The following is a 56,719-nucleotide window of genomic DNA, read 5'->3' on the forward strand; positions in this document are numbered from 1 at the left end:
TGAATCCCAAGAGACGCCTAATGCGCCGGGGAGGGTGCTCCACAGCAGGTGCTGCAATACTGAGGCGAGTTTCATCACCACAATTAACATCAGGCTGGCGGCAACACCAATAACCATCGCCGGAATGGCGAGTAATAACATCGTGCGGGCTCGCGGATGGAGCATGATGATTTCCTTTTGGCTAAAAGCTGGCATCACTTTGCCGGGTTCTGTAAATGCCTTCAGCGCAATAGATGCTGAAACGATACGGCGAAACAGAGATATCCTTAAGGTTGATACATAAAATTATGTGACGTAGATCGATAATCCTGGGGTGCTCACACAATCGTCATTGTTGTTACAGCGCCTTGAATTTACTCTGTGATAAAGAATTATCCTGACTTTAGCGGAGCCGTAACGGAATGACAAAGTTTGCATTAACAGGAGACGTCGGGGGCACCAACGCGCGTTTAGCGTTATGTGACCTCGCCACGGGCGAAATCTCGCAGGCGAAGACCTACTCAGGCCTGGATTATCCAAGCCTCGAAGCGGTGGTCCGCGTCTATCTCAAAGAACACAATGTGCAAGTGGAAGACGCCTGCATCGCCATCGCCTGCCCGATCACCGGCGACTGGGTGGCGATGACCAACCATACCTGGGCCTTCTCCATTGCTGAAATGAAGAAGAATCTCGGCTTTGCGCACCTGGAAATTATTAATGATTTCACCGCCGTGTCGATGGCTATCCCGATGCTGAAAAAAGAGCACCTGATTCAGTTCGGCGGCGCGGAACCCGTAGAGGGCAAACCGATTGCGGTTTATGGCGCCGGCACCGGGTTAGGCGTGGCGCATCTGGTTCACGTTGATAAACGTTGGGTCAGCCTGCCGGGCGAGGGCGGTCACGTGGATTTCGCGCCGAACAGCGAAGAAGAGGGGATTATCCTTGAAGAGCTGCGGGCGGAAATCGGCCACGTTTCTGCGGAACGCGTGCTTTCCGGGCCGGGGCTGGTCAATCTGTATCGCGCAATTGTGAAATCTGATGGTCGTCTGCCGGAAAACTTACAGCCGAAAGACATCACTCAGCGTGCGCTGGAAGATTCCTGCATCGACTGTCGCCGCGCGCTGTCGCTGTTCTGCGTCATCATGGGGCGATTCGGCGGCAATCTGGCGCTGACGCTCGGCACCTTTGGTGGTGTCTATATCGCGGGCGGCATCGTGCCGCGCTTCCTCGAATTCTTTAAAGCGTCCGGCTTCCGTGGCGGTTTTGAAGATAAAGGCCGTTTCAAAGCCTACGTGCAGGATATCCCGGTCTATCTGATTGTTCACGATAATCCAGGCCTGCTGGGCTCCGGGGCGCACCTGCGCCAGACGCTGGGGCAAATTCTGTAATTCCTTTCTTATACCGGGTGATGCTCGCTCACCCGGTATCCTTACAAATGCATCAACTGACGAAACTCTTTCACCTTGCTGCGGCTGACGGGCACCTGAAAATCAAGGTCGCGCAGGCGCAGGATATAGGTGTTATTAAACCACGGCTCAATCTCGCGGATCTTATCCAGATTCACACAATACGATCGATGGCAGCGGAAGAAGTGAGTGGCCGGAAGCTTGCTGCAAAACTCAGTGATGTTCATGGGCATCACGTACGACTCGCGTTTGGTGTACACGAAGGTCATTTTCTCGTGCGCTTCGGCGTAGTAAATATCGTTGATGCTGGTAACGATAATGCGCTCATCTTTAATCAGATTGATGGTGTCGTTTTCGCGCGCAGTCGTTCCCGGCATCGCGGTACTGCCGCCCGCTTGCTGTTGCCAGGCGCTTTCCAGTTTCTGCAACATGCTGATAATGCGTGATTCCTGGTAAGGCTTAAGAATGTAATCAAACGCCTCCAGCTCGAACGCCTCTACCGCATGTTCCTTCCACGCGGTGATAAACACGATAAACGGCTTATGGGCAAACTGGCTGATGCTTTGTGCCAGCAGCACGCCATCCAGCGAAGGAATATTAATATCAAGGAAGATGGCGTCCACTTTGTTGTGCTGTAAAAAACGCAGCACGTCGAGGCCGTCGTCAAACGTGCCGACAATCTCCATCTGGCTGTGTTCTTTTATCAGCCAGGTCAGTTCCTGTTGCGCCAGAATCTCGTCTTCAACAATGATGACTTTCATTTTTTCTCCCTATAACGGCAGCAGAGTGGCGGGAGCCGTTACCGGCGTGCGCGCGTTGGGAACGTAAAAGGCGATTTCCGTGCCTGGCTCCAGACGGCGGATGTGCAGCCCCTCGCCATACAACAATTTTACCCGGTGATGAACGTTCAGCAGACCAATTTTATTGCCTGGCATTTCATTGGCCTCAACGCGGGCGATGACCTGTGGGTCAATGCCGTGCCCGGTGTCGCGCACGCTGATGCGCACGCGGTTGCCGCTTTCGGTGATGCTAATGGTGACCACGCCCTTGCCCTTACAGGGCTGGATGCCGTGGACGATGGCATTTTCGACCAGTGGCTGAATCAGCAGGCTTGGGATCACGCAATTCACCTCATCATCGATATCGTAGATAACCGTCAGCTTATCGCCAAACCGCGCCTGCTCAATGGCGATGTAATCTTTGATTTGGTACAGCTCTTTGCGGATATCAATCTGCTCATCGTCTTTCAATTCAATGTTATAGCGCAGATAGCGGGACAGATTAAAAATCAACTGGCGCGCGGTGTCCGGATTCAGGCGAATGGAGGACGAAATCGCGTTCAGCGCGTTAAACAGAAAATGGGGATTAATCTTGCTTTGCAGGGCGCGCAGCTCTGCCTTATTTGCCATTTCCCGGAGCTGCTCGGCGCGCGAGACCTCCAGCTGCGTCGAGATAATCTGCGACAGGCCAACCGCCATCTCCTGCAAGGATGAGGTAATCTGGTGCGCGTGGCAGTAGTAGATTTTCAGCGTCCCGGTCACTACGCCTTTCTCCCACAAGGGAATCACCAGCATCGAGTGAATTTCCGGCGTGCGATAAGCCTCATCATTGTTTTTAATAATGATTTTTCCGCTGGTAATCGCCTCAAAGGTAGTTGGGCTAACAATATCGTCCTGATCGCGATAGTTATTTTCCCCGACGCCGACATACGCCAGCACATGGTCAGTATTGGTAATCGCCACCGCATCGGCGTGGATATCGTTGCGGATAATGTCACACACCTGACGCAGGGATTCGCTATTCACATGACGGAACAGCGGCAGCGTTTTGTTGGCGATATCGAGCGCCAGCTTGGCCTGCCGCGCGGCGCTGGCCTCTTTTTCCCCCTCCACGCTCTGCACCAGCAGTACGATAAAGCCGATACAGACGCTGCCAAGAATCATTGGAATACCGATTTTAGAGACAATATCGATACCCAGGGCGGTGGTTGGCGCCCAGACAATCACCAGAATCATGGTCAGCGTTTCACACAGCATCCCGGCCAGAATACCGATGCGCCAGTGTTGCGCTTTAGGGATTTTGACGTTGATCCAGCCCGAAAGCAGCCCGGCAATAATACTGGTGATGAAACAAGGCACGGCAGTAACGCCACCAATATCAATCAGATAGCGGTGTACCCCGGCAATCAGCCCGACGATGGCGCCGACCCAGGGCCCAAACAGAATGCCGCCGGACATTACCGCGATAATACGCACGTTGACCAGCGAGCCTTCAACCGGTACGCCGGACCAGGTGCTGAACAGGGCGAACAGTGAGAAGATCGCGCTCACGGCAAGCAACTCTTTCGGGGTGTGGGCCGTTTTGTGCAGCAGTTCGCGGAAGAGGCGGATGCGGATCAGGAAAAACAGGCAGATCAGCATCAGCGCTGCGCGGTCGAACACCGCCAGCAGCATGTTGAAAATTTCGTGCATGGGAACGCCGGGTTTATCAGGAAAGTCTTATGATAAGAAACCCCGCGCCAGATGACCAGTTGTCTGGATAGGAGGATGAAAATTCGTAATCCACAAAATAAAAAGGGGATTAATCGATAATCGGCTAATCAACGGGAAAAAGGGGATTATTAAGAATTTCTCATGAGAACAACAGGATAAAATTAAGTTAATTAAATGTTGTTAAAAATCCCATTGTGAACGCAGGTAGAATTTTTATATTTTTAAACTTCCTCTTTTTGTACCCAGAACTATTTTTTGTCTTACCCCTCGACAGACGGTTTTTTTTCAGGCTATTTTCTAAACACGCCACTGTCGTGGCAGCGTCGCTCGGACGGTCCGGGCGCTAACGTGAATCTGAGGAACCTATGGCTGAATTCAGTCCTGAACGCCGTTTTACGCGTATCGATCGCTTACCCCCGTATGTTTTCAATATTACCGCTGAACTGAAAATGGCTGCGCGTCGGCGCGGCGAAGACATTATCGATTTCAGCATGGGTAACCCGGACGGTGCGACTCCGCCGCATATTGTCGAAAAACTCTGTACCGTCGCCCAGCGTCCGGATACGCACGGCTACTCAACCTCGCGCGGCATCCCGCGTCTGCGTCGTGCCATTTCGCGCTGGTATCAGGACCGCTACGACGTTGAAATTGACCCGGAAAGCGAAGCGATTGTTACCATCGGTTCGAAAGAGGGGCTGGCGCACCTGATGCTGGCCACGCTCGATCATGGCGATACGGTGCTGGTGCCGAATCCCAGCTATCCGATTCACATTTACGGCGCGGTGATTGCCGGCGCGCAGGTGCGCTCGGTGCCGCTGGTGGAAGGCGTCGACTTCTTTAACGAACTGGAACGTGCCATTCGTGAAAGTTACCCGAAGCCGAAAATGATGATTTTAGGCTTCCCGTCGAACCCGACAGCCCAGTGTGTTGAGCTGGAATTCTTCGAAAAAGTGGTTGCGCTGGCGAAACGCTATGATGTGCTGGTGGTGCACGACCTCGCTTACGCCGACATCGTCTACGATGGCTGGAAAGCGCCGTCGATTATGCAGGTACCGGGTGCGCGCGATGTCGCGGTTGAATTCTTCACCCTGTCGAAAAGCTACAACATGGCGGGCTGGCGCATCGGCTTTATGGTCGGAAACAAAACGCTGGTTAACGCGCTGGCCAGGATTAAAAGCTATCACGACTACGGTACCTTTACGCCGTTGCAGGTCGCGGCTATTGCGGCGCTGGAAGGCGATCAGCAGTGCGTGCGCGATATTGCCGCACAGTATAAACGTCGCCGTGACGTGCTGGTGAAAGGGTTGCATGAAGCGGGCTGGATGGTCGAGTGCCCGAAAGCGTCAATGTATGTGTGGGCGAAAATCCCGGAACCGTATGCCGCGATGGGCTCGCTTGAGTTTGCCAAAAAGCTACTTCAGGACGCGAAAGTGTGCGTGTCGCCGGGCATTGGTTTCGGTGATTACGGCGATACCCACGTGCGTTTTGCACTAATTGAAAACCGTGACCGTATTCGTCAGGCGGTAAGGGGCATTAAAGCGATGTTCCGCGCCGATGGCCTGCTGCCTTCCGGCACGAAGCACACGGCGGAAAACACTGACTGATAAAACGCAAACAGGAGCCAAAAGGCTCCTGTTTTTTTTTACATTCTTGGTTAGATCATCAGGGCAAATGTACCGGCCCAAACGATGACCATAAACGACACACCCATAAATAAATATTTCACGACTCATCTCTCCGCGTATTTCACGTTTATACGCTCTAACGAAAACATGTCCTGTTGTGACATTGTGAGCTGACGCACATTGGCATCACCTCAGAATTCGGTGCATCACTGCTCCAGATGGCGCTAATGTACGCTTAATTTTAGGGGGTGACAAGTGAGATTTTTTTATTAATTTTTAGTTACTTACAACTGTCGTGGATCGGCGACACATTAATTTCTTACGGTAATATATTGCCTTTCAGCGACGGGCTTTTTTTGGGATGCACTCTAAGTAAACCACATTGATTTAATGGTTAATTTTGTCTGAAACTCAGGCGGGAGACTGCGCATCTCCCGCCTGTATGACATCACTCAAACGTTCCTTTCACGCAGGCATAGCCGTTACGCACCAGCATTTTTCCTTTCGCCCAGACCTCGTCGATATGTAAGCCTGCCGTGAAGATAATAAAATCGGCATCGCAACCCTCTGCCAGCTGCCCTTTATGTGCAAAACCGAGAAATTCGGCGACGGTTTGCGTGAACGGGCGCAGGGCCTGTTCCAGTGGAAGCTGATGGCGATGAACCAGTTGTTGAAGCGTACATAACAACGATTCGAATCCCGCGACGCCAATTCCCGTCAGTTTTCCTTCGGCATTAAACACCGGCTGGCTACCGTTACCGTCAGAACTCACCGTCATGCGCGCGAGCGGTACGCCGTCGCGAAGGGCGCTGGCGATGGCGGTCGCCGCATCAATGGGCGTCTCAATGCTGCTGGTGATATCGATATAGCCGCCTCGCAGCGCGAACGCTTTCGCCTGTGCAAACAGCGGCTCAGCGCGGTTAACGTGAGTGGGCAGCAGCTTGTTAATCGGCACATCGGCGTGTTGCAGGATGGCCTCCAGCGGCGCAAGCCCGCGCGGGCTGTTGCCCATATGAAATACGCTAATGCCTGCTTTTTCGCCCAGCAAACCACCGACGCGCGCGAGCGCCGCCATATTGGCAAGTTGCTCATTTCCCGGTGCGGAGGAGCGGTGATCGGAAATCGCGCATTTCACGCCAATCACCTTATCGATGAGCGCCACATCGCGATCCACGCCGCCGGTGATGGTTGGCGAGGGCAGGGAGTACGCGCCCGTCAGCATCCATGCGCTAATGCCTTCATTTTCCAGCGCCCGGGTTTTCGCCAGCAGCGATTCCGGATGGCGGGTGATGCCATCGGTACCCAGCAGACCGACAACGGACGTAATGCCCGCTTCGACCAGCTTCGACAGCCGCACTTCCGGCGTACGCGTATGCGGCCCGGCTTCACCCCCGCCGCCAATCAGATGCACGTGCTGGTCAATAAAACCGGGGCAGACAATCGCCTGTTGCAGATTAATGACCTCGCAGCCTGGCAGCCCGCTTGCGTCAATCTCCGGGGCGATAGCGACAATTTTTCCCCCGGCGACCAGAAAATCCTGCACGCCGAGGCAGTCCGGCGCATAGAGATGCGCTTGCTTAAACAGACGCAGTCCGGGTAGGGTGATTTCCATGTAAAACCTCTCTTATACAATCACTTGCATTACCCAGATAGAAAGCAGGGCGTTAATGACACAAATGGTGATGATGTGCGGATAATATTTCGGGTTAACCCCCGCCGTGCCCAGGCAGCGCCCGGTATTCTGCACCGGGTTACCCATCAGATAGATCGCGGGAAGCAACACCGTCGCATCATGGCCGTTTAGCGCGCCCGAAACCACCAGACTCGCGCAAACGCCGATGCCGCCGCCCATACTCATCACCGAGGCCAGCAGCACGGCCGCCGCTTCACCGGGGAGTCCCCACAGCCCCATCACCGGTTCGAAAACCTTGCCCACAATATCCAGCAAGCCAGTGACTTTCAGCGCCTGAATAATTACAAATGCCATTACCACGTTGGGTAACAGGCTGGTAGTGGCGATGGTGAAACCGCGCCGGGCACCCTCGACAAACAGATCCATCACGTTCTTACGGGCGTGCGTGCTCATCCACGGCCTCCTTGCGCTGACGGCTTTCGATTTGCGCGATCCACAACCGCAGCAGGTTTGCGCCGACAAACTTAAATACCAGAATCACCGCCAGAGGGGTGATTACGGGAACAGTGATTACGGTAAACAGCGCCGCGCCAGAGGAAAAATAGTTAGTAATAATGGCGCTGCCGCTGGTCTGAAAGGTGGCGAATATTGCGCGTTCCTGGTCGCTGATCGCACCTTCCTCCGCCAGTTCTTTGGTCATCCCCGCAGCGGCATCGGTGTTTTGCAGGTTGGCAATCAACGCCAGCGAGCAAATACCCGGCACGCCAAGAATAGGCCTGAGGATGGGCGTCATGAGCTGCTGCGCGGCGCGTAATCCGCCTAATCCTTCGGTAACGGAAATAATGCCAAGCGACAAAATCACCGAAGGCGCCAGTTCAAGGGCAAAGAGAAAACCGTCCTTCGCCCCCGTCCCGCCGGTTCCGCGAAACGACACGACGCTCTGCCCGGCGCTGTTCACCGCGCCAAACGTGCCGTTCAGCACGGTAAAATCAAATACTCGCCACCATTCGGTGGATTTCGCAAAAAAGCCTGAAAAGAAAATGACGGTCATAAAAAAGGCGAGATAACCCACCCAACTGACCTTCTCCTGTATCGGGGATGTTTTTTCCATACTTCCCTCCGGTTGACGTTATCCCTGAAACGCAACCTCCAAAGTAGTTGAACCGCAGCGGGAAACGAACCCTAAGAGAAATTTTTCAGAATTCATAAAGACGGGAAAAAACGGAAGAGAGTACTCTTTAAGACAACCTCTCCGCCCGGGAGAGGTTGCGGTAATACGCAATCTACGCCACGACTGGCGCACCATTACGATATAACAAACATTGGGTATCGCTCTTCTCCACAGCCACTACCGTCGCGGTTACGATGCTGTGTGTTGTATCGTCGATTATCTGATCCACTACACAGTCAAAACTGACCGCGGTACCTTCCAGTACCGGCGCGCCGGTTTTCAGCGGATACCAGTTGCCCTCGCAGAAACGCTGCTCGCCGTGAAAGGCTTTGCTGGCAAAGCGCATGGCGTGCTCCAGTTGCTCTGGTGCCAGAACGTTCACCCCAATACCTTCACCGACGGCAAGTTGCTGGTGGGCGCTGGCGGCTTTACCGACGCACACCAATATGCGCGGCGGATCGACGCTTACGGAACAAAATGACGAGGCGGTCAATCCGTTGCGTTGTGCATCGGAATTCACGGTGATTACCGCGACCGGCAGCGTGAGCTGGCGCATTCCCAGCTTAAAATCTTCGGGCGTTAACGACAGTGTCATGCCGCTTCCTCCGCATCGGGTTTGCGATACGCTGGGTCAAACGGTTCGCGCAGGCCGCGCGCTTCCAGGCGCGGCAACACTTCGTCGCGGAAATAGGGGAAGTCTTCAGCGTAGTTAACAAAAGCGAGGGTCGTTCCCGAGAATCCGGCGTGATAGAGTTTTTCCAGCCCGTCGGCGACATCGTCCGGTGTCCCCACCAGCGGATAACCTCCGTGTCCGGCGGAGAATCGATCGCGAATAAGTTGCAGCTGGTCTTTCGGGAAAGACTCCGCGTTTTCAAACATCAGACGAATGATATTGTCCACCGCCGCCCAGTCTGCGTGTGACTGCGAGTAGTGTTGATGGTACGCCTCTGCCTCTTCGCGTGTTGGGCGACATACGACATAGGAGAAGGTCAGCAGATTTAACGGATGCTTACGTACCACATTGGCTGCCTGCTGCTTAATTTCAGCAATTTCTTTGGCAGAACGGTCCAGGCTGATGGCTGACGTAAACAGGAAGTCAGCATTACGTACAGCAAATTTGCGTCCTTCCCCGGAGCCGGCAGCGTTAAAAATCGGCACATCTTTGCGCAGCGGATGCGGCAGGCTATAGGTCTGCTTGAGCCTGAAATAGTGGCCTTCCCAGTCGAACGGTTTCTCCTCGCGCCACAGTTTCTGAATCACTTCGAACCACTCCTGGCCGAAGGCGTAACGGCTCTCGTGATCGTAGGGGAGGTCGCCGCCCAGCGCTTCGTACTCCGGGCGGTTCCAGCCACAAACCACGTTCAACCCGGCGCGTCCCTGGCCGATGTGATCCATCGTCGCCAGTTGTTTTGCCACCACCACAGGATGGTTAAACGAGGTGTGTACGGTGGTAAATACGCTGATGTGGCGCGTGGCGGCCAGCAACGCGGAAGCCCAGGTGGTGGTTTCCAGCACGTTGCCATGGAAGTTGGTTTCGCCGCCGTAGCCAATCCAGCGGGCGATAGGCAGCAGGAATTCCAGACCGGCTTCGTCGGCAAGCTGCGCCATTTTCAGGTTGTTTTCCCACGAGTTATCCCAGCGCTCCCCGACTTTTGTCACGGCCATTCCGCCGGAGCAGTTGGATGCAAAGAAACCCAGCTTAAACTTATTGTTGTTGAACATACGGTTTGCTTTTATTTCCGCCATGGTATGGCTCCTGTCAGGTAAGTGAACGTCAACGATAAACACGTGAGGATTATGTATTTCACACATGAATATTTTAGGTTTAAAATAAAAATGTCCAGAGGGGCTTTGGTGAATAATTGCTCAGGTGTGAGAAATGTCACAAGAGCAAATCGTTATCGAAACGGGTAAAAACAGAGGAGTTTGTGATGGACGCAAACGCGTTAAATATCCCACAACCGGATGGCGCCATGGATGTAAAACTGTGGTTGCGCCTGCTCTCCTGCGTCAATCTTATCGAGACAGAATTACGCCAGCGGATGCGTGAACAGTTCGCCAGCACGCTGCCGCGCTTCGATATGCTGGCGCAGCTGGATCGTTTCCCGGATGGGATAAAAATGGGCGAACTTTCCCGGCTGATGCTGGTGACGGGCGGTAACGTCACCGGGCTGGCGGACAGCCTGGAGAAAGAGGGCATGGCGGCACGGGTCTATGATCCCAGCGACCGCCGCTCTTGTCGGGTGAAGATAACCGCGACGGGCAAAAAGCAATTCGACCAGATGGCGAAGGCGCACCAGCGCTGGCTGAACGAGCTGATGAGCGGCCTGCCAGAGGCGGAAAAAGCGCATCTCTATACGCTGCTGGGGGCGTTTAAACAGCAGTTACCCACCGCGTAATCTTTTTTTCGCAATGCGGATAGTGGCTTCAGTAATTGGATAGTTGCCTGAAGCAGGCCTCCTACAATGTTACTTGTTTGTTAATAATCATAACGCATTGAACAGGTGACCGTAGATGACGACCGCTATACTGGCAGCACTTTCCAACGGTATCGCTCAGGGAGCGATCCGCATTATCGATCTGACCCAGACGCTGAGTGAACGCTTCCCGACGCTGCAATTGCCCGAGCAGTTTGGCCAGGCGCAGGGTTTCAAAAAAGAGGCCATCTCGCAGTACGATGAGAAAGGGCCGGGCTGGTACTGGAACAACTTTAGCTGTAGCGAACATACCGGCACGCACTTTGATGCGCCAGCCCACTGGATCAGTGGCCGTGAACACGCGCAAAACACCGTTGATACCATTGACCCTACCGCCTTTATCGGCCCGGCCGTGGTGGTGGACGCCAGCCGTGAAGTGGCGGAAAACCCGGACTGGGTGCTGACCGTGGATTATCTCAAAAGCTGGGAAGAGCAGTACGGTGTAATTCCAGCGGGAGCATGGCTGCTGTTTCGTACCGGATGGTCAAAGAAAGCGAATGACGCGCAGGCATTTCTCAACATGCGTGAAGATGGAGCACATACGCCTGGCCCATCCCAGGAAACGGTTGAATGGTTGATTCATCAACGTAACGTGCGCGGTTTTGGCGTTGAAACCATTAACACCGATGCCGGACAATCCTACGGCTGGCCGGTACCTTATCCTTGTCATACGTTAATGCATGGTGCGAACAAATATGGCCTGCAATGCCTGACCAATCTTGACCAGTTGCCGACGCGTGGTGCGGTGATTATTGCGGCACCGCTCAAAATTGAAGAAGGCTCCGGAAGCCCACTGCGCGTCCTTGCGCTGGTGGCGGAATAATCTGTCGCCCGGTCAGCGTTTACGCATACTCTGGCTGGGCGTCTCGCCAAAGCGTGATTTGTACTCTGCGCTAAAACGCCCCATGTGGGCAAATCCCCAACGTAACGCCACACCGGTAACATTGTTTACTTCCCCTGTCAGCAGTTCCGCCCGCACGCGTTCCATTCGCGTATCACGCAGATACTGCATGGGGCTGACGCCAAGAAAATTTTTAAATCCGGCATAGAGCCCGCGCAAACTCACGCCACCAATTTCTGCCAGCATCTCAGCACTTAAGGTTTCGTGAGCGTGGGCGTGAATGTACTCCTGAACCCGGCGCACATGCGAAGGACGAATGGCTGCTCGCTTTTGTTGTCCGGGGTGTTGGTAATTATGCCGATGGCTATTAAGCAGGGTGGTGGCGACCAGTTGCTCAATTTGCTGGCGAATTAAACGGTGCTTATCCAGATCTAACCCCTGGCTGGCGCATTCCATCAGATAACCGATTAACGCGCACCAGGCGGGGTTTTCCTGCCAGCGAAAAGCGCTGTCAAAACGCAGCGGTCCGTTCAGCGGCTGCCCGAGTTGCCCCATCAGAGTGCTTTCGAGCAGTGAGCGAGAGATGCGCAGCAGAAATTGATCGTTGCCTGGCTCCCAGCGCATGCGAGTCACGTCTTCCGGGTTAATCACCGTTGCCAGCTGCGGCGTGGAAATGATTTCTTGCCCTTCACTGATGATGGTTGCGTGGCCGTGCAGCGGCATCTGTACCAGAAAAAAATCTTTTAGCTGTGCCGGAGCGATATCGACCCGCGAGCTATAACGCAGGCGATTAAGCGAGATTTCCCCCATTGCGATGTGGTGCATACGAACATCGGCGCGCGCACCGCGATCCACCAGATCGACCTGGCAAGGCTTAAAAATACGCCCGACGATCCCGGCGGCCTGTTCCAGCGATGCCGAGGCAAACAGCAGGCTCGATGAGGCATTGAGATGGCTAAGGGCGGCAGAAAGACGCGGTGAGGCGATTTCGTTGATCAACATAACAGACTCCTCAATAGCAAAAGTTAAAGGGGAACGCTGTGAGTTGATTGTTTGCCGTCATACGCCATCGCGTTGCTTGAATCAACTTATTCATAACAATATATGAACAATCATGTAACTAATTACGCTTATACGTTAGCTCGCTTTTTTTGTTTGTGTCACAGGAGATTCTGATAACGAGACATAGATCATTTTGTTTTGCTTATGGGTAAAAAATGCATAAACGCCATCTTCTGCTGTGGCTATCCACCCTGTGCAGATATCACATCGGGTTCTGCGGTGAACGATTGATCTTGCTCGCGCGATTGCATATCGCTGATAGCGTGTCAAATAACCGGAGTTCGCCATGACGATTGCCATGACTAAAGATGCGGTTCGCCCTTATGCGGTGACCCGCCGGGTTTTACTGGTGTGTTGGTTGAGTATTTTGTTCGAAGGTTATGATGTCGGGGTGATGGGCGCCGTACTCTCGAGTATGGCGGAAGATGCCCGTTGGGGTTTAACGCCGCTGGAACTGGGGGCGCTCAGTAGTTACGCCATTATCGGTATGTTTTTCGGCGCGTTTCTGGCGGGATCTCTCAGTGAGCGACTGGGGCGGCGGCGAATGCTGCTGGCCTGCGTGGCGCTCTTTTCCCTGTCGATGATGGCGACCACCTGGGCGCCGACGCCGCTGCTGTTTGGCGTCTCGCGCTTTATCGGCGGCCTGGGGCTGGGCGGGGTGATCCCGATTGCGGCGGCGATGACGGTAGAGTACTCGCCGCCTGAGCGGCGCAGCTATAACTACGGCATCATGTATTCCGGCTACTCGCTCGGTATTTTGTGTTCGGCGCTGGTGGCGATGTGGCTGATCCCGCATTTTGGCTGGCGCAGCGTAATCGGCGTCGGCGCTTTACCGCTGCTGGCATTGTGGCCCATGGCGCGACTGTTGCCGGAGTCGCTGGAGTATCTGGTCAGCCGTGGCCGCATGGACGAAGCGCGAGCGCTCTCTGCCCGGCTGGGCGTGCCCATGCCAGAACCGGAAAGCCACAAACCTCAGCAGGAGGGCTGGCGTAAAACCGTGACGCTGCTGTTTTCCCGCGATTACCTGCGCGCCACCGCCTGTTTCTGGATAGCACTCTTCTGCGGCATGTTACTGGTTTATGGGCTGAATACCTGGCTGCCAACGATTATGCGCAAAAGCGGCTACGCGCTCGGCCCCAGCCTGCTGTTTCTGGTGGTGTTTAGCCTCTCCTCCGCTATCGGCGGCTTAGTGCTCGGGCGCATTGCCGACCGTATTGGCGCGCGGCGAGCGGTGGCTATTTCTTACCTGGTCGGCGCTGTCGGTATTTGTGCGCTGATGTTCAAGCATTCGCTGGCGATTAACATTTTGCTCACCGCGCTGGCCGGGCTGGGGAGCATTTCGGCATCGCTCATTTTGACGGGCTTACTGGCCACCTGGTATCCGGGGGCCAGCCGTGCCTCCGCAACGGGATGGGCGCTCAGTTTCGCGCGAATCGGCGCGATGAGCGGCCCACTGTTTGGCGCGTGGATCGCCAGTAGCGGATTATCGCTGTCGTGGAACTTTGGCGCGTTTGCGCTGGTGTGTTTGCTGGCGGCAGTGATGGTGATGTTGTTGCCGAAGAAAAGATAGTCAAGTATGTGCGGCTTTCTCCCTCTCCCCGTGGGAGAGGGGCGGGGTGAGGGCATCAGCGCGCACATTTCCCCCTCACCCTAACCCTCTCCCTCAAGGGAGAGGGGACTAATCGCGCCAGAGGTTAAGTATGTGCGGTTTTCTCCCTCTCCCCGTGGGAGAGGGCCGGGGTGAGGGGTGAAAACCCGGCGCCTGCCCCCCTTTTTATCCCCTCCCTGCAATCCCTATCCACCTTCCGCACAAAAGACAATTCCATGACTAATCATGGATTGCCGCCCGCCATCCCCTTGCTTACAACTAACTCAGACAGATTACAAAAATGAAAGCGAGGTTGAGATGGCTGAACGTTCGTTTGCAGAAGAGGTGAAAAAGCTGAATTTACCCGCCGGTTCCGTATTTAGCGGCGAGGGAATTCTGGCGGTCACTAAAGCGTTGCTGGAATCTGGCGTCTCCTACGTCGCTGGCTATCAGGGCGCGCCGATTTCCCACCTGATGGACGTACTGGCCGATGCGCAGCCAATCCTCGACCAGTACGGTATCCGCTTTGAAAACAGCGCCAGTGAAGCGACTGCCGCGGCAACGCTTGCGGCGTCGGTCAACTATCCATTGCGCGGCGCGGTGACGTTTAAGGCCACCGTTGGCACCAACGTCGCCTCTGACGCGCTGGCGAATCTCTCTTCCGGCGGCGTGCTGGGCGGGGCGCTGATTATCGTGGGCGAAGATTACGGTGACGGCTCGTCAATTATGCAGGAACGCAGCCACGCGTTTGCCATGAAATCGCAGATGTGGCTGCTCGACCCTCGCCCGAACCTGCCTTCAATCGTGCAGGCGGTGAAAGATGGTTTTGAACTGTCGGAAGCGAGCAACACGCCGGTGATGCTGCAAATGCGTATTCGCTCCTGTCACGTTCACGGCCAGTTCATTACCTCAGAAAACCGCGCCCCGGCGTACACGGTAAAAGAGGCGCTGGAAAACCCGCAGCGCGATCTGAGCCGCATTGTGCTGCCGCCCGCCAGCTTCCTGCACGAAAAAGAGAAAATCCATCAGCGCTGGCCTGCGGCGGTGCGTTTCATCCGCGAACGCCAGCTCAACGAGTTTTTCTCTGCCGACGCTGACGATATTGGCATCGCCCTTCAGGGCGGGAACTACAACACCCTGATCCGCGCGCTCAATCAGCTTGGCCTGGCGGATGTGTTTGGCAACAGCAAAATTCCGCTGTACGTGATGAACGTGGCCTATCCGCTGGTGGATGAAGAACTGGAACAGTTCTGCCGCAACAAACGTGCGGTGCTGGTGCTGGAAGAGGGGCAGCCGAACTTTGTCGAACAGAACCTCTCTTTGATTCTGCGCACGCTGGGGCTGGAGACCAAACTGCACGGTAAGGATCTACTGCCGCTGGCGGGCGAATACAACACTGCCACCGTGCAGGCCGGGCTGCGGGCATTCCTTGAGCGCTATGGTCGCCTGGAGCCAGAGGTCAAAGCCGCGGCGTTTCAGGTGCGAATTCCCTTGGCAAGTGTCGTGCCGGATGTGGTCAACGCAGCCCCGGAACCGGCGCTGGCGGATGCCATTCATGCCCGCCCACCGGGATTTTGCACCGGTTGCCCGGAACGCCCGATCTTTACTGCCATGAAACTGGTCGAACGCGAGTTAGGCCCACATCACATCAGCGCTGATATTGGCTGCCATCTGTTTTCCATTTTACCGCCGTTTAACCTCGGCAATACCACGATGGGCTACGGCCTCGGCGGGGCAGGCGCGGCGGCGCTGAACACCAAAGACGGCAAACGCGCCATTTCGGTGATGGGAGACGGCGGCTTCTGGCACAACGGCCTGACCAGCGGTATCGCCAACAGTGTCTTTAACCAGAGCAACAACCTGACCATCGTCGTCGATAACAGCTATACCTCGGCGACGGGCGGGCAGGACATCCTCTCTTCCACCGCAGAGAACGCCACCCGCAGCACCGGGCATGCGATTGAAAACGCAGTGAAAGGCGTGGGCGTGAAGTGGGTGAAGACCGTTCGTCGGACCTATGACCTGAAGGCGATGACCGCCACCCTGCGTGAAGCGCTCACCACGCAAACGCCGGGGCCGAAGGTGTTGATAGCCCAGAGCGAATGCATGCTTAACCGCCAGCGTCGGGAAAAACAGCAGGTGCGCAAAGCGCTGGAGAATCAACAGCGCGTGGTGCGTGAGCGCTTTGGCGTTGACCCGGATACCTGCACCGGCGACCACTCCTGCATCCGCCTTTCCGGTTGCCCGTCGTTATCGGTAAAACCGAATCCCGATCCGTTGCGCACTGACCCGGTGGCGACGGTGGTAAACAGTTGTGTGGGCTGCGGTTTGTGCGGGGAAGTGTCGCATGCGGCGGTGCTCTGCCCGTCATTCTACCGTGCGCGCATTATTTCATATCCGCGCCTGCGTGAGCGGCTGATGGAGGCGATTCGTCGCCCGCTGATCGGCTGGTTGCAGCGTCGGGACGCTCGCCGCATCGCGCGTTTCAGTTTCTGAGGAGCCAAAAATGCCCGTATTACAACCGATTAAAATAGCCATCCTGGCGATGGGCGGTGAAGGCGGCGGGGTACTTGCCGACTGGATTGTCAATCTCGGGGAAGAGAAAGGCTATTTTGCCCAGACCACTTCCGTGCCAGGCGTTGCCCAGCGCACCGGGGCGACGATTTATTACGTGGAGCTTTTTCCGGGGCTTCACGACAATCTCGCCCAGCCGCCGGTGCTGGCGCTGATGCCGATGCCGGGCGATGTTGATGTGGTGCTGGCGTCTGAACTGATGGAAGCGGGGCGCGCCGTGCAGCGCGGGCTGGTGACGCCAGAACGCACCACGCTGATTGCATCAACACACCGCGTCTACGCCATCGGCGAAAAAACGGCGATGGGCGATGGCCGCGTCAATAGCGACTCGCTCATCCGGCATGCCAGCAATGCGGCAAAACAGTTTGTCCGTTTTGATATGGCGAAAGTGGCGGAAGAGAGCGGTAGCGTGATCAGCGCCGTGTTGTTCGGCGCGCTGTGCGGTTCCGGCGTGCTGCCGTTCAGTCAGGCGCAATTTGAAGAGACCATCACCCGCGGCGGCGTTGGCGTGAAGCCGAGCCTGCGCGCTTTCGCCCGTGGCGTGGCGGCGTCAGGGCTGGAAGATGCTGATGCCGTGATAACCCTCAACGAACCCGCGCCGACCAGCCCGCAGGTTGCGGCGCTGCTCGACCGCATCACCCGCGAACTGCCTGACGCCGCGCGCGCCACTGCCATCGAAGGCGTGCGCCGTCTGCTGGATTATCAGGATGTGCGCTACGCCGATCTCTATCTTGACCGCCTGAAACAGCTTTCTGAACAACCCGGCGGCCAGGGTGATGTGCTGCTGCGGGAAGCCGCGCGCCATCTCGCCCTCTGGATGTCGTGGGAGGACACCATCCGTGTGGCGGATCTCAAAATTCGCGCCAGCCGCTTTGCGCGCGTGCGGGAAGAGGTGCGTCTCGATGAGAAGCAACTCCTGAGCATTAACGAATATATGCACCCCCGGCTGGAAGAGGTGTGCGAAACCTTGCCTGTCGGAATGGGGCGCTGGCTGCTGAAGCCGGGTATCTGCAACCGCCTGCTGGGCAGCGTGACCCGCAAAGGACGCGTGGTGAACACCAGTTCTCTGCGCGGCTATTTGCTGCTGTGGACGCTCTCGCGCTGGCGTCGCGGCCGCCGTCTCACCCTGCGTTATCAGCGGGAAAATGCGCGCATCGAAAGCTGGCTGCAATACGTGGTGCGCGCGGCGGCCTTCAACCCTGCGCTGGCGCTGGAAATTGTCCAGTGCCAGCGACTGGTGAAGGGCTATGGCGACACCCACGCGCGCGGCCTGCGTAACTACCAAACCCTGATAGACATTGTGGAGCGCCACGCGTCGCATCTTGCTCCGGCCACGCTGCGCGAACTGCGTGATGCGGCACTGGCCGATGAACATGGCGACAAGCTGCGCGAGTGCCAGCAGCGTCTGGCTCTGAACTAAGGAGATTATATGAGTGCGACTACCTTTACTCGCCAGCATCGTATCCGCTTTTCCGAGTGCGACCCGGCGGGGATTGTGTTCTATCCGCAGTACTTCGTCATGTTCAACGATCTGCTGGAGCAGTGGGTGGATGAACTGCTGCCTGAAGGCTTTGCCGGCTATATCGGCGAGCAGCGTTTCGGCCTGCCGACGGTCCATCTGGAGGCGGATTTCAAAGCCGTAAGCCGAATGGGCGACAAGGTTGTGCTGCAACTGGAAGTGATCCACCTCGGCACCCGTTCGCTGAAGCTGGCGCTCAGTTGCACCAGCCTGACGGGCGAGTTGCGAATGCAGGTGACGCAAACGCTGGTCACAACTTCGCTGGAAACCCATCGCGCAATTGATATTCCGGCCGCGCTGCTGGCGGCGCTGCAAGCACCAGGAGAGAGTCAATGAACATTGTCTGTATCGGCGGCGGCCCGGCGGGGCTCTATTTTGGCCTGTTGATGAAATTACAAAATCCGGCTAACCACATTGTGGTGGTGGAGCGTAATCGCCCGTTCGATACGTTCGGCTGGGGCGTGGTGTTCTCTGATGCGACGCTGGAAAACCTGCGACAGGCTGACCCGGTGAGCGCTGAACAAATCACCGCGCAGTTCAGCCGCTGGGATGATATTGAAATCCATTTTAAAGACACGGTGAACCGCAGTGGCGGACACGGGTTTATCGGTATCGGGCGCAAAAAACTGCTCAATATTTTGCAGGAACGCTGCCAGGCGTTGGGCGTGGAACTGGTGTTCGATACGCTGGTGGAGGATGACCAGGCGCTGGCCGCGCATTATCAGGCGGATTTAGTGATTGCCTCAGACGGCATTCACAGCCGCGTGCGTACTCGCTATCAGGAGGTTTTCCAGCCGGATATTGATAATCGCCAATGCCGTTTTGTCTGGCTTGGCACGCGCAAAGTATTTGAAGCCTTTACCTTTTTATTTGCCGAATCGCCGCATGGCTGGTTCCAGGTTCATGCCTATCAGTTTGAACCGGGGCTATCGACCTTTATCGTCGAAACCACCGAGGAGACATGGCAGGCCGCCGGTCTGGACACCATGAGTCAGGAAGAGGGCATTGCCTACTGCGAAAAGCTGTTTGCGCCCTGGCTGGACGGACACGCGCTGATGTCGAATGCTTCACACCTGCGCGGCGCGGCGATCTGGATCCGCTTCCCGCGCGTGATTTGCCACCACTGGGTGCACTGGACGCAAAACAAGAAAAAAGAGGTGCCGATTGTTCTGATGGGCGACGCGGCGCACTCGGCGCACTTCTCCATTGGCTCCGGCACCAAGCTGGCGCTGGAAGATGCCATTGAGCTTGCGAACAGCCTGAAGCAGCACGATGGCGCGCTGCGTCCGGGGCTGGCGCACTACGAAGCGGTGCGCAGTGTTGAAGTGCTGAAGATCCAGAACGCGGCGCGTAACTCCACCGAATGGTTTGAAAATGTCAGTCGCTACGAAAATCTGGCACCGCCGCAGTTTGCCTATTCGCTGTTGACCCGCTCCCAGCGCATTTCGCACGAGAATCTGCGCCTGCGCGATCCGCAATGGCTGGCGCAGTACGAACAGTGGCTGGCAAAAGAACCGGCAACCCCACCGTTGCTTACGCCGTATCAGGTGCGTGGCGTAACGCTGAATAACCGCGTAGTGGTCTCGCCGGTGTTGCTGTATCAGGCGAACAACGGCGTACCGGGCGCGTTTCACCAGATGCATCTTGGCAGCCGTGCGCTGGGCGGGGCGGGGCTGGTACTGACCGAAACGACCGCCGTCTCGGCAGAGGGCCGCATGACGCCGGGATGTCCGGGGCTGTGGAATGACGAGCAGGCCAGCGCGTGGCGGCAGATTACCGATTTTGTGCATCAACACAGTGCTGCAAAAATCGGCGTTCAGTTAGGCCATGCCGGGCGACGAGGTTCCACGCGCGGCGGTGTCGAAAAAGCCGATTATCCGCTGGTGGAAAACAACTGGCCGCTGATTTCAGCCTCGGCGCTGCCGTATCTCGATGGCGTTTCTCACACGCCCGCAGAAGCCACAGCGCAGCAGCTTCAGGAGATTATCGCCCGGTTTGTCGCGGCGACGCATCGCGCAGTCAGCGCCGGGTTTGACTGGCTGGAGATCCAGGCTGGACACGGTTCGCTGCTCTCCAGTTTTATCTCGCCATTAACCAACCAGCGTACAGACGACTACGGCGGCACGCTGGAAAATCGCCTGCGCTTCCCGCTGGCGGTTTTTCAGGCGGTACGCAGCGCGTGGCCGAGTCATCTGCCGATTTCCGTGCGTCTTTCCACGACCGACTGGGTGGCTGGCGGTACAACCGTTGATGACGCCGTTGTGATGGCGCGGATGTTCCGTGAGGCCGGAGCCGACATGATTACCTGCTCCTCCGGTGAGGTTTCTGTTGAACAGAAGCCAGTTTACGGACGCATGTTCCAGACGCCGATGGCTGACCGCCTGCGTAACGAAGGTGGGATCGCCACGATGGCGGTTGGCGCAATCAGCGATGCCGATCAGGTGAATGGCATCATCGCCTCCGGGCGCGCGGACCTGTGCGCCATCGGCCGCCCGATGCTGGCGGATGCTAACTGGTTACAGCGCGAGTGCGCGCGCTACGGCTGGGCGCAGGTTAACTGGCACCCGGCATATCACTACGGTCAGGACGTTCTGCAACGCGCATTAGCGCCTCAGGGGAAATCATCATGAAACATGAAAACCACCGTGAAAGTATCGCCGGACGCGCAGATGTCGCCGATACCCCGGAGCTGGTGGCCTATTACCGGCAGCTTTCTCAACTGAAAACCGGTGCGCTGTGGACCGTCGCCAACAAGATTGAACCCTGGCAGCCGAAATCATCGTCGGTGCCGGTGCTGTGGCGCTACCGTGAATTGCGCGAACACGTGCTGCATTCGGTTGAACTGGTGACGCCCGAAAAGGCGGGGCGTCGGGTTATCTATCTGAATAACCCCGGTCGCCAGGACGTAGCGGCCGCCGTGGGCTGGCTTTATTCCGGCTTGCAGGTGATGCATCCCGGTGAAGCGGCGTCGGCCCATGCGCACTCCTCCTCGGCGCTGCGCTTCATCATGGAAGGACGCGGCGCGTACACCATCGTTGAAGGCCATAAGATGCCGCTGGAGGCGAATGACTTTGTGTTGACGCCAAACGGCACCTGGCACGAACACGGCGTAGAGGCCGATGGCCTGCCCTGCATCTGGCAGGACGGGCTGGATATTCCGCTGGTTAATGCCATGGAAGCCGGGTTCTACAAAGTGCACCCGGAGATGCATCAACAGGTGACTGCGCCGGTGGATGACCATGTCGCGCTGTGGGGCGCGGCGGCGCTGCGGCCGCACAATATTGGCTGGGATAAACCTTACTCGCCGCTGTTTAAATATCAGTGGGGACCCACCTATGACGCGCTGTGCCGCGCCTCTCGCGTGAGCGATGGTACGCCTTATGACGACGTGCTGATGCACTACACCAACCCGGTGACGGGCGGCCACGTGATGCCGACGATTGGCGCGAGTATGCAGCGCCTGCGCCCCGGATTTGTGGGCAAGGCGCACCGCCACACGGGTAGCTTTATGTATCAGGTTGCGAAAGGTCACGGCTACTCGATTATCGACGGGCAACGCTTTGACTGGCAGGAGCGCGACATCTTCTGCGTGCCGTCCTGGGCGTTCCATGAGCACGTGAACCTGTCGCAGAGCGATGACGCCTGCCTGTTCTGCTTTAACGATCTGCCGGTGATGCAGTCACTGGGACTCTATTACGAAGAAGCGCTGTTGGAGAACGACGGCCATCAACCCCTTTTGTCTGAGGAGAACAAATAATGCGTCTGATTACTTACCGTAGTGAAGTGGCCGGAGCGGGCCGTCTGGGTGCCATCGTGGGCGATTATGTGGTTGATCTGGCCAAACTGGCGCAGCATAGCGGGAGTTCTCTCCCGGACAATATGCTCGATTTTATTGACCTCGGCCCGGTCGCGGTGCGTGCGGGGACGTCGCTGTTGAAATCTTATGAGGGCAACTGGCCGGTGGGTAGCGCCTTGCCGCTGGTGAACGTGAAGGTGCTGGCGCCGATCCCGCGTCCGCGTAAAAACATTTTCGGTATTGGCCTGAACTACGTTGAGCATGTCGCGGAATCCAGCCGCACCCTGGACACCTCACGCGAGCTGCCAAAAGAGCCGGTGATTTTCTCCAAGCCGCCGACCTCCGTTATCGGCCCTGACGACGCCATTGAACACAACGCGGAGATCACTCAACAACTGGACTGGGAAGTGGAGCTGGCGGTGATTATCGGCTCTCGCGCCAAACGCGTCAGCGAAGCGCAGGCGTTAAATTATGTTTTCGGCTACAGCCTGATGATCGACATGAGCGCCCGCGACTGTCGCCGCGCCGGGCAGTGGATCTACTCCAAAGGACAGGACACGTTCGCGCCGTTTGGCCCGTGCATTGTTACGGCCGATGAGATTGCCGATCCGCACAACCTGAACCTGAGCCTGCGGGTTAACGGCGTCACCAAACAAAGCTCCAATACACGCCATATGCTGTTCAAAATTCCGACGCTGATTGCCGATATCAGCAAAGGCATCACCCTGGAACCGGGTGACATTATCGCGACCGGCACGCCGGAAGGGGTGGGGGCAGGGCGCAGCCCGCAGGAGTGGGTATGGCCGGGTGATGTGATTGACGCGGACGTGGAGCTGATTGGCAGCCTGCGTCATCCGGTTGTCGCGGTCTAAAGGGGGTTAGCATGCTGGAATTGCAAAAATTTACCGCCGCTGCGGTGCAGGCCTCGCCGATATTTCTGGATACTGACGCGACGGTGGATAAAGCGTGCCGCCTGATTGCGCAAGCCGCCGGAAACGGCGCGACGCTGGTCGCTTTCCCGGAGGTGTTTATCGCCGGTTATCCCTACTGGAGCTGGGTGATGAACCCGGTAGAGGGCAGCCCGTGGTTTGAAAAATTGTGCCGCAGCGCGATTGAAGTGCCGGGGCCGGAAATCCGCAAAATTGCTCAGGCCGCCGCGCGTCATCGGGTTAACGTGGTGATCGGTGTCAATGAGCGTCATCCACAAAGTATCGGTACGCTGTTCAACACGCTGGTGACGATTAACGACGAAGGAAAAATTATTGGCCGCCATCGCAAGCTAGTGCCGACCTGGGCGGAGAAACTCACCTGGGCCAACGGCGATGCTTCTTCGTTACGGGTGCATAAAACCAGTATCGGCCCGCTGGGCGCGCTGGCCTGCGGTGAGAATACCAATACACTGGCGCGTTTCTCGCTGCTGGCGCAGGGCGAACTGGTACACGTCGCCAGCTACATCGCGCTGCCCGTCGCGCCGAAAGATTACGACATGGCAGAAGCCATCCGCTTGCGCGCCTCGGCGCACTGTTTTGAAGGCAAAGTGTTCACCGTAATTGCCTGTTCAACGATTAGCGAAGAGATCATCGAGGCGATGGCGCAAAGCCACCCGGAATCGCGCGAACTGCTGGCGCGTCGCAACAGCGCATTTTCCGGCGTGATTGGCCCGGACGGGCGGGTGATTGGCGAGCCGCTGATTGATGAGGAGGGAATTGTCTACGCCGACATCGACCTCGATCGCTGCATTCAGCCGCGCCAGATGCATGACATTACCGGGCATTACAACCGCTTCGATATCTTCGACTTGCAGGTCAATCGCCGGGCGATGAACGCCGTCACCTTCAGCGATAGCCTGGAAAGCAGCCTCGACCTCAATGAATTTAACGACGCGGCCGAGCCGCCTTCGGAGTCACGCTAATGCAGACTGCAAAAACTTACCGAATCGGGCAGATTGTCCCGTCTTCTAACACCACCATGGAGACGGAAATCCCCGCAATCTTGCGCGCCAGAGAAGCGATTGCGGCGGAACGTTTTACGTTTCATTCCAGCCGGATGCGCATGAAACACGTCACCAAAGAAGAGTTGTCGAAAATGGACGCCGACAGCGACCGCTGCGCGCTGGAACTCTCCGACGCCGCGGTGGATGTGCTGGGCTACGCCTGCCTGGTGGCGATCATGAGCATGGGCAAAGGCTATCATCGTATTTCCGAAGAACGCCTGCACAGCCGCACGGTCGAAAATGGTCATCCTTCGCCGGTTATCACCAGTGCGGGCGCGCTGGTGGAAGGGTTACAGGCGGTGGGGGCGAAGCGTGTATCGATTCTGACGCCGTATATGAAGCCGCTGACGCAAATGGTGATCGACTATATTGAAAATGAAGGCATTGAGGTGGTAGACAGCATTTCGCTGGAGATCCCCGATAACCTGGCGGTGGGGCGTCAGGACCCGCTTGCGCCGGTAGAGATAACGAAGCGGCTGAATACCAACGTTGATGTGATTGTGGCCTCAGCGTGCGTTCAGATGCCGTCGCTGGGGTCGATACAGTTGATTGAAGACCGGGTAGGGCTACCGGTGCTGTCATCTTCGGTCGCGACAACCTGGATGATGCTTAACCGCCTGCGCCTTGACACCCGCGTGCCGGGGTTTGGATCGCTGCTGTCAGGGCGGTTCTGATAAGGTGGGGAATGTGCTCGCTGATGCCCTCACCCCGGCCCTCTCCCACAGGGAGAGGGAGAAAAACGCACATACTTAACCTCTGGCGCGGTCAGTTCCCTCTCCCTTGAGGGAGAGGGTTAGGGTGAGGGGGAAAACACGTACCCAACATCACGGAGCAGCTATGAACTTTATCAACGGTTATTTACCCGCCCTGCTGGGCCAGGCGTGGATGGTGGTCTCGTCCGAATTTCACCCGGTGGTGGAATCACACGGTCTGTCGGTGCTGGAATGGCGCGTGCTCTCCGTGCTGGAGGGCAACGGGCCGACCAGCGTGAGTGAACTGGCGTTAAAAACCGTCAGCAAACAACCCACCATCACCCGGTTGCTCCATCGGCTGGAGAAACAACAGCAGGTGGAACGTTGCGAGGTTGATGGCGGCGACCGTCGTTTAAGCCTGGTCAACGTCACCGAGTCAGGACGGAAGCTGGTGGAGGCGCTTAACGGCGAAGCAGCGCGTTTCGAGGCTCAGGTGCTGGAATTGCTGGGCCACGAGCGTAGCCAGGCGCTGAAGGCTACGCTGCAAACCATTATTAGCCAGCGTCAGGTTTGATTCACCGTTGCTGTCTGCTTTTTTTGCCGGGTGGCGCTACGCTTACCCGGCCTACAAAAACATCCGTCCGTATGCCCGGTAAGCGTAGCGCCACCGGGCGTGTATTACGCCGTTAACCCGCCATCCACCGCCATACACGCGCCGTTCACGTATGATGATTCCGGCCCGGCGATCCAGGCGACCAGATTAGCGACTTCATGCGGTTCGCCAAAACGCTTCATGGGGTTGGCGTTGATTAAGTACTCCGCATGTTCCCCGTCGAGTGGGTTCATATCCGTCGCCACCGGCCCCGGCTGAACATCATTCACCGTAATTTTGCGTTCGCTCAAGTCCCAGGCCAGCCCGCGCACCATACGGGCGACGGCGGCTTTGGTCACGCCGTACACCGTGGAGCCAGGCCCCCGGCCTGCGCTGCTGACGATACTGCCAATCGTGATAATTCGCCCACCGGACTGAAAATGCGGCAATGCCGCCTGCACTGCGACAAACGGCCCGCGCACGTTAATGTTGTAGCTCAGGTCGAAATCCTCCAGCGAAAACGTCGCGATATCGCCCATCCGCAGAACGCCCGCGTTATAGACCAGAATATCCAGCCCGCCCAGCGCCTGAGCCGCCTGGTTTACGGCTTCTGTAAGCTTCACCGCATCGCCGCTGTCGGCCTGAAACGCCTGCACCGCTTTTCCCTGTTGTCGATAACCGTCAACCTGTTGCTGCACGCGCTCGCCGGATGACACCCAGGTGAAGGCGACGGTTGCGCCTTCATCGCTAAGCCTGCGGACAATCGCTTCACCAATACCGCGCGAGCCGCCGATAACCAGAGCCTTTTTTCCTGCCAGTGATTGAGTCATTGCGCGACACCTTTTGTGAGAGGTTAAAAAATGACCATCTTGCCTCGCTTAATCTCCTCCTCAACGCCCCTGAGCGTCAAGACTGATTTTTCGTCACTGTGTATCACACTGTATCTGGCGTAAATGGAGATACAGAGGCAGGCAAAAAGGGGGTGCGGCGAAATATCCCCGACACATACGGCTGTTTTGATAGTCAGGCGATAGGGCGAAAAGAAATAGTCCCGGCTGGTTAGAATTTACTCACTATAATTCCTTCGCTAACTATCGTTTTTGCTTTTTTATCGATCCTTTATCCATGCCCATGCGCAGGAGTAAAAAATGAATACGTCGGCCCTCCCGGTTCAATTTTTAAAAAACAAAACGGTAAAATCTGCTCTTCTGCTCGCTATGTTGTTGACGCCTGTACTTCCGGTATTGGCAGCTGATAATTACGCCAGCGAGTTCAATAACATCCACCAGATTAACGCCGGTGATGTGAATATCGGCTACGTCGATATTGGCCCGCGTGACGGGCAGCCGGTGATACTGCTGCACGGCTGGCCCTACGATATTCACAGTTACGCAGAGGTGGCTCCGGCCCTCGCCAGCAAAGGCTTTAGGGTGATCGTTCCGCATCTGCGCGGCTATGGCACGACGCGTTTTATCTCTGACTCTGCGCCGCGTAACGGCCAGCCGTCGGCAATGGCGGCGGATATTGTGGCGCTGATGGATGCGCTGAACATTAAGCAGGCGGACGTTGCCGGGTTTGACTGGGGGGCGCGCACGGCGGATATCGTCGCCGCACTGTGGCCGGAGCGGGTGAAATCGCTGGTGTCGGTGAGCGGCTATCTGATCAGCAGCCAGAAAATTGGTGAGCAACCGTTGCCGCCGCAGGCAGAGCTGCTGTGGTGGTATCAGTTCTATTTTGCCACCCCGCGTGGCGAAGCGGGTTATGCGAAAAATACCCATGATTTTGCGAAGCTCATTTGGCAACAGGCATCACCAGGCTGGAAGTTTAGCGATAAAACCTTTGCCACCAGCGCCGCCTCGCTGGATAACCCGGACCACGTTGCGGTCACTATCAGCAACTATCGCTGGCGTTTAGGGCTCGAAAAGGGTGAAGCGAAGTACGATAAATACGAGCAAAAACTGGCGACGCTTCCGGCTATCACCGTGCCAATCATCACCATTGAAGGCGGAAACAACGGCGCGCCGCATCCGGACCCTAAAACCTATGCCGCCCGTTTTACCGGCAAGTATGAGCACCGCACGTTTGGCGCGAATGTCGGTCATAACCCGCCACAGGAAGACCCGGTGGCGTTCACTCAGGCGGTGGTCGACGCCGATAAACTGTAACGGAGCCGCGATGGAACATATCGACACGGTGCTGGTGGTCGATGACGACAGCGATATTCGAGAGCTGGTTGTCGACTACCTTAATAGCGCGGGCTATCGCGCGACGGGAGCCGCCAACGGGAAGGCGATGCGGGCATATCTGGCAAACCACCAGGTGGATCTGGTGGTGCTGGACGTCATGATGCCGGGCGATGACGGGCTGACGTTGTGCCGTGAATTGCGCAGCGATCGCTATCAAAATCTGCCGGTGCTGATGCTCACCGCCCGCAGCGACGATGCGGACCGGATCCTCGGCCTTGAGATGGGCGCGGATGATTATCTGGTGAAACCATTTGTCGCGCGTGAACTGTTGGCGCGGATTAAAGCTATTTTGCGTCGCTATCGGGCCTTGCCGCCGAATTTGCAAATCACCGATGCCGGGCGGCTGATTGCCTTTGGCCGCTGGCAACTGGATACCGCTGCTCGCCATTTGATTGATGATGACGGTCTGGTTGTTGCGCTCAGCGGGGCGGAGTATCGCCTGCTGCGGGTTTTTCTCGATCACCCGCAGCGTGTCCTGAACCGGGACCAGTTACTAAGCCTTACTCAGGGGCGTGATGCGGAGTTATTTGAACGCTCCATCGACCTGCTGGTTAGTCGCCTGCGTCAACGGCTGAGCGATGACGCGCGCGAGCCCGCTTACATCAAAACCGTGCGCAGCGAAGGCTATGTGCTGGCGATGCCGGTGGAGATTCGTCAGTGAGGTTTTGGCCGAAAACGCTGCTGTATCGGCTGGTACTGCTGGTGCTGGCCGGGCTTTTACTGGCGAACGGCCTGACGCTTTCCCTGCTGCTGTATGAGCGTATGAGCAGCGCACGCACGGTGATGCTCGATAACCTGGGTTATGACGTGGCGACCAGCGTGGCGATTCTTGACCGCCTTCCGGCAGACGAACGCGCCGCGTGGCTTCCCCGGCTGGCGCGAGGCAACTATCACTATCAAACCGATGCCGGCGAGCCGGGCCCCGTACCTGACAGCTGGCGCTCGCGCTCGATTGTGGCGTCGCTTCAGGAGGCGCTCGGCGGGCAATACGCGTTGACGATGAGCGCCATTCCCGGCCCGCGTGAGCATATTCAGGCGCATCTGCGTTTACGTGATGGTTCCCCGCTAACGATAGACCTGCGCCCGCAGTTGCCCGCGCTGGCGCGCTGGCTGCCGGTGGTGCTGGTTGTACAACCGCTGTTACTGTTGCTGTGCGCATGGCTGGCGGTACGTCAGGTGATTCGCCCGCTTTCGCGGTTTACCCGCGCGGTGGAAACCTTAGAACCTGCTGCGACACAACCGCGAATAATGGACGATCGGGGCCCACGGGAAGTGGCGCAGGCGGCCCGCGCATTTAATGCGATGCAGGCGCGTATCCAGCGTTATTTAAAAGAACGCACGCAAATTCTCGCCGCGATTTCCCACGACCTGCAAACGCCCATCACGCGGATGAAACTGCGCGTGGAGATGAGCGAGGAGCCGATGCTGCGCGATAAGCTCATGCAGGATCTCGAGAATATGACGCGGCTGGTACGCGAGGGCATAGCGTATGCCAGAAGCGCTGAACCCTTGCTGGAGCCCACGCATCGGCTCGATCTCAATGCCTTCCTCGACACCCTCGTTTGCGACTACACGGACACCGGCCAGGCCGTCACCTTCTTGCCCGCCCCAACGATTTCCCCGCTGGAGACCCGGCCGCAGGCGCTAAGGCGCATCATGACCAATCTGCTTGATAATGCGCTGAAGTATGGCAGTGAAGCGGAGGTTCATCTGCTTTTGCATGATGCGCAGTGGCTGGAAATCGAGGTGCGGGATAACGGCCCCGGTATTGATGAGGCCGAGCAGGATGCGGTGCTACAACCTTTCTACCGTATTGAAAACTCGCGCAATCGCCACACGGGCGGTACCGGGCTGGGGCTGGCGATCGCGGCCCAACTGGCGACGCAGCTTCACGGGCAACTGAGTTTACGCAACCACAGTGAGGGCGGTCTGGTGGTTATCCTGCGTTTGCCGCGCGTTTTGTATCCTTCTGTATCCACTTCCTCCCTCGACAACTAACGAGACAAAACGGCGTTTTGCCGACACACCCCGCACACATCGACGCGGTTAAATCGTCTCACCGCCTGATACCCAGGCAACCTAAAGGTGAGGTGAGATATGGCTATTATCATTGCGTTTGTCGGCGGCATGCTGACGCTGTTAAGCCCCTGTACGCTGCCTGTTATTCCGTTTTTATTTGCCAGCGTGAAAGGGCAGAAACGCCATCTGGCGGCGATGTTAACCGGGATGGTGCTGATGTTTACCCTGGTGTCATCGCTGGTGACCGTGGCCAGTGCCTGGGTGGCTCAGATCGCCACCGTCGGGCGCTGGCTGGCGTTACTGTTTATGAGCGTGGTCGCGCTTTCGCTGATATTCCCACGCGTGGCGCAGTGGCTGGCGAAGCCAGTGGTGCGGCTGGGCAATCAGGTGAACGATCAAAGCAACCATAATCGCGGGCTCGTTGCCGCGCTGCTGGCCGGATTTGCCACCGGCCTGCTGTGGGCACCATGTGCCGGGCCGGTGCTGGGGGCCATTCTCAGCCTGAGTTTGCTTCAGGGGAGCAGCGTTTCCAGCAGCGTATTGCTGGCAGCCTACGGGAGCGGCTGCGCGGCGATGCTGGCCCTGTTGTGGTTTGGCGGTAAACGGGTGATGCACTGGCTGCGGGCAAAAACGGCGGTGGTGGAACGTCTGCGCCAGGGCGCGGGTGTCGCAATGCTGGCGTCGGTAGCGCTGATTGCCACCTGTACCACCAGCGTGCTTCAGGGGGCCAGTGCGTTTTCACAACAGCTGGAACAGCGTCTGGTGGGCTTGCTTCCTGAACAATCCGTACATTTGCAGCCGGTTGTTGATACTACACCCAGCAGTCAGCTCCCGCCACTGACGGGCGGAACGGCGTGGATCAATAGCGCACCGCTGTCAGCCGATTCGCTGAAAGGGAAGGTGGTACTGGTTGATTTCTGGACCTTTGACTGCATCAACTGCCAGCACACGTTGCCTCACGTTCGCGAATGGTCGCAGAAATACCCAGGCCTGACGGTAGTCGGCGTACATACGCCTGAATATCCCCATGAGAAACCAGTGGATGCGGTAACGTCAGCGGTGAAAAAATGGCGGTTGAGCTACCCTGTGGTGTTGGATAATAACTACCGCATCTGGAATGCGTTCGGCAACCAGTACTGGCCCGCACACTACCTGTTTGATGCGCGCGGGCAGCTGCGGTATGCCTTCTTTGGTGAAGGGAATTATGCCGAGCAGGAAGCAGCGATTAAGACGTTGTTACAGGAAAGCCATACCTGATAGCGCACCTCACAATGCCCGATGGCGCTTCGCTTATCGGGCCTACCTGCATCGTGGTCGTAGGTCGGGTAAGGCGCAGCTGCCACCCGACAATTAAGCCGCACAACACCCGATGGAACCGCCGAACCGTAGGCCGGATAAGGCGCAGCCGCATCCGGCGATTTTGCTGCTCAGGCTACTGAAAATAGTGGCGAAACGGCGGAAACATCCGCTGCCGTTTCGTCGCTCTTCTCTTAATTGAAGGCGACCTTAATCGGCTGTTCAGACAGTTTTTGGCAGGCTTTCAGCGTATGGCTCTTCGCAAAATAGAACATGAATTTATCGCTCTTTGGATGATGCATTAAGGTATCGCCGTTACTGAATTTGAAATATTCCGTACCGTTACGGACCTCATGCCCTGAGCCCACGTAATAATGTCCCTTCCACAACTCGGAGATGTGACCAAAGGCATGCAGCGTGATTTCGATTAGCCCACGCGAGGGGCATTTCAGCTTCAGTGCTGTCGAGTTGAAATTAAGCGCCAGAGCAGGGGAGGTCAGTGTCGTCAGTGCAGCAATAAAAAACAATTTTTTCATAGGATTATGTAAGACTTTTCTTATACGGGACGGGCTTTTTACCGTAACGGAAAGTTTACAAAATTGATATCAGTCAACTAAAACGGGGTTTTGATTTCATTAAGGGGAGTTTTTCTTTTTTTTGCGATCTGTGTCGGGGGCAATGAAGGACAGCGCTCCACAGAGCGCTGTAGATTAGGCGCGAATATCGGCGTATTCCGGGGTGGTATCAAATTCGTGTTTAGCGAAGGGGCACAGCGGAATAATTTTGCGATTCTCGTTACGCATTTTTTCCACCACTTTTGCCACCAGTTTCTTGCCGACGCCCTGACCCTTCAGGCTTGGGTCTACATCGGTATGCTCAATAATACTGAGGTGCTCGCCGGTGGGAACGAAAACCACTTCGGCCAGTTGATTACCGTCAGCATCGTTAACGTAAAAACGGTTGTTACCTTCCAGAATTTCCATTTTTTTCTCGCTATGGGTTATTTGGTACGGTATTTCAGCGCGCCGCTCGGGCAGGTATCGATGACCTGTTGCACCACGGTGCTCTCTACATTATCGGGCATAATCCACGGTTTGCGCTTCAAATTGAAGAGCTTGCTGTTGCCACGCACGCAGTTGCCCGAGTGCTGGCACAGGGTGGTGTTAAAATAGACGTCGATCTTTTCACCGGTGTAGACCCGGTATCCGGCGTCGAGAAGTTCTTTATCCATGACATTGCCTCAATTCAAATAAGAGTACTGGCTGTGCTAATCATAGCCTGTCATGGCATGCGGAGGGAAAGGAATTACTGATTGATAGGGGATGAGTTGCTAACAAATATTGCAGAGCAGTTGCAGCTTTTTAAGAATTATTCTCAACTCTGTCATATCGCCCTATCGCAACTTTAACGCGGCCCACGCTTCGGTGGAAAAGCAGACAGAAGAGAGAATCTCAATGGTGCGGTTTTTATTGTTATTAATGTAGTAAGTCGCATTAAGCGTTGGCGTAAGAACATCACCTTTGTTAATGCTGAAGGCCGATTTGATTTTAGTAATGGTTTTAATTTTGCCGCACTGGGTGACCACTGAAAAAATATCCTGTTTTTCAGTTTTTGAGATGTCAATGACCTGCCATTCCATGCATATATCCCCAGATAATTTGTGTGTTCGTATATTAGCACAGCCCACCAGGGCAAGAGCCTAAACATACGGTAAATGAGCGAGCGAAACTACTTTTGTCACGCAGTAAATAGTGATCATGCTCACCAAATAAAATATTCAGGAAAAACATGAGGAAACATAGAAAATAGCAAAGCATTAATTTCTATGTATATCAAGTAGTTGCATTTTAATGCTATTGATTGCAAATCATTTCTATGGATATTTCACTTTCTTAATGTTGCGCTAATACAAGCTCTCTATTCTGAACCACTCCTCCCCGAATAAAGGTATTGCATGTTAAGTCATGCGCCGTGGGGCTACGTCAGCGAGTGTTCAAAATGGATGATTTTTTACCGTTTTCCCGTCCTTCTATGGGGGATGAGGAGTTTCAGGCGATAAAAGCCGTCTTACAGTCAGGCTGGATAACGACCGGGCCACAAAATCAGGCGCTTGAAGAGGCATTCTGCACGCTAACGGGCAATCGATTTACCATCGCCGTCAGTTCGGCCACCGCCGGAATGCACGTCACCCTGATGGCGCTTGGGGTAGGGCCGGGTGATGAAGTTATTACTCCGTCGCTGACCTGGGTTTCCACGCTCAATATGATTGAGTTGCTGGGCGCTACGCCGGTGATGATCGACGTCGATCGCGACACGCTAATGGTGACGCCAGAGGCCATTGAAGCCGCGATTACCCCGCGAACCAAAGCGATTGTGCCGGTGCATTATGCAGGCGCGCCGGTGGATATCGACGCCGTTTATGCCGTGGCACATCGCCACGGTATTGCGGTTATCGAAGATGCGGCTCATGCCGCAGGTACGTTCTATAAAGGCCAGCACGTGGGCGGGAAGGGCACGGCTATTTTCTCGTTCCACGCCATCAAGAATATGACCTGCGCCGAAGGCGGGCTGGTTGTCACCGATGATGAAAACCTTGCCCGACAGATCCGCAGCCTGAAATTTCATGGCCTGGGCGTGGATGCATTCGACCGACAAACCCACGGCCGCGCCCCGCAGGCGGAAGTACTTTCGCCCGGTTACAAATATAACCTCGCCGATATCAACGCGGCGCTGGCTTTAGTGCAACTGGCGAAATTACCGCAGGCCAATCAAAAGCGTCGCGACATCGCGCAACGTTATTTACGCGAGCTTGCCGATACGCCCTTTCAGCCGCTTGCCCTTCCGGGCTGGCCGCATCAGCATGCCTGGCACCTGTTTATTATCCGCGTTGACGAAAACCACTGCGGTATCAGCCGTGACGCATTAATGGAACAGCTAAAAGCGAGGGGCATCGGCACCGGGCTGCATTTCCGCGCGGCACACACGCAAAAATATTATCGCGAGCGTTACCCCAATCTCGCGCTGCCCAATACCGAGTGGAACAGCGCGCGTATTTGCTCCCTTCCTCTTTTCCCGGATATGACTCATGACGACACAACCCGCGTTATTGCGGCACTCCATCAACTGGCAGGACGTTGAGATGTTTGATGTTACGCAGATAAACAAAGTGTCGGTGGTGATTCCGGTCTACAACGAGCAGGAGAGTTTGCCGGAGTTAATTCGCCGAACTGATGCGGCCTGCGCTTTACTGCATCGCGACTATGAAATCCTGCTGGTGGACGACGGCAGCAGCGATAACTCTGCCCGCATGTTGTGCGACGCGGCGGAAAAGCCGGGCAGTCATGTGGTGGCGGTACTGCTTAACCGTAACTACGGGCAGCACTCCGCCATTATGGCCGGTTTCAGCCATGCGACGGGCGATCTGATTATCACGCTGGATGCGGATCTGCAAAACCCCCCGGAAGAGATCCCCCGGCTGGTTGAAAAAGCCGACGAGGGCTATGACGTGGTGGGTACGGTGCGGCAAAACCGCCAGGACACGCTATTTCGCAAAACGGCGTCGAAGATGATTAACCGCCTGATCCAGCGTACCACCGGCAAAGCGATGGGCGACTACGGTTGCATGCTGCGCGCCTATCGCCGCCATATTGTCGATGCGATGCTCAACTGTCACGAGCGCAGTACCTTTATTCCCATTCTGGCGAACACCTTTGCCCGGCGAGCGATTGAGATCCCGGTGCATCATGCCGAGCGCGAGTTTGGCGATTCGAAATACAGCTTTATGCGGCTTATCAACCTGATGTACGACCTGGTGACCTGCCTGACGACGACGCCGCTGCGCCTGTTGAGCGTCGTGGGCAGCGTGATTGCGCTACTGGGATTCGGCTTCTCGGTGCTGCTTGTGCTGCTGCGCCTGATGTTTGGCCCGCAGTGGGCGGCGGAAGGGGTCTTTATGCTCTTTGCCGTGCTGTTCATGTTTATCGGCGCACAGTTTGTCGGCATGGGGTTGTTGGGTGAATACATTGGCCGAATTTACAACGATGTCCGCGCACGCCCTCGTTACTTTATTCAACGCGTTATACGTCAGCCTGAAACGGCAGCAGAAGAGGAAAATCAGCAATGAAAGCAGTGGTTTTTGCCTATCACGATATGGGATGTACGGGTGTTCAGGCGTTGCTTGACGCGGGGTATGACATCGCGGCGATTTTTACTCACCCGGATAATGCGCAGGAGAATCACTTTTTTGGCTCCGTGGCGCGACTGGCGGCGGAGCAGGGGATTGCGGTCTATGCGCCCGATGATGTGAATCATCCGCTGTGGATTGACCGTATTCGCGCGATGGCCCCGGAGGTCATTTTCTCCTTCTATTATCGTCACCTGCTGAGTGATGCCATCCTCAGCCTTGCCCCAAAAGGCGGGTTTAATCTGCATGGTTCGTTGCTGCCCAAATACCGTGGACGTGCGCCGTTAAACTGGGTGCTGGTCAATGGGGAGCAAGAGACCGGCGTCACGCTGCATCGCATGGTGAAACGCGCGGATGCGGGGGATATTGTCGCGCAACAGAAAGTGATTATCGCCGAAAACGATAACGCGCTGAGTCTGCATCGCAAACTGTGCGCAGCTTCGCAGACGCTGTTGCATGATGCGCTGGTACAAATCCGCGAAAACCGAACCCATGAGCGTAAGCAGGATGAAAATCAGGCCACTTACGTCGGTCGCCGCACGCCGGAAGAGGGGCGTCTGGAGTGGGAAAAAACCGCGTACGAGCTACATAACCTGGTTCGCGCCGTCTCCGATCCCTGGCCTGGGGCGTTCAGCTTTGTTGGGCAAACTAAATTTATTGTCTGGAAATCACGCGTCCACCCGCAAGCCGTGACCGCACGCGCGGGCACCGTACTCTCGGTCTCGCCGTTGATTGTCGCCTGCGGCGAAGGGGCGCTGGAGATCCAAACCGGGCAGACCGAGAAGGGCGTCTACATGCAGGGCGCGCAACTGGCCCAGTCGCTGGGGCTGGTGACTGGCGCACTGCTGAACAGTAAGCCGGTAGTGGCGTTGAAACGCCGTACACGCGTGCTGATTCTTGGCGTGAACGGGTTTATCGGTAATCACCTTACCGAACGCTTGCTGAAGGACGACCGCTACGAAATTTACGGCCTGGATATTGGCTCTGACGCCATCGGTCGTTTTATGGATTGCCCGCGCTTTCACTTTGTTGAGGGCGATATCAGCATCCACTCTGAATGGATTGAGTACCACATTAAAAAATGTGATGTGGTGTTGCCGCTGGTGGCGATTGCCACGCCGATTGAGTATACCCGCAACCCGCTGCGCGTCTTTGAACTTGATTTTGAAGAGAATCTCAAGATTGTGCGCGACTGTGTGAAGTACAACAAACGCATCGTCTTCCCGTCAACGTCGGAAGTGTACGGCATGTGTACGGATAAAGATTTCGACGAAGATAACTCTAATCTGGTGGTGGGGCCTATCAACCGCCAGCGCTGGATTTACTCGGTCTCCAAACAGCTTCTCGATCGCGTGATCTGGGCGTATGGCGAAAAATCGGGGCTGAAATTTACGCTGTTCCGCCCGTTCAACTGGATGGGGCCGCGCCTTGATAACCTGAATGCCGCCCGTATCGGCAGTTCGCGCGCGATCACGCAGTTGATCCTGAATCTGGTGGAAGGATCGCCGATTAAACTGATTGAAGGCGGCAGCCAGAAACGTTGCTTCACCGATATCAGCGATGGCATTGAGGCGCTCTACCGAATTATCGAAAACGAAGATAACCGCTGCGACGGGCAGATTATCAACATCGGTAACCCGGACAACGAAGCCAGTATCAAAGAGCTGGCGGAAATGCTGCTTGACTGTTTTGAGCGTCACCCGCTGCGTCAGCACTTCCCACCATTTGCCGGATTCCGTGATGTGGAAAGCAGCGATTACTACGGCAAAGGGTATCAGGATGTTGAACACCGGAAACCGAGTATTCGTAACGCCCGACGCTGCCTGAACTGGCAACCGGGCATTGCGATGCAGCAAACGGTGGAAGAGACGCTGGACTTTTTCCTGCGCACCGTCGAATTGCGTGGTGACGAACCATCATGAAAAACGTCGGCTTACGCATTGATGTCGATACCTTCAGAGGAACCCGTCACGGGGTTCCTCAACTGCTTTCTGTGCTTGCGCGACATGGCGTGCGGGCCAGTTTCTTTTTTAGCGTCGGGCCGGACAATATGGGGCGGCATCTCTGGCGGCTGGTGAAACCTCAATTCCTGTGGAAGATGCTGCGCTCACGCGCGGCATCGCTGTACGGCTGGGATATTTTACTGGCAGGCACTGCCTGGCCCGGACGTGAAATTGGCGCAGGTAATGAAGCGATTATTCGCCAGGCGGCAGCGTTTCACGAAGTGGGGCTACATGCGTGGGATCATCATGCCTGGCAGGCCAGAAGCGGGCGCTGGAACAACAAAAAGCTGGTTCATGAGATTGGGCGCGGGTTAGTTGAGCTGGAGCGCATTCTCGGGTCTGCCGTCTCCTGCTCGGCGGTGGCGGGCTGGCGGGCCGATAGCCGCGTTGTGACGGCTAAGGAACCGTTTAATTTTCGCTATAACAGCGACTGTCGCGGCCATCGACCCTTCCGTCCACGGCTTGAAAATGGCACGCTCGGAACGGTGCAGATCCCGGTAACGCTTCCGACCTGGGATGAAGTGGTTGGGCGTGAGGTGAACGCGGATGCGTTCAACGATTATTTGATTAAACGCATTCAACAGGATAAGGGCGTGCCGGTTTACACCATTCATGCCGAAGTGGAAGGCATTGCGTTCGCCGCGCAGTTTGATGCGTTACTCACCCTGGCGCGTGAAAACGATATTCACTTTTGCCCCCTGAGCCAGCTTCTGCCTGATGACATTAGCAGGCTGCCCGTGGGAAGCATAGAACGTGGTGAAATTGCTGGCCGGGAAGGCTGGTTGGGTGTGGAACATATTAGGGAATCGTCGCGATGAAGCCTCGTTTTTATGCCGCGCTACTGGCGTGTTTGTATGCGCTTTACTATCTCATTCCGCTAAATGGCCGGTTGCTCTGGCAGCCAGACGAAACACGTTATGCGGAAATCAGTCGCGAGATGCTGGCATCCGGTAACTGGGCGGTACCGCATTTTCTGGGGTTACGTTATTTTGAAAAACCGGTCGCCGGATACTGGATCAATAACATCGGTCAATGGTTGTTCGGGCATAACAACTTTGCCGTTCGCTTTGGCGGCGTATTGTCGATCACCCTGACCGGATTATTAGTTGCCTGGATGGCCTGGATGCTGTGGCGTGATAAACGCATTGCAATCCTTTCCGCAGTCATCTTCCTGACCCTGTTCCTGGTCTATGGAATCGGCACCTACGCGGTGCTGGACCCAATGATCACCCTGTGGCTGGTGCTGGGCATGTGTGGTTTCTGGTATGGGGCGAACGCGCGTATTCGTGCGGAAAAAATCGGTGGCTATCTGCTGCTGGGTTTTGCCTGCGGGATGGGCGTGATGACCAAAGGATTTCTTGCGCTGGCGGTACCGGTTTTAGGCGTGCTTCCTTGGGTTATTGCGGAAAAATGCTGGCGGGAAGTGCTGACCTGGGGTTGGCTCTCTATCGCAGTTTGCATATTAACGGTACTGCCCTGGGGGTTAACCATTGCCTCTCGCGAGCCGGATTTCTGGCGCTATTTCTTCTGGGTGGAGCATATCCAGCGTTTCGCGCGCAGCGATGCCCAGCATAAAGCGCCATTCTGGTATTACGTGCCATTTGTTATCGCCGGGTGTTTGCCGTGGCTGGCGTTGCTGCCGGGCGCGCTGAAGCAGGGGTGGCGAGGGCGTAAAACCGAGAAAGGGCTTTTTTATCTGTTGGGCTGGGTAGTGATGCCGTTTCTGTTTTTCAGCATCGCCAAAGGAAAACTCCCCACCTACATTTTGCCTTGCTTCGCACCGCTGGCGATTTTGATGGCGCGTTATGTCCGTGACGCCACGCCGTTGGTTATGCGGGCTAACGGCATCATCAACCTGGCGGTTGGAGTCTGCGGCGCGCTTGCGGCGTTTATTGTCTCTCCCTGGGGATGGATGAAACATCCCATCTGGCCCTACATTGAACTTTATAAAAGCATGCTGGCGCTGGTGGCGTTTGGTTTTTGGGCATTGATGGGATGGATGTCATTGAAAAATGGGCGACAGGGAACACTGCTGGCCGCCTGTTGTCCGCTGCTGCTGGCTCTGCTGTGCGGTTACGCGATTCCTGACCGGGTTGTTGCCAGCAAGCAGCCGCAGTTTATGATTGATATTCTGAGCGAAGATCTGCAACCCAGCCGCTATGTGTTAACCAATAACGTCGGGCTGGCGGCAGGATTAGCCTGGGAGCTGAAACGCGCGGATATTCTGCTTTATGGCGGAAGAGGTGAGTTGCGCTATGGGCTTGGCTATCCGGATGCTAAAGATCGTTTTATCCCTCGTGAAGCGTTCAATGACTGGCTGGCGGCGCATCGCCAGCAGGGGAGGATATCTCTGGTGTTGCAGGTCAACAGTGGGCAAACCGTGGAGGATTTCGACCTGCCTAAAGCGGATAACGTCTACGTAATGCCACGCATTATTTATCTGGAGTATTTCCCGCAGTGACAACGGTCGTTCTGCTGTTACTGGCAAGCCTGTTGAGCAGTGCCGGGCAGTTGTGTCAGAAACAGGCTGCACATTCCGCAGGCAAAAAACTGCGGCTGCTGTGGCTGGCGCTTGCCGTCGGAATGCTCGGCGCAGGGATGCTGTTCTGGCTTGTTGTGCTGCAACACGTGCCGGTGAGCCTGGCATATCCCATGTTAAGCCTGAACTTTGTCTGGGTGACGCTCGCCGCAAAATTTATCTGGCGCGAAACGGTGACCACGCGGCACTGGACAGGCATTGCGTTGATTATTCTGGGTATTCTGTTGCTGGGAGGGAAGGCGTGATGGGCGTTATCTGGGCATTATTGAGCGTAGTTATCGTCAGTGCATCCCAGCTGGCGCTGCGCTATGCCATGGTACAACTGCCGCCTGTGGCGTCTCTGCGGCAGTTTTGCAACCATCTTCTGACACACCAGCCAGGAACGTTGCCGCTGGTGGCTGGGCTGGCGGGGTATCTGGTATCAATGATCTGCTGGTTTTTAGCTTTGCAGCGGCTGCCCCTTTCCCGTGCCTATGCGCTGATGAGCCTGAGCTATGTGCTGGTCTGGGGCGCAGCGATTGTCTTACCCGGCTGGCATGAAACCTTCTCATTGCTCTCCTTTGCCGGGGTGATGAGTTTGTTTGCCGGTGTGTTGTTAATATTTTCCCCCGGCCCGAGGGCGTGACCCAGGTTACCGGGTAAATCGGTAGGCCTGATAAGCGCAGCGCCATCAGGCATTGTGCGCGTGAATTGCCGGGAGGCGGCTACGCCTTGCCCGGCCTACGGTTTGGCGTTGTCATCGGGCGATTTTTTACAGCGCCAGACTCTTTTTTTGCGCCATTTTTTTCATCGGAATGAAGGCAATTACTACCGCGCCGAGCACGAGGAATGCGGCGACCATATAGATTCCGGCGTTGAAACTACCGGTGATATCTTTCATCCAGCCCATCAGCAGTGGCCCCAGTGCCGCGCCGGTCATCCCGGTGGCGTTAATCACCGCAATCCCCAGCGCGCGCGCCTGCATTGAGATGGATTGATCTGGCGTGGTCCAGAAAATCACCATCGCGGCAAATGCCCCGGCGGATGCCATCACGATACCGCTGAATTGCAGCATCGGGTTGCTACTGGTTGCCGTCAGTATCCAGCCCGCGGCGGCAAAAAGATAAGGCAGCAGCGTGTGGATTTTCCGCTCATTCAACCGGTCGGAACGCTTACTCCACCAAACCATGCCAACAATAGTGCACACCTGCGGAATGGCGCTGAGTAATCCAATGGTGATGTTATTACTCTCCTGATTAAAACTGCGCAGAATAAGCGGCGTCCAGACGCTTAATGCACTCAGGGTATTCGTCAGGCAAAAATAAGCCAGCGTGTAGAGCATAATGACCGGCGTAAATAACTCCCGCAGCATGCTGCGCTGCGACACCATTCCGCTGCTGATCCCCTGTTGTGATTGTTGAACCGCGCGTTTATCGGCTTCCAGCATTTCATTCAGACAGGCTTTATCATCGTCGGTCAGCCATTTGGCTTTCGCCGGAGAGTCATCCAGCCAGAACCAGACCACCAGGCCTAATAATACGGACGGGAAACCTTCCAGTAAAAATAACCACTGCCAACCCTTCAGGTTTAATAAACCATCCATATTCAAAATATAGCCTGATGCCAGCGAACCCAACGCCATGGTTACCGGCATCGCTATCATAAACAAGGCGTTAGCGCGGGCGCGATACTGCGACGGGAACCAGTAGGTTAAATAGAGCAGCAGCCCTGGCAGGAAGCCCGCTTCGGCGATCCCAACCAGCATTCGCAGTACATACAAGCTATTTGGCCCGGTGGCGAACATGGTAGCCGTTGAGGCTATTCCCCATACTACCATCAGCACCGCAATCCAGCGTCGGGCGCCGACAATCCCTAACATAATATTGCTGGGGATCCCGCAAATTACATACATCACATAAAATAACGTGGTGGCCAGACCGAACATGGTGCTGGTTAAACCTAAATCTTTGCCCATCGTTAAACCGGCAAAACCAATATTAATGCGATCGAGGTAAGAGAAAACAAATAAAATAAATAAGAAAACAATTAATCGGCGGAATAACTTTTTAATCACCGTTTGTTGTCGCGGGTCCAGTGTATCCTGCGTACCGGAAGGCGGCGATAATACGCTCGAAGAATCATTCATGTCGGGCTCCACATTGCAATGTAATATTATTTTGTTAGCAGGCGAATATTTATCATGCTCAGAATGTTTTATTGACAGAGGCCATCCGAACACGTGCGCTAACGTATAGGTAACAGCGTGATAAGGTGTCAATGGAATCCGTAAAAAATGAGACGGAATTGTTATCTGTGTGGCGTTTTGTGAATCATAAGGTGGGTTTTAGAACATTCATGACAGAGCGAATGCGCGATGATGCTATAGCGTGAACTTATAACCCGGTATACTCAGCGTATCGACGTCTTTTGACTAAGGAAGCTCATGAGTTCAATCAAAAAAACAGCGGATGTGAAGAGCGCGGATGCGGCTTTTCATCGTGAAGAGTTCCCGTTCTACTGGATTGTTAACGTCTATGCGCGCTACACCCAGGTGATGGAAGTGACGTTGAAAAAGGTGCAGCTCGACGTTTCGCGCTTTCGGGTGATGATGATTACCCATCAGTACGGCAAGGCCAGCATCTCGCAAATTTCTGAATATGCGATGGCAAAAATGCCGACCGTCACCAAAATCGTCGGCCGCCTGCGTGACGATGGAATGGTGACCACCGCCAGCAGCGAACAGGATGCCCGGGTGACGGAGGTGATGCTCACGCCTGCCGGAAAGGCGAAAATTGAAGAAGCGCACCGCCTGGCGCAGAAAGTTTTCGAAAAAGGGTTCAAGGGAATGACGCCCGCGCAGGTGGAAAAAATGAACCTGTCGCTGTCAAAAGTGCTGGGAAACCTTAACGAACTGTAGCCTCAGAGAGCGATCGTTAAGATTTGTGATCGCGCTAAACTTTTCTTATAACTCCCTGTAAATCCTATCGTTAATTCTTATCTGTCGCCCTGAGTTTTCACGGCGACTTTGGTGCGTTTCCCTCCTTTTTCTGCGGCAATTCATCAACATAACGCAATAGCCATAGTGAATAAATGGTTATATTTGCGTTATCGGATTGTAAAAATAACGTGAAATATTACTTGAATATTCACGTAAATCTCTCATGATTGATTTATCGCCATTCAGGGTAAAAAAACAGCGATGACTGTTCGCCTGAATGTGATTCACTTTTTCTGGTCAAGGTATCAATCATGAAGCCAGTTTTTGAGAGCAATGGTTACGTCGAGCAGTTTACGCTTGGCGCAGGTGAACTACGGTTCGCCGTCAAAGATACGCTGGATATCGCCGGTCACCCGACCCGCGCCGGATGCCCGGCGTTGGCCGATGCGCCGAAAGCGAAGCAGCATGCCCGCATCGTCAAGGTGCTGCTCAACTGCGGCTGCCAGCTGACGGGCAAAACCACCCTGCACGAACTGGCGTTTGGCGTCACCGGGATCAACCCGTGGAGCGGCACGCCCGTTAATCCTCAATACCCAACGCTTATCCCCGGCGGTTCGTCGAGCGGCTCCGCAACCGTCGTCGCCAATGGCGATGTCGATTTCGCCCTCGGTACCGACACCGGTGGTTCGGTCCGAATGCCCGCCGCCTGCTGCGGCGTGCTGGGGTTAAAACCGGGCTATGGCGTGCTCAGCCGCCAGGGCGTATTACCTGCCTACAGCTCACTCGATTGCGTGGGTATTTTTGCCCGCGAACCTCGCATTCTGCGTGAAGTACTGGCCCGCGTGGCGCTACCGGTTGATGCGCCGCTGGAGTCTCTGCCCGCCATCGGTTTTATCTTTGCCGCGCAGCCGGATATTGACGCGCTGCTGGTGGATGCGCTGGAAGCGTTGGGCATCGCCGCAAACAGCGTGACGTTACCGCTGCTGGGCGAAGCGCATCGTGCCGGGCTGACCATCATCAACCGCGAAAACTGGCTGGCGTTTAACGCGCTGCTGGCGAGCCACGCGGTCTCCCCGGACGTTGCCAGCCGAATTCAGGCGGGTGAATCCATCACCAGCGACCAGCTCGCCAGCGCGGAAAACGTGCGCGCGCAGTTCACCGCTCAGGTGAATGCCCTGCTGGAAGACACACCGCTACTGGCGCTGGCGACGCTGCCGGAACTGCCGCCGACGCTGGAAGAGGCGGAAGATCCGCTTAGCGTGGTGAATCTGACGCGGCTGGTTCGCCCCTTCAATCTCAGCGGTCATCCGGCGCTATCGCTGCCGATGGGCGAACTTCAGGGCCGACCCGTCGCGCTGCAACTGGTGGCGGGCTTTGGCGAAGAGGGGCTTCTCGTCCAGGCCGCGGAATGGCTGATGCACCGCCGCCTCTGACGCTCACCGCGCCATAAAACCGTCGAACCGACCACTCAATGCCTTTCGGCGTTGCGGCATCGTGCACCTTTTTGCCGCCCGCCCACGTTAATCGGGAGTCAGCTATGTCCGTCGTACACGTCCGTGAAGAGCTTGTTCCGTTATTGACCGAAGTGACCGCGCGCAGCGCCGATTTCGAGCGCCAGCGCCATGTTTCGGACGACATCATCAGCCGCTTTAAACAGGTAGGCGTCTACCGTGCGCTGGTGCCGAAAATCTACGGCGGCGACGAGTGTTCTCCGGCGCAGTTTTGCGAACTGATTGAGCAAATCGCCACCGCAGATGGCTCGGCAGGCTGGGTTGCCAGTTTTGGTATGAGCCCGTTTTATCTCGGCGCGCTGCCGCCGGATACCCTGAAAGAACTCTATCGCGATGGCCCCGATGTGGTGTTTGCGGGGGGCATTTACCCGACCCACAAAGCGCAACTGGCCGATGGCGGCTATCGCGTAAGCGGTCGCTGGTGCTTTGCCAGCGGCAGTATGGGCGCATCGGTGTTTGGCGTCGGCATTCAGCCAGAAGGGGAGAACATGCTTCCGCGCATGGCGGTGCTGCCGCGCGAAAGCATTCATATCGACCCGGTGTGGGATACGGTCGGGCTGGCGGGAACCGGCAGCCATGATTTGCTGGTGGATGACGCGTATGTGCCGCAGGAGTGGACCTTTATTCGCGGCGGGGCGCTGAATCTGGAAGGCCCGCTGTATCGCTATCCGGTGCTGTCGCTCGCCACGCAGGTGCTGTCCGTTGTGGCGCTGGGTGTGGCCCGCGCGGCACTCAATGAAATCTATCAGATTGCCCATCGTCAGCAGTCTGTCACCGGCGCGCCGCGCCTGGCCGACCGCCCGCAGGCGCAGATGCAAATCGCCCGTTGTGAAGCTGAACTCCGTTCGGCGCGCGCCTGGTTTTACGAGGCCATTGATGACGTCTGGCAGCGTCTGCTGGTCGGCAATGAGCCGAGCCAGCAGCAGGTCAACGCCCTGCGTCTTTCCTCTACGCACGTCACCCGCGTGGCGGCAGACGTTGCCCGTCAGGCGCTGGCGCTTAACGGGATGGGCGGCGTCACTATGACCAGCCCGCTCCAGCGTTATGTGCGCGACACGATGGTGATTACCCAACATGCCTTTATGGGCGACCTCTCGTACCTGAACGCCGGTACGGTCTTTTTCGGCGGCAAACCGCTGCCGGGTTATCTCTGAATTTCTGAAAGGAGCAACAAATGAGCCAGAACAAATTACGCGTGCTGTTTTGTATCGGTGTGAACCAGAACTTTTTCGATGCGACTCCGGCAGAAGCCAAACAGGTGTGGGGCGCATTCGGCGTGATGATGAAAGGCATGGAAGAGACGCCGGGCATCCGCGTCATCGGCAACATGGATGATGACCAGTTGATGGTCGGCCCCTCGACCACCGCGCCGTGGACCACCTACGTGCTGGCGGATGCCGACACCCTGGAAAGTGTCGCGGCGGTCTGCAACCTGTTCCGCACTACGCCGGTCGGTGAAAGCAAGCTGTGGAAGTACTGCAAGATTGAAGCGCGCGTGGGCCGCGAACTGATTATTCAGGGTTAAGGAGCGGGCGATGAACTCACAGGATGCGCAGCGTTTGCAACAGCTTGAAGACCAGCAGGACGCGCGGGTATGCATCAGTAACTATATGCGCCTGTGCGACCAGCTTGAGACCCCGGCAACGGTGCGGGCGATTGGCGCGCTGTTTACCACCAATGCCTGCTGGGAAGGCGTGGGCGAACCGTATGCCACACGCCTTGGCAGGCATGTCGGACGCAACGCCATTGAAAGCATGATGGCCGGATACGTCAAAACGCCCGCGCATTTTGCGATGAACGCCCATTTTTTGTGCTCGGAAGCCCTCATCCAGCAGCCGGATGGCCTGCTTTTCGGGCGCTGGCTGATGCTGCAAACCTCCAGTTTTACCGCCGGAGGATCGCATCTCAATGCGGCGGAACTGAACGTGGAGTTTCGCCGCGAAGCCGGTGTGATGCGGATGCACCATTTCACGACGCGCAATCTGTTCAGCAGGCCAGTTGACCACTGGCACGCCGATGATGTGCTGCCTGTACCTGACAATAAATAGAGAGTCGAGCGATGCAGTGTGATAACCAGATCCCCGTAAAAAATATCGAAGCCAATGTTCCCGACTGCGCGGAAATCGCCGCGCTGGTGCAGTCTGACCGGGTGCATACCTCACTTTATAATTCCGAGACCCTGTTCAACCTTGAGCTGGACAGGATCTTCAGCAAAACCTGGGTATGGGTGGCGCATACCAGCGAAATCCCGGAAACCGGGAGTTTCAAAACCACCGAGGTAGGCACGCAGCCGGTGATCGTCGTGCGCGACCGCAAAGGCAACGTACACACGTTGCTCAACCGTTGCCGCCACCGCGCCGCCACCGTGTGCGAACATCGCACCGGTAAAACCAACAGTTTTGTCTGCCCGTACCACGGCTGGGGCTACGCGCTGGACGGCAGCCTGCGCGGCGTGCCGCACCCGGAAAGCTATGCCGATCAACTGGAAAAAGGCGAGCTGGGGCTGGTGTCGCTGCGTACCGAACAGTACGCCGGCATGATCTTCGCCACTTTTAATGAGCACATCGAACCGCTGGAAGATTTCCTCGGCGCGGCGAAAAAGTGGATGGATCTGTTTATGAAGCAGGGCGCGGGTTATCCGATTAAAACCGGCCCGGCGCACCGTTTCCGTTTCCCCGGCAACTGGAAGATCCAACTGGAAAATACCACCGACGGCTACCACTTCCCGGTCGTTCACCGCTCGTTTTTAAGTTCGGTCGATAAGCAGACCGAAGAGATGCTCAACTTCGTTGACGGTAGCGGCTATGTGGAAGATCTCGGCAACGGCCACAGCGTGATGGTGATGATCCCGGAACTGGTGGATCTGGAAGCCAATCTCGATGCGCCTATCCCGGAGCGCTTTATTGCGCTGGCCGACGAATTGCGTAAAGACCACGATGAAGATCAGGTACGTCGCATTGTGCGTGCCGTCGGCGGTTCCGGCTTTAACCTCAACATTTTCCCCAATATTGCCTGTTCAATGGCCTTCTTCCGTGTGCTGCAACCCGTCTCGGTGAACGAAACCGAAATTCACCATGCGGTGATCACCATGGACGGCGGCCCGGAAATTGCCAATCAGGCTCGCCTGCGTCTGCATGAACACTTCCAGGGGCCGATGGGCTTCGGTACGCCGGATGACTCCGAGGCGTGGGAGCGCGTACAGCGCGGAGCGACGGCGGGCAACGACCTGTGGATCATGCTCAACCGAGGACTGGCGGGTGAATACCGCAGCGACGACGGCCTGCGCAGCGACGTGAGTGCCGAAACGGGGATGCGCGCGGCGTATCAACAGTGGAAAAAACTGATGACGGAGGCGGAATAATGACGCCAGATACGGTTCTGATTTCCGCGATGGAAATTATCAATCTCGAGGGCGACTTGCTCGATCAGGGTGAGTTCAATGCCTGGCTGGAACTGTGGCAGCGCGACGGCCTGTATATCGTGCCAATCGATCCACAGGAGACCGATTTCAAAAATACCCTCAACTACGCTTGCGACGATCACGAAATGCGCGAGCGTCGGGTGAAGCGCCTTTACAGCGGTGAGTCAATCTCCACCACGCCGCGCGCCCGCACGCTGCGCACGCTCTCCCGCTTCCGTTTGCTGGAAGGCGAGGGTGACGAAATCGTGGTGCGCGGCGCGCAGTCGCTGTGGGAACACCGCAAAGGATTTAGCCGTCATTATGCGGCGGATATCACCTGGCACCTGCAACCGCAGGGCGACCGGCTGCTGATTAAGCAAAAGGTGATTCGTCTTATCAACAGCGACGATGTGCTGCACAGCATCGGCTACATCCTGTAAGGAGCGCGTTATGACGCAAACCGTATTAGTCACCGGCGCGGCCGCCGGGCTGGGCAACGTCATCGCCACGCATCTGTTGTCGCAGGGGTATCAGGTGGTGCTCTCGGACGTGAGTCTGGCGCGCGCGCAACAGGCGGCGGAGAAACTCGATAACGGCGCAGGTCGCGTGCTGGCGCTGGAACTGGATATCCGCCAGCCGCAGGCGTTTGAGCAGGCGCTAAAGGCGATTGAAACCCGCTTCGGCAGCCTGGAGGTGTTGGTGAACAATGCCGCGCTGACCCTGGCGACACCGGTGATGGAGATTGACGTTGAAGAGTTTGACCAGGTGATTTCAACCAATCTGCGCGGCACGTTTGTCGGCTGCCAGACGATTGGGCGCTATTTCGCCAAAAAAGGCTACGGGCGAATTATCAACCTGGCGTCGCTCGCCGGGCAGAACGGCGGCACGGCCTCCGGGGCGCATTACGCGGCATCGAAAGGCGGCATCCTGACGCTGACCAAAATCTTCGCCCGCGAGCTGGGGAAATCCGGCGTAACGGTGAATGCCATCGCGCCGGGGCCGATGGATCTCCCGTCCGTTCACGCGCTGGTGCCGGAAGAGAAAATGGCCGGGCTGTTACAGATGATCCCGGTGGGTAAGTTGGGCGATGCCGAATTTGTCGCTCAGGCCGTGGCGCTGCTGGCTTCACCGCAGGCGGCGTTTGTCACCGGGGCGACCTGGGACATCAACGGCGGTCTGTTCATGCGTTAAGGAGTCGCCATGCTGACACTGCACATTATTAAGCGCGAGTTACAGGGGGAAGTCGTCCTGCTGACGCTTGCCGACGCAACCGGCGCTGAACTGCCTGCGTTCACCGCCGGGGCGCACATCGACCTGCATCTGACCGACGATCTGGTGCGCCCGTATTCACTCTGCGGCGATCCGGCAGATCGCTACTGCTATCAACTGGGCATCCTCAAAGATAGCCAGTCGAAAGGCGGATCGCTGGCGGCACACGCGCTTCAGGAAGGCGAATCGGTAACGGTGAGCCTGCCGCGCAATCTGTTTGCCCTTGATGCGCGCGCGGCGCACAGCCTGCTGATCGGCGGCGGGATTGGTATCACGCCGATGCTGGCGATGGCGGCGGAGCTGCACGCCGCCGGGCGCGCGTTTTCGCTGCATTACTGCGCCCGTTCGCGCCCGCAGGCGGCGTTTGTTGCCGAACTGGAAAAAGCGCCGTGGGCGGATCGCGTATGGCTGCACTTTAGCGATGAACAACGCATTGATTTGCCAGCGGTACTGAGTGATGTACCGGCTAACACCCATGTCTATGTTTGCGGCCCGACGCGGCTGATGGAGGCGGTGAGCGAGCAGGCAAACGCCGCCGGGTATGCGGCTGAAAACGTTCATCAGGAGTGCTTCAGCGCGGAAGTTGAAGTGAGCGGAAAGGCGTTCGACGTGGTCGCCGCCACCAGCGGGATTACCGTGCGGGTGCTGGAAAACCAGACCATTGTCGAGGCGCTGGCGCTGGCCGGATTGAAGGTGTGCGTCTCCTGTAAGCAGGGGATTTGCGGCAGTTGCCTGACGGATGTGATTGAGGGCGAGCCGGATCACCGCGACAGCTATCTGACAGACGAGGAGAAAGCCGATGGCGACCAGATCCTGCTCTGTTGTTCCCGGGCGAAAAGCGCCCGTCTGATTATCGATCTCTGAGGATTTCAGCATGAATTTGCAGACCGAGTTTCGTAATGCGATGGCGCAACTGGGCAGCGCGGTGTCGGTGATTACCACCGATGGCCCGGCGGGGAAATTTGGCTTTACCGCCTCTGCCGTGTGTAGCGTCACGGATCAACCGCCGACCCTGCTGGTGTGTATGAACCGCAACTCTTTTGCCAACGCGCACTTCAAGCAAAACGGCGCACTGTGCGTGAACGTGCTTTCCGGCGCGCATCAGGAGTTATCGGGCATTTTCGCCAATGCCACCCTGCGTTCCGAAGAGCGTTTCGCTTACGACCGCTGGCAGGTGATGGCGAGCGGCGCACCGGTACTCAGTTCCGCCGTCGCCAGCTTCGACTGCGTGATTGACGACTGCCATGAAGTGGGCAGCCACACGGTATTTTATTGCCAGGTGCAGGCGATTCGCATCAGCGAGCAGCCGCGTGGGCTGGTCTATTTTAACCGTCGTTACCATACGGTAGGCGGCGATATTGAGGTGAAAGCCTAACCCATTGAGGAGCCTGGCTTATGAGCAATACCGCAGCAGCACCGCACGACCCAAAGCAAATGCGTAAACTGGTGATCGCCTCCGTTCTGGGCAATGCGCTGGAATGGTATGACTTCTTTCTCTATGGCACGGCGGCGGCGCTGGTCTTCGGCCCGCTCTTTTTCCCGGTCGGCGGTGACCCGCTACAGGGTACGCTGCTGGCGTTTTCCGGCTTTGCGGTCGGCTTCCTGGCGCGCCCGCTCGGCGGGATTGCTTTCGGTCATTTAGGCGATCGCTACAGTCGTAAGATGACGTTAATCATGACGCTCACGCTGATGGGCGCGACAACGTTCGTCATCGGCCTGCTGCCGGTTTACAGCCAGATTGGCATCTGGGCGCCGATTTGCCTGATCACGCTGCGCTTTTTACAGGGCGTGGCCTCGGGCGGCGAGTGGGGCGGCGGCGTGTTGATGCTGAGCGAAAATGCCCCGGCTTCCAGGCGCGGTTTCTTTACCGCCTGGAGCCAGATGGGCGTTTCCGGCGGCTTTGTGCTCTCGGCATTCGCATTCTATCTGGTGCAGAAACTGCCGGAATCCGATTTTATGAGCTGGGGCTGGCGCGTGCCGTTCCTGCTGAGCCTGCTGATTTTTCTGGTCGGCGTCTATATCCGCAAAAACATCCGTGAAAGTGAGGCGTTCAGCCAGGCTAAACCGGAAGATAAACATGAAAAAATTCCGTTGCTGGTGCTGCTGCGCGACCATCCAAAAGCGCTGATGCAGGCGATTGCCCTGCGTCTGCCGGAGAACGGCGCATCCTATATCTTCTTCACCTTCTCGGTGGTGTACGCCAAACATATTGGCATCTCTACGAGCATTATTATCAGCGCGGTGACGCTGGCGATGTTGATTGAATTCTTCTCGATTCTGTTCTGGGGCGCGCTCTCCGATCGTATCGGCCTGAAACGCGTCTATTACATCGGCGTGATTGGCCTGCTGGTGATGGCTTTCCCGTTCTTCTGGCTGGTTTCTACCGGTGAATATAGCTGGATTATGCTGGCGATGTTCCTTGGTTTGCCGGTGTGTCACGGGGCGATGATTGGCACGCAGCCGTGCATTATGAGCGATCTGTTCCCGGTGCGTGTGCGTTACTCCGGCCTGGCGCTGGGGCATGAAGTGGGATCTATCTTTTCCGGCGGGCTGGGGCCGATGCTCGCCGTCGCACTGTTAATCGAATTTGACGCCGCCTGGCCGGTATCGCTGTTGTTGATTGTCTATGCGCTACTGGCGTGGATTGCGTTGTGGAGCCTGCCTTCGCAGGAAACACCTGTCCTGAGTCAACCTACAAAAACCTTACCCTACAATGAGGTATAAGCAATGTCAGTGAATCCGGTTACTACATCAGAAGTGGAAAAATTACTCGCCGTCAGCAGCGGTTTTCTCTCTCAACAGGGGAACGAGCGCTTTAAGGAGATCATGCATCACCTGCTGGGCGATCTCTGCCAGACCATTAAAAAATTTGATATCACCGACGAAGAGTTCTGGCTGGCGGTGAACTATCTCAACGAGCTGGGCGAACGCAAAGAAGCGGCGCTGCTGGCGGCGGGGCTGGGGCTGGAGCACTACCTCGACATTCGCGCCGATGAAAAAGAGGCGGCGGCAGGCAATGAAACAGGCACCCCGCGCACCATCGAAGGGCCGCTGTACGTGGCGAATGCGCCGCTGAGTGAAGGTTTTGCCCGCATGGATGATGGCAAAGAGCAGGGTGAAATCATGTGGTTACAGGGCGTGGTGAAAGATAAGCAGGGGCGTCCGGTGGCGGATGCCGTTGTGGATATCTGGCACGCCAACACGTTGGGTGGTTACTCGTTCTTTGATCAATCTCAGAGCGAATACAACCTGCGCCGCCGCGTGCTGACCGACGCCAACGGTCACTATGCGGTACGTAGCATTGTGCCGTGCGGTTACGGCTGCCCGCCGGATGGCCCGACGCAGAAACTGCTCAACGGTTTAGGCCGTCACGGCAATCGCCCGGCGCATATTCACTTCTTTGTATCCGCGCCGGGTTATAAACACCTGACTACGCAAATTAACCTCAATGGCGATGCGTACCTGTGGGATGATTTTGCTTTCGCCACCCGCGATGGGCTGATTGCTGACCCGGTGAAAGTGGACGACGAAGCGGTGGCCTACGAGCGTGGCATTCACCAGCCGCATACGGAAGTGAGCTTTGATTTTACGCTGGTGGCGGCGACGCAGAACAGCGAAGAGGAACGCGGGAAGCGGTTACGCGTGAAAGAGTAAATTAACGCAGTCGGCGCAAATTGCTGACAACGTGCGCTTTGTTCTTGCCGGATGCGGCGTAAATGCCTTATCCGGCCTACAAAGTCATGTTAATTCAATATATTGCAAGGAACCTTATAGGCCTGATAAGCGTAGCGCATCAGGCAATTTACGGCTTAACGATAATCAGGATTCGACATCACGCTGTAACGCCCGCCACCGAGTAAAAAAATCACAATACCCAGCAGGAAATAGAACGCAGCGCTTTCAATAATCCACGCGCCTGTGGGTGCCAGTGCGAATATTTGTGTACCGTTTGCCAGCGCCACTGCGGTCAACATGGTGAACGAAACAATAATTGCCGCCCAGCGAGTGAAGATGCCGAGAATAATCAGAATCGGGCAAAGAATTTCACCAATAAAAACGCCCCAGGCAATAAAACCCGGTAACCCGGCTTTCATCAACAGGTCCTGAATAAAGCCCAGATCGCCGCCCGGTAAGGCTTTATGAATACCATGAAACAGAAGCAAAGCACTGAATGTCAGGCGTAGTAAGAGCTTAGCGCCATCCGGATGATCGAACCGTTGTGTTAACGCGTTGAGCATAGAACAGTCCTTATTAAGTGAACCCAGAAGAAAAAAAACAGAAATTTGGGCAAAAGAACCCGGATAGCATAGTGTCAAACTATTGTGGCGGATTAAAGGCAGAAAAATTAAAGAAGTTGTTAGAAAAATTTAGTCAAATAAAAAGGCCGAAGAGGGAATAAACTCTTCGGCCTTGTGCTGTCAGAACTTAATCTTCCAGCGCGTAAGCGATAATGTCATCGCCTACATCCGGTGAGTGGCTGGCGCCACCGGCGGAAATAACGACATACTCTTTACCGGTTTTCGGTGATTTATAAATCAGCGGTGCGGCAACGGCACCAACCGGCAGACGGGCGCGCCATAGCTCTTTCCCGGTTGAGGAGTCGAGTGCGCGCAGGTAGTTATCCTGCGTGCCGGCAAAGAAGACCAGGCCAGAAGCGGTGGAGGTTGGGCCGCCCAGCGTTGGCATTCCCAGCGGAATGTGCATGCCGGTTTTCATCCCCAGCGGGCCGGTATCTTCCACTGAACCCATCGGAACCTGCCACACCAGTTGGCGCGTATTCAGGTCAATCGCGCTCATGGTGCCAAACGGCGGAGTATTACACGGCACGCCCAGCGCAGATTGCAGAATATCGATACGCACACCGCCGTAAGGGCCAGCGACCTGCGGACGTACGGTGCCCATAAAGCCCGGGACTTCGTCGGTTGAGACGTGGTATTTCGCCATATCTTGCTGGCGCACCAGAGACATCCGCAGCGGCATACGCATATCGTTGACGAACAGCGTGCCGGTACGTTCATCGATAGTGATGCCGCCCCAGTTCATGCCGCCCAGCAGGCTTGGCCATTCGATATACGGTTTTTCCGACGGCGGGGTGAACATGCCCAGATAGGTCGATTCTTTAAAGTCGATACGACAAATCAGCTGATCGAACGGCGTGACGCCCCACATCGATTTCTCGGTCAGCGGGTCAACGCCTAACTGCGGCATACCCGTAGAGAACGGCTGAGTGGTGGAAAGACGTTCGCCTTCCGCGCCCTGATGCGGTACCGGAATCTCTTCCACTTTGGTGACCGGTTTCCCGGTACGGCGGTCGAGAACGTAGATTTGCCCGGTTTTGGTGGTCTGTATCAGTACCGGAATTTCTTCGCCTTTTTCGTTCTTCATGTGGAACAGAACGGGCTGAGACGGTAAATCGTAGTCCCAGATATCATGGTGAACGGTCTGGAAGACCCATTTGGTTTCACCGGTACTGGCGTCGACTGCCACCACAGACGAGCCGTATTTCTCTTTAGCTTCGTTGCGGTCGCCGCCCCAGTAATCCGGCGGGCCGTTACCGGTTGGCAGATAAACCAGATTCAACTCTTTATCAAAGCCTGGCACCGTCCAGACGTTAGGCGTTTCCAGCGTATAGGCGCGTGCTTTTTCCGGGTCGGTAATGTTTTCCGGCTGGCCGACATCCCAGGCCCAGACCACATCCCCTGTACGCACATCATACGCACGCACGACGCCGGAAGGCTCACCGTGCACGATATCGCGCACCCAGCCGCCAATCACGGCAATGTGCCCCATGATCATCGGAATAGACGTCGGGTGATAGCGCTTACTGTTTTCCGTGTCGCCCATACCCTGTTTCAGGTCGACGCTGCCTTTGTTGCCAAAGCTGTCGCACAGCTCGCCAGTTTTGGCATTCAGGGCAATCAGACGGGCATCGACGGTCGAGATGATAATACGCTGCGGGCATTGCTGAAGCGCCGGGCTGGATTTTTCTTCTGCGCTCAGCGAGTCATCTTTTTGCGCATCGTAATAACCCACGCCGCGGCAGGTCACGTGTTCAGCGGTCTGCGCGTGCGGATCAAAGCGCCAGCGGGCTTTACCGGTGTCGGCATCAATAGCCGTTACCACGTTCAGCGGAGTACAGGAATAAAGCGTATCGCCAATTTGCAGCGGCGTATTTTCGTCCACGCCGATACCCGGGCCGGTTAAGCGACGCCCGGTGTGATACGTCCACGCCACTTTCAGATCTTTTACATTCTCCGGGGCGATATCCGTGTAGGGTGCATAACGCGTACCGGAGGCATCGCGGCCAAAGAATTCCCAGTTGTCACTTTTTGATGCCAGAGTGGGCTCTTTGCCTGCGTGGGTATCGACAACACCATTATGAATGCCACCGTGTGGGAAAAACGCCGAGACCAGTGTTGCCAGCAGCGCGACAAAAATCACCGTTGCGCTGCGGTTAGCCGCACGCACCGATGCGCGCTGAACGGGCAACGTGGTGGTGAGCCACAGGGCGAGCATTAATAAGAGTGCGGGAACCACCAGACGTGGAATCAGACCCCAGTAACTGAATTGCACTTCATAGAGCGCCCAGATAAGGGTAAGGACAAAGGTAATAATGGAAAGGGGGAGGGCAAATTTACGGCGCAGCAGGTAGCCTGCCGCGATAATCAGATACGCCAGACCGGCGACCAGATACCAGGCGCTGCCGCCCAGCGACAGGAGCTTACCGCCCCAGATGGTTAAAAACAGCCCAGTGCCAACACTGAGCAATACGAAGAGTAAGCGGTAGAGCGTAAAGAACACGCCTCCACCTCTGCTTTTTTGTTCGTCCATTGTGCATCCCATACAAAGTCAGTCGTTTGAAGCATTTTTGCTCAGTAGGCTGGCGCATCATCCTGCTAAGGACGCTGGCAGCCTGAGATCCTGTTGTTATGGTGGGTAATCCGAAGGGGAAGTGCCTGCGCCTACAACGTAAGGAAGTTTATTTATTTGTAAGATAAATGTAAAACTTATGAGCATTAAATGTATAATAAATAGAGGTGGCGGGGCAGAAAGGACAATGCAGGGAGCCGTAAGGAAGCCTCCCTGCAAGGTGCATGAAATCAGGCGTCAGCGAGTTGAAGAGAGGACGCTTCCTCGGCGTCTTTTTTACGCTGCTGTTCGAGCTCCAGCGCGCCGCGATGTGACAGGTAGCAGAACAAAATACAGCAGACAATCCCACCCATCAGCAGATAAAAGCCACCGTGCCAGCCCATTTTATCGACCATCACGCCAAACAGACTGGTACCCAGTGAGGCGCCAAAGATGTAGCTCATAAAACCACGCAAACCGACAGCGGAGCCCACGGCAAAGCTGGGCACAATTTCCATTGTTTGCACCGAAGCAAGAAATTGCGGGACATAAATCAGACAGCCCACGATGGCGGCAAAAACAGTCACCATCAGCAGAGATTCACTTTTCCAGTAGCCAATCAGGCAAACGAAAATCAGCGCCATGCAGATCATCGCCAGTGGCATACGACGCCCTTTAAAGAGCTTATCGGATAACCAACCGGCCAGGAGCGTAGAGGGGATAGCGGCCCATTCAAAAAACAGGAACGCGATGCTCATTTGTTCTTTGGAGAAGTGTTTGACCGTTAGCAGATAAATTGGCAGCCAACTGATCATACCGAATCGCACCATATAGACGAAGACATCCACCAGTGAGACGTACCATGCATTTTTGTTGCGCAGGACGTAGGTGCAGAATATCTGGAACGCGGTCATATTCTCTGGCGCGTTTACCGTATGGCGAGTTTTCAGTACCACTTTTTCTTCCGGCATCATCTCTTCCAGCGCGGGAAGACCTTCCTTACGCGGAGAACCTTTACCCAGAGCCAGCACCACTACGGCAAAAACG

The 56,719-nt window shown here is 56.2% G+C and carries 56 protein-coding genes (2 of these 56 only partly in view); 37 read left to right on the forward strand and 19 right to left on the reverse strand.

Features of this window, described 5'->3' with window-relative positions:
- Positions 1-165, reverse strand: partial view of an ion channel protein gene (locus tag ACWWFX_RS00575; RefSeq protein WP_276219587.1) — the 5' end (the start) only. Its footprint begins 1,074 nt before the window's first position; the window shows 165 of its 1,239 coding nt (coding positions 1-165); the start codon lies at positions 163-165; its stop codon lies off the left edge, out of view.
- A 236-nt stretch (positions 166-401) separates the two neighbouring features.
- On the opposite strand from ACWWFX_RS00575, the gene glk reads away from it, so the two are divergent.
- Complete coding sequence (gene glk, locus ACWWFX_RS00580) at positions 402-1,367, forward strand: glucokinase (RefSeq protein WP_276219589.1); 966 nt, start codon at positions 402-404, stop codon at positions 1,365-1,367.
- 41 nt (positions 1,368-1,408) lie between these two features.
- On the opposite strand, the gene ACWWFX_RS00585 is transcribed toward glk, so the two are convergent.
- Entirely contained in the window at positions 1,409-2,146 is a 738-nt protein-coding gene (locus ACWWFX_RS00585) for a LytR/AlgR family response regulator transcription factor (RefSeq protein ID WP_276219591.1), read from the reverse strand.
- Positions 2,147-2,155: 9 nt separating this feature from the next.
- Positions 2,156-3,856: a sensor histidine kinase gene (locus ACWWFX_RS00590; RefSeq protein WP_276219593.1), complete on the reverse strand. Its 1,701-nt coding sequence runs from the start codon at positions 3,854-3,856 to the stop codon at positions 2,156-2,158.
- Between the two features lie 386 nt (positions 3,857-4,242).
- On the opposite strand from ACWWFX_RS00590, the gene alaC reads away from it, so the two are divergent.
- Positions 4,243-5,481 (forward strand): alanine transaminase, encoded by a 1,239-nt coding sequence (gene alaC / locus ACWWFX_RS00595; protein ID WP_456146138.1) that lies wholly within the window; start codon positions 4,243-4,245, stop codon positions 5,479-5,481.
- A gap of 50 nt (positions 5,482-5,531) precedes the next feature.
- On the opposite strand, the gene ypdK is transcribed toward alaC, so the two are convergent.
- The 6 genes from ypdK to ACWWFX_RS00625 form a co-directional block, all read right to left on the reverse strand.
- The gene (gene ypdK / locus ACWWFX_RS00600; protein WP_108473772.1) at positions 5,532-5,603 is read right to left on the reverse strand and encodes a membrane protein YpdK; all 72 of its coding nucleotides are present in this window, start codon (positions 5,601-5,603) and stop codon (positions 5,532-5,534) included.
- A 347-nt stretch (positions 5,604-5,950) separates the two neighbouring features.
- Entirely contained in the window at positions 5,951-7,114 is a 1,164-nt protein-coding gene (iadA, locus tag ACWWFX_RS00605; RefSeq protein WP_473222955.1) for a beta-aspartyl-peptidase, read from the reverse strand.
- A 12-nt stretch (positions 7,115-7,126) separates the two neighbouring features.
- Entirely contained in the window at positions 7,127-7,588 is a 462-nt protein-coding gene (locus tag ACWWFX_RS00610; protein WP_276219599.1) for a YjiG family protein, read from the reverse strand.
- Positions 7,569-8,246 carry a nucleoside recognition domain-containing protein gene (locus ACWWFX_RS00615; RefSeq protein ID WP_473222956.1) on the reverse strand — a complete coding sequence of 226 codons (678 nt, stop codon included), beginning with the start codon at positions 8,244-8,246 and terminating at the stop codon, positions 7,569-7,571. Before ACWWFX_RS00615 ends, ACWWFX_RS00610 begins: the two co-directional genes overlap by 20 nt.
- 172 nt (positions 8,247-8,418) lie before the next feature.
- Positions 8,419-8,901: a flavin reductase family protein gene (locus ACWWFX_RS00620; protein WP_276219603.1), complete on the reverse strand. Its 483-nt coding sequence runs from the start codon at positions 8,899-8,901 to the stop codon at positions 8,419-8,421.
- Entirely contained in the window at positions 8,898-10,052 is a 1,155-nt protein-coding gene (locus ACWWFX_RS00625; protein ID WP_456146123.1) for an LLM class flavin-dependent oxidoreductase, read from the reverse strand. The genes ACWWFX_RS00620 and ACWWFX_RS00625 overlap by 4 nt, the downstream gene beginning before the upstream one ends.
- A 185-nt stretch (positions 10,053-10,237) precedes the next feature.
- Between ACWWFX_RS00625 and ACWWFX_RS00630 the strand changes: the two genes are divergently transcribed.
- Together ACWWFX_RS00630 and ACWWFX_RS00635 are read left to right on the forward strand one after the other, a co-directional pair.
- The gene (locus ACWWFX_RS00630; RefSeq protein WP_473222957.1) at positions 10,238-10,705 is read left to right on the forward strand and encodes a MarR family winged helix-turn-helix transcriptional regulator; all 468 of its coding nucleotides are present in this window, start codon (positions 10,238-10,240) and stop codon (positions 10,703-10,705) included.
- A gap of 115 nt (positions 10,706-10,820) precedes the next feature.
- Positions 10,821-11,606 (forward strand): cyclase family protein, encoded by a 786-nt coding sequence (locus tag ACWWFX_RS00635; protein ID WP_276219609.1) that lies wholly within the window; start codon positions 10,821-10,823, stop codon positions 11,604-11,606.
- 12 nt (positions 11,607-11,618) lie between these two features.
- On the opposite strand, the gene ACWWFX_RS00640 is transcribed toward ACWWFX_RS00635, so the two are convergent.
- Positions 11,619-12,626 (reverse strand): AraC family transcriptional regulator, encoded by a 1,008-nt coding sequence (locus ACWWFX_RS00640; RefSeq protein WP_276219610.1) that lies wholly within the window; start codon positions 12,624-12,626, stop codon positions 11,619-11,621.
- A gap of 346 nt (positions 12,627-12,972) precedes the next feature.
- Between ACWWFX_RS00640 and ACWWFX_RS00645 the strand changes: the two genes are divergently transcribed.
- The 10 genes from ACWWFX_RS00645 to ACWWFX_RS00690 all read left to right on the forward strand — a co-directional run bounded on the left by ACWWFX_RS00645 (position 12,973) and on the right by ACWWFX_RS00690 (position 25,422).
- Entirely contained in the window at positions 12,973-14,256 is a 1,284-nt protein-coding gene (locus tag ACWWFX_RS00645; protein WP_456146119.1) for an MFS transporter, read from the forward strand.
- 336 nt (positions 14,257-14,592) lie between these two features.
- Positions 14,593-16,770, forward strand: coding sequence for a thiamine pyrophosphate-dependent enzyme (locus tag ACWWFX_RS00650; RefSeq protein ID WP_473222958.1), 2,178 nt, complete (start codon positions 14,593-14,595; stop codon positions 16,768-16,770).
- 10 nt (positions 16,771-16,780) lie between these two features.
- Complete coding sequence (locus ACWWFX_RS00655; protein WP_473222959.1) at positions 16,781-18,268, forward strand: indolepyruvate oxidoreductase subunit beta family protein; 1,488 nt, start codon at positions 16,781-16,783, stop codon at positions 18,266-18,268.
- Positions 18,269-18,277: 9 nt separating this feature from the next.
- A complete protein-coding gene (locus tag ACWWFX_RS00660; RefSeq protein ID WP_276219619.1) occupies positions 18,278-18,703 on the forward strand; it encodes an acyl-CoA thioesterase in 426 nt (141 codons plus the stop codon).
- A complete protein-coding gene (locus ACWWFX_RS00665) occupies positions 18,700-20,997 on the forward strand; it encodes a bifunctional salicylyl-CoA 5-hydroxylase/oxidoreductase (RefSeq protein WP_473222960.1) in 2,298 nt (765 codons plus the stop codon). The genes ACWWFX_RS00660 and ACWWFX_RS00665 overlap by 4 nt, the downstream gene beginning before the upstream one ends.
- Positions 20,994-22,124 carry a cupin domain-containing protein gene (locus tag ACWWFX_RS00670; RefSeq protein WP_473222961.1) on the forward strand — a complete coding sequence of 377 codons (1,131 nt, stop codon included), beginning with the start codon at positions 20,994-20,996 and terminating at the stop codon, positions 22,122-22,124. The genes ACWWFX_RS00665 and ACWWFX_RS00670 overlap by 4 nt, the downstream gene beginning before the upstream one ends.
- On the forward strand, positions 22,124-23,035 hold the full coding sequence (locus ACWWFX_RS00675; protein WP_473222962.1) for a fumarylacetoacetate hydrolase family protein: 912 nt from the start codon (positions 22,124-22,126) through the stop codon (positions 23,033-23,035). The genes ACWWFX_RS00670 and ACWWFX_RS00675 overlap by 1 nt, the downstream gene beginning before the upstream one ends.
- An 11-nt stretch (positions 23,036-23,046) precedes the next feature.
- A complete protein-coding gene (locus tag ACWWFX_RS00680; RefSeq protein ID WP_473222963.1) occupies positions 23,047-24,075 on the forward strand; it encodes a carbon-nitrogen hydrolase family protein in 1,029 nt (342 codons plus the stop codon).
- Positions 24,075-24,830: a maleate cis-trans isomerase family protein gene (locus ACWWFX_RS00685; RefSeq protein ID WP_473222964.1), complete on the forward strand. Its 756-nt coding sequence runs from the start codon at positions 24,075-24,077 to the stop codon at positions 24,828-24,830. The genes ACWWFX_RS00680 and ACWWFX_RS00685 overlap by 1 nt, the downstream gene beginning before the upstream one ends.
- 163 nt (positions 24,831-24,993) lie before the next feature.
- On the forward strand, positions 24,994-25,422 hold the full coding sequence (locus tag ACWWFX_RS00690) for a MarR family winged helix-turn-helix transcriptional regulator (RefSeq protein WP_456146110.1): 429 nt from the start codon (positions 24,994-24,996) through the stop codon (positions 25,420-25,422).
- 104 nt (positions 25,423-25,526) lie between these two features.
- On the opposite strand, the gene ACWWFX_RS00695 is transcribed toward ACWWFX_RS00690, so the two are convergent.
- Entirely contained in the window at positions 25,527-26,270 is a 744-nt protein-coding gene (locus ACWWFX_RS00695) for an SDR family NAD(P)-dependent oxidoreductase (protein WP_473222965.1), read from the reverse strand.
- Between the two features lie 318 nt (positions 26,271-26,588).
- Between ACWWFX_RS00695 and ACWWFX_RS00700 the strand changes: the two genes are divergently transcribed.
- From ACWWFX_RS00700 to ACWWFX_RS00715, 4 genes are all read left to right on the forward strand, one after another.
- Positions 26,589-27,605, forward strand: coding sequence for an alpha/beta fold hydrolase (locus ACWWFX_RS00700; protein ID WP_473222966.1), 1,017 nt, complete (start codon positions 26,589-26,591; stop codon positions 27,603-27,605).
- Between the two features lie 10 nt (positions 27,606-27,615).
- The gene (locus ACWWFX_RS00705) at positions 27,616-28,347 is read left to right on the forward strand and encodes a response regulator (RefSeq protein WP_276219633.1); all 732 of its coding nucleotides are present in this window, start codon (positions 27,616-27,618) and stop codon (positions 28,345-28,347) included.
- Positions 28,344-29,684, forward strand: a complete 1,341-nt coding sequence (locus ACWWFX_RS00710) for an ATP-binding protein (protein ID WP_473222967.1) — start codon at positions 28,344-28,346, stop codon at positions 29,682-29,684. Before ACWWFX_RS00705 ends, ACWWFX_RS00710 begins: the two co-directional genes overlap by 4 nt.
- A 99-nt stretch (positions 29,685-29,783) precedes the next feature.
- On the forward strand, positions 29,784-30,962 hold the full coding sequence (locus tag ACWWFX_RS00715; protein ID WP_473222968.1) for a cytochrome c biogenesis protein/redoxin: 1,179 nt from the start codon (positions 29,784-29,786) through the stop codon (positions 30,960-30,962).
- Positions 30,963-31,195: 233 nt separating this feature from the next.
- Here the strand turns inward: ACWWFX_RS00715 and ACWWFX_RS00720 are convergent, their stop codons facing one another.
- The 4 genes from ACWWFX_RS00720 to ACWWFX_RS00735 form a co-directional block, all read right to left on the reverse strand.
- Positions 31,196-31,537, reverse strand: a complete 342-nt coding sequence (locus tag ACWWFX_RS00720) for a hypothetical protein (RefSeq protein WP_473222969.1) — start codon at positions 31,535-31,537, stop codon at positions 31,196-31,198.
- A gap of 174 nt (positions 31,538-31,711) precedes the next feature.
- Positions 31,712-32,005 carry a GNAT family N-acetyltransferase gene (locus ACWWFX_RS00725; RefSeq protein ID WP_473223134.1) on the reverse strand — a complete coding sequence of 98 codons (294 nt, stop codon included), beginning with the start codon at positions 32,003-32,005 and terminating at the stop codon, positions 31,712-31,714.
- Positions 32,002-32,232 carry a 4Fe-4S mono-cluster protein YjdI gene (gene yjdI, locus ACWWFX_RS00730; RefSeq protein ID WP_015963563.1) on the reverse strand — a complete coding sequence of 77 codons (231 nt, stop codon included), beginning with the start codon at positions 32,230-32,232 and terminating at the stop codon, positions 32,002-32,004. The genes ACWWFX_RS00725 and yjdI overlap by 4 nt, the downstream gene beginning before the upstream one ends.
- Positions 32,233-32,394: 162 nt before the next feature.
- Positions 32,395-32,640, reverse strand: a complete 246-nt coding sequence (locus ACWWFX_RS00735; protein ID WP_456146105.1) for a histidine kinase — start codon at positions 32,638-32,640, stop codon at positions 32,395-32,397.
- A 359-nt stretch (positions 32,641-32,999) separates the two neighbouring features.
- On the opposite strand from ACWWFX_RS00735, the gene arnB reads away from it, so the two are divergent.
- From arnB to arnF, 7 genes are read left to right on the forward strand one after another with little or no spacing between them, the layout of a single operon-like run.
- The gene (arnB, locus tag ACWWFX_RS00740) at positions 33,000-34,139 is read left to right on the forward strand and encodes a UDP-4-amino-4-deoxy-L-arabinose aminotransferase (protein WP_473222970.1); all 1,140 of its coding nucleotides are present in this window, start codon (positions 33,000-33,002) and stop codon (positions 34,137-34,139) included.
- Between the two features lies 1 nt (position 34,140).
- The gene (gene arnC, locus ACWWFX_RS00745; RefSeq protein WP_473223135.1) at positions 34,141-35,124 is read left to right on the forward strand and encodes an undecaprenyl-phosphate 4-deoxy-4-formamido-L-arabinose transferase; all 984 of its coding nucleotides are present in this window, start codon (positions 34,141-34,143) and stop codon (positions 35,122-35,124) included.
- The gene (gene arnA, locus ACWWFX_RS00750; protein WP_473222971.1) at positions 35,121-37,106 is read left to right on the forward strand and encodes a bifunctional UDP-4-amino-4-deoxy-L-arabinose formyltransferase/UDP-glucuronic acid oxidase ArnA; all 1,986 of its coding nucleotides are present in this window, start codon (positions 35,121-35,123) and stop codon (positions 37,104-37,106) included. Before arnC ends, arnA begins: the two co-directional genes overlap by 4 nt.
- Entirely contained in the window at positions 37,103-38,005 is a 903-nt protein-coding gene (arnD, locus tag ACWWFX_RS00755; protein ID WP_473222972.1) for a 4-deoxy-4-formamido-L-arabinose-phosphoundecaprenol deformylase, read from the forward strand. Before arnA ends, arnD begins: the two co-directional genes overlap by 4 nt.
- A complete protein-coding gene (arnT, locus tag ACWWFX_RS00760; protein ID WP_473222973.1) occupies positions 38,002-39,648 on the forward strand; it encodes a lipid IV(A) 4-amino-4-deoxy-L-arabinosyltransferase in 1,647 nt (548 codons plus the stop codon). The genes arnD and arnT overlap by 4 nt, the downstream gene beginning before the upstream one ends.
- Positions 39,645-39,971 (forward strand): 4-amino-4-deoxy-L-arabinose-phosphoundecaprenol flippase subunit ArnE, encoded by a 327-nt coding sequence (gene arnE, locus ACWWFX_RS00765; RefSeq protein WP_276219655.1) that lies wholly within the window; start codon positions 39,645-39,647, stop codon positions 39,969-39,971. Before arnT ends, arnE begins: the two co-directional genes overlap by 4 nt.
- On the forward strand, positions 39,971-40,351 hold the full coding sequence (gene arnF / locus ACWWFX_RS00770; protein WP_473222974.1) for a 4-amino-4-deoxy-L-arabinose-phosphoundecaprenol flippase subunit ArnF: 381 nt from the start codon (positions 39,971-39,973) through the stop codon (positions 40,349-40,351). The genes arnE and arnF overlap by 1 nt, the downstream gene beginning before the upstream one ends.
- 126 nt (positions 40,352-40,477) lie before the next feature.
- Here the strand turns inward: arnF and hpaX are convergent, their stop codons facing one another.
- On the reverse strand, positions 40,478-41,851 hold the full coding sequence (hpaX, locus tag ACWWFX_RS00775) for a 4-hydroxyphenylacetate permease (protein ID WP_473222975.1): 1,374 nt from the start codon (positions 41,849-41,851) through the stop codon (positions 40,478-40,480).
- Positions 41,852-42,148: 297 nt separating this feature from the next.
- Here hpaX and ACWWFX_RS00780 point away from each other — a divergent pair, with 297 nt between their 5' ends.
- From ACWWFX_RS00780 to catA, 12 genes are all read left to right on the forward strand, one after another.
- Positions 42,149-42,622 carry a MarR family winged helix-turn-helix transcriptional regulator gene (locus ACWWFX_RS00780; protein ID WP_149461940.1) on the forward strand — a complete coding sequence of 158 codons (474 nt, stop codon included), beginning with the start codon at positions 42,149-42,151 and terminating at the stop codon, positions 42,620-42,622.
- 332 nt (positions 42,623-42,954) lie between these two features.
- Positions 42,955-44,076 carry an amidase gene (locus tag ACWWFX_RS00785; RefSeq protein WP_473222976.1) on the forward strand — a complete coding sequence of 374 codons (1,122 nt, stop codon included), beginning with the start codon at positions 42,955-42,957 and terminating at the stop codon, positions 44,074-44,076.
- 104 nt (positions 44,077-44,180) lie between these two features.
- A complete protein-coding gene (locus ACWWFX_RS00790; RefSeq protein WP_473222977.1) occupies positions 44,181-45,308 on the forward strand; it encodes an acyl-CoA dehydrogenase family protein in 1,128 nt (375 codons plus the stop codon).
- A gap of 20 nt (positions 45,309-45,328) precedes the next feature.
- On the forward strand, positions 45,329-45,679 hold the full coding sequence (locus tag ACWWFX_RS00795) for an IacB protein (protein ID WP_338341469.1): 351 nt from the start codon (positions 45,329-45,331) through the stop codon (positions 45,677-45,679).
- 10 nt (positions 45,680-45,689) lie between these two features.
- Complete coding sequence (locus ACWWFX_RS00800) at positions 45,690-46,202, forward strand: nuclear transport factor 2 family protein (protein WP_473222978.1); 513 nt, start codon at positions 45,690-45,692, stop codon at positions 46,200-46,202.
- A gap of 11 nt (positions 46,203-46,213) precedes the next feature.
- Positions 46,214-47,515, forward strand: coding sequence for an aromatic ring-hydroxylating oxygenase subunit alpha (locus tag ACWWFX_RS00805; protein WP_375089105.1), 1,302 nt, complete (start codon positions 46,214-46,216; stop codon positions 47,513-47,515).
- Positions 47,515-47,994, forward strand: a complete 480-nt coding sequence (locus tag ACWWFX_RS00810) for an aromatic-ring-hydroxylating dioxygenase subunit beta (protein WP_456146095.1) — start codon at positions 47,515-47,517, stop codon at positions 47,992-47,994. The genes ACWWFX_RS00805 and ACWWFX_RS00810 overlap by 1 nt, the downstream gene beginning before the upstream one ends.
- Positions 47,995-48,004: 10 nt before the next feature.
- Positions 48,005-48,745, forward strand: coding sequence for an SDR family NAD(P)-dependent oxidoreductase (locus ACWWFX_RS00815; protein ID WP_473222979.1), 741 nt, complete (start codon positions 48,005-48,007; stop codon positions 48,743-48,745).
- Between the two features lie 9 nt (positions 48,746-48,754).
- The gene (locus ACWWFX_RS00820; RefSeq protein WP_473222980.1) at positions 48,755-49,687 is read left to right on the forward strand and encodes a PDR/VanB family oxidoreductase; all 933 of its coding nucleotides are present in this window, start codon (positions 48,755-48,757) and stop codon (positions 49,685-49,687) included.
- Between the two features lie 10 nt (positions 49,688-49,697).
- Positions 49,698-50,198 carry a flavin reductase gene (locus tag ACWWFX_RS00825; RefSeq protein ID WP_015963582.1) on the forward strand — a complete coding sequence of 167 codons (501 nt, stop codon included), beginning with the start codon at positions 49,698-49,700 and terminating at the stop codon, positions 50,196-50,198.
- Between the two features lie 20 nt (positions 50,199-50,218).
- On the forward strand, positions 50,219-51,547 hold the full coding sequence (locus tag ACWWFX_RS00830) for an MFS transporter (RefSeq protein WP_276219676.1): 1,329 nt from the start codon (positions 50,219-50,221) through the stop codon (positions 51,545-51,547).
- A 3-nt stretch (positions 51,548-51,550) separates the two neighbouring features.
- Positions 51,551-52,477, forward strand: coding sequence for a catechol 1,2-dioxygenase (gene catA / locus ACWWFX_RS00835; RefSeq protein ID WP_473222981.1), 927 nt, complete (start codon positions 51,551-51,553; stop codon positions 52,475-52,477).
- Between the two features lie 155 nt (positions 52,478-52,632).
- Here catA and ACWWFX_RS00840 read toward each other — a convergent pair whose 3' ends face one another.
- From ACWWFX_RS00840 to pgtP, 3 genes are all read right to left on the reverse strand, one after another.
- A complete protein-coding gene (locus ACWWFX_RS00840; protein WP_276219681.1) occupies positions 52,633-53,061 on the reverse strand; it encodes a DoxX family protein in 429 nt (142 codons plus the stop codon).
- Positions 53,062-53,248: 187 nt separating this feature from the next.
- Positions 53,249-55,654 (reverse strand): membrane-bound PQQ-dependent dehydrogenase, glucose/quinate/shikimate family, encoded by a 2,406-nt coding sequence (locus ACWWFX_RS00845; RefSeq protein WP_473222982.1) that lies wholly within the window; start codon positions 55,652-55,654, stop codon positions 53,249-53,251.
- Positions 55,655-55,923: 269 nt separating this feature from the next.
- A protein-coding gene (gene pgtP / locus ACWWFX_RS00850) for a phosphoglycerate transporter PgtP (protein WP_276219684.1) crosses the window boundary here: on the reverse strand, positions 55,924-56,719 show its 3' portion. It continues 593 nt past the right edge of the window; only the last 796 of its 1,389 coding nucleotides appear in the window; its start codon lies off the right edge, out of view; the stop codon is at positions 55,924-55,926.

The sequence above is a fragment of the Pseudocitrobacter sp. 2023LY-00077 genome, from assembly GCF_055796175.1.

Bases quoted from the DNA above. Each gene is read 5' to 3' on its own strand.
- ACWWFX_RS00635 (WP_276219609.1), top strand. From the start codon at position 10,821: ATGACGACCGCTATACTGGCAGCACTTTCCAACGGTATCGCTCAGGGA.
- ACWWFX_RS00670 (WP_473222961.1), top strand. From the start codon at position 20,994: ATGAAACATGAAAACCACCGTGAAAGTATCGCCGGACGCGCAGATGTC.
- ACWWFX_RS00665 (WP_473222960.1), top strand. From the start codon at position 18,700: ATGAACATTGTCTGTATCGGCGGCGGCCCGGCGGGGCTCTATTTTGGC.
- ACWWFX_RS00625 (WP_456146123.1), bottom strand. From the start codon at position 10,052: ATGGCGGAAATAAAAGCAAACCGTATGTTCAACAACAATAAGTTTAAG.
- ACWWFX_RS00785 (WP_473222976.1), top strand. From the start codon at position 42,955: ATGAAGCCAGTTTTTGAGAGCAATGGTTACGTCGAGCAGTTTACGCTT.
- ACWWFX_RS00685 (WP_473222964.1), top strand. From the start codon at position 24,075: ATGCAGACTGCAAAAACTTACCGAATCGGGCAGATTGTCCCGTCTTCT.
- ACWWFX_RS00810 (WP_456146095.1), top strand. From the start codon at position 47,515: ATGACGCCAGATACGGTTCTGATTTCCGCGATGGAAATTATCAATCTC.
- ACWWFX_RS00585 (WP_276219591.1), bottom strand. From the start codon at position 2,146: ATGAAAGTCATCATTGTTGAAGACGAGATTCTGGCGCAACAGGAACTG.
- ACWWFX_RS00720 (WP_473222969.1), bottom strand. From the start codon at position 31,537: ATGAAAAAATTGTTTTTTATTGCTGCACTGACGACACTGACCTCCCCT.
- ACWWFX_RS00610 (WP_276219599.1), bottom strand. From the start codon at position 7,588: ATGAGCACGCACGCCCGTAAGAACGTGATGGATCTGTTTGTCGAGGGT.
- ACWWFX_RS00840 (WP_276219681.1), bottom strand. From the start codon at position 53,061: ATGCTCAACGCGTTAACACAACGGTTCGATCATCCGGATGGCGCTAAG.
- ACWWFX_RS00805 (WP_375089105.1), top strand. From the start codon at position 46,214: ATGCAGTGTGATAACCAGATCCCCGTAAAAAATATCGAAGCCAATGTT.
- ACWWFX_RS00660 (WP_276219619.1), top strand. From the start codon at position 18,278: ATGAGTGCGACTACCTTTACTCGCCAGCATCGTATCCGCTTTTCCGAG.
- ACWWFX_RS00640 (WP_276219610.1), bottom strand. From the start codon at position 12,626: ATGTTGATCAACGAAATCGCCTCACCGCGTCTTTCTGCCGCCCTTAGC.
- arnD (WP_473222972.1), top strand. From the start codon at position 37,103: ATGAAAAACGTCGGCTTACGCATTGATGTCGATACCTTCAGAGGAACC.
- iadA (WP_473222955.1), bottom strand. From the start codon at position 7,114: ATGGAAATCACCCTACCCGGACTGCGTCTGTTTAAGCAAGCGCATCTC.
- ACWWFX_RS00705 (WP_276219633.1), top strand. From the start codon at position 27,616: ATGGAACATATCGACACGGTGCTGGTGGTCGATGACGACAGCGATATT.
- hpaX (WP_473222975.1), bottom strand. From the start codon at position 41,851: ATGAATGATTCTTCGAGCGTATTATCGCCGCCTTCCGGTACGCAGGAT.
- ACWWFX_RS00795 (WP_338341469.1), top strand. From the start codon at position 45,329: ATGAGCCAGAACAAATTACGCGTGCTGTTTTGTATCGGTGTGAACCAG.
- ACWWFX_RS00845 (WP_473222982.1), bottom strand. From the start codon at position 55,654: ATGGACGAACAAAAAAGCAGAGGTGGAGGCGTGTTCTTTACGCTCTAC.
- ACWWFX_RS00815 (WP_473222979.1), top strand. From the start codon at position 48,005: ATGACGCAAACCGTATTAGTCACCGGCGCGGCCGCCGGGCTGGGCAAC.
- ACWWFX_RS00645 (WP_456146119.1), top strand. From the start codon at position 12,973: ATGACGATTGCCATGACTAAAGATGCGGTTCGCCCTTATGCGGTGACC.
- ACWWFX_RS00630 (WP_473222957.1), top strand. From the start codon at position 10,238: ATGGACGCAAACGCGTTAAATATCCCACAACCGGATGGCGCCATGGAT.
- catA (WP_473222981.1), top strand. From the start codon at position 51,551: ATGTCAGTGAATCCGGTTACTACATCAGAAGTGGAAAAATTACTCGCC.
- alaC (WP_456146138.1), top strand. From the start codon at position 4,243: ATGGCTGAATTCAGTCCTGAACGCCGTTTTACGCGTATCGATCGCTTA.
- ACWWFX_RS00700 (WP_473222966.1), top strand. From the start codon at position 26,589: ATGAATACGTCGGCCCTCCCGGTTCAATTTTTAAAAAACAAAACGGTA.
- ACWWFX_RS00615 (WP_473222956.1), bottom strand. From the start codon at position 8,246: ATGGAAAAAACATCCCCGATACAGGAGAAGGTCAGTTGGGTGGGTTAT.
- ACWWFX_RS00715 (WP_473222968.1), top strand. From the start codon at position 29,784: ATGGCTATTATCATTGCGTTTGTCGGCGGCATGCTGACGCTGTTAAGC.
- arnF (WP_473222974.1), top strand. From the start codon at position 39,971: ATGGGCGTTATCTGGGCATTATTGAGCGTAGTTATCGTCAGTGCATCC.
- ACWWFX_RS00695 (WP_473222965.1), bottom strand. From the start codon at position 26,270: ATGACTCAATCACTGGCAGGAAAAAAGGCTCTGGTTATCGGCGGCTCG.
- ACWWFX_RS00620 (WP_276219603.1), bottom strand. From the start codon at position 8,901: ATGACACTGTCGTTAACGCCCGAAGATTTTAAGCTGGGAATGCGCCAG.
- ACWWFX_RS00655 (WP_473222959.1), top strand. From the start codon at position 16,781: ATGCCCGTATTACAACCGATTAAAATAGCCATCCTGGCGATGGGCGGT.
- ACWWFX_RS00790 (WP_473222977.1), top strand. From the start codon at position 44,181: ATGTCCGTCGTACACGTCCGTGAAGAGCTTGTTCCGTTATTGACCGAA.
- arnT (WP_473222973.1), top strand. From the start codon at position 38,002: ATGAAGCCTCGTTTTTATGCCGCGCTACTGGCGTGTTTGTATGCGCTT.
- ACWWFX_RS00680 (WP_473222963.1), top strand. From the start codon at position 23,047: ATGCTGGAATTGCAAAAATTTACCGCCGCTGCGGTGCAGGCCTCGCCG.
- ACWWFX_RS00825 (WP_015963582.1), top strand. From the start codon at position 49,698: ATGAATTTGCAGACCGAGTTTCGTAATGCGATGGCGCAACTGGGCAGC.
- ACWWFX_RS00820 (WP_473222980.1), top strand. From the start codon at position 48,755: ATGCTGACACTGCACATTATTAAGCGCGAGTTACAGGGGGAAGTCGTC.
- ACWWFX_RS00830 (WP_276219676.1), top strand. From the start codon at position 50,219: ATGAGCAATACCGCAGCAGCACCGCACGACCCAAAGCAAATGCGTAAA.
- ACWWFX_RS00675 (WP_473222962.1), top strand. From the start codon at position 22,124: ATGCGTCTGATTACTTACCGTAGTGAAGTGGCCGGAGCGGGCCGTCTG.
- arnA (WP_473222971.1), top strand. From the start codon at position 35,121: ATGAAAGCAGTGGTTTTTGCCTATCACGATATGGGATGTACGGGTGTT.
- ACWWFX_RS00735 (WP_456146105.1), bottom strand. From the start codon at position 32,640: ATGGAATGGCAGGTCATTGACATCTCAAAAACTGAAAAACAGGATATT.
- glk (WP_276219589.1), top strand. From the start codon at position 402: ATGACAAAGTTTGCATTAACAGGAGACGTCGGGGGCACCAACGCGCGT.
- ACWWFX_RS00780 (WP_149461940.1), top strand. From the start codon at position 42,149: ATGAGTTCAATCAAAAAAACAGCGGATGTGAAGAGCGCGGATGCGGCT.
- ACWWFX_RS00650 (WP_473222958.1), top strand. From the start codon at position 14,593: ATGGCTGAACGTTCGTTTGCAGAAGAGGTGAAAAAGCTGAATTTACCC.
- ACWWFX_RS00590 (WP_276219593.1), bottom strand. From the start codon at position 3,856: ATGCACGAAATTTTCAACATGCTGCTGGCGGTGTTCGACCGCGCAGCG.
- ACWWFX_RS00800 (WP_473222978.1), top strand. From the start codon at position 45,690: ATGAACTCACAGGATGCGCAGCGTTTGCAACAGCTTGAAGACCAGCAG.
- ACWWFX_RS00690 (WP_456146110.1), top strand. From the start codon at position 24,994: ATGAACTTTATCAACGGTTATTTACCCGCCCTGCTGGGCCAGGCGTGG.
- yjdI (WP_015963563.1), bottom strand. From the start codon at position 32,232: ATGGATAAAGAACTTCTCGACGCCGGATACCGGGTCTACACCGGTGAA.
- arnB (WP_473222970.1), top strand. From the start codon at position 33,000: ATGGATGATTTTTTACCGTTTTCCCGTCCTTCTATGGGGGATGAGGAG.
- arnC (WP_473223135.1), top strand. From the start codon at position 34,141: ATGTTTGATGTTACGCAGATAAACAAAGTGTCGGTGGTGATTCCGGTC.